The 55,841-nt window shown below is 66.9% G+C and carries 55 protein-coding genes and 2 pseudogenes (2 of these 57 running past the window's edge); 21 read left to right on the forward strand and 36 right to left on the reverse strand.

From position 1 onward, the window contains the following. Positions 1 to 134 carry the 3' portion of a TetR/AcrR family transcriptional regulator gene (locus tag BFF94_RS18165; protein ID WP_219139617.1) on the forward strand. The gene continues 490 nt to the left of window position 1, outside the view, so 134 of the gene's 624 nt are visible here — the last part of the coding sequence; its start codon lies off the left edge, out of view; its stop codon occupies positions 132 to 134. 47 nt (positions 135 to 181) lie between these two features. Here BFF94_RS18165 and eco read toward each other — a convergent pair whose 3' ends face one another. Then, on the reverse strand, positions 182 to 682 hold the full coding sequence (gene eco / locus BFF94_RS18170; RefSeq protein WP_128845170.1) for a serine protease inhibitor ecotin: 501 nt from the start codon (positions 680 to 682) through the stop codon (positions 182 to 184). Positions 683 to 825: 143 nt separating this feature from the next. On the opposite strand from eco, the gene BFF94_RS18175 reads away from it, so the two are divergent. Beyond that, positions 826 to 1,146, forward strand: coding sequence for a hypothetical protein (locus BFF94_RS18175; protein WP_128845168.1), 321 nt, complete (start codon positions 826 to 828; stop codon positions 1,144 to 1,146). Between the two features lie 197 nt (positions 1,147 to 1,343). Here BFF94_RS18175 and BFF94_RS18180 read toward each other — a convergent pair whose 3' ends face one another. Beyond that, on the reverse strand, positions 1,344 to 1,706 hold the full coding sequence (locus BFF94_RS18180; RefSeq protein WP_128845165.1) for a hypothetical protein: 363 nt from the start codon (positions 1,704 to 1,706) through the stop codon (positions 1,344 to 1,346). A gap of 156 nt (positions 1,707 to 1,862) precedes the next feature. On the opposite strand from BFF94_RS18180, the gene BFF94_RS18185 reads away from it, so the two are divergent. Both BFF94_RS18185 and BFF94_RS18190 read left to right on the forward strand, forming a co-directional pair. Beyond that, the gene (locus BFF94_RS18185) at positions 1,863 to 2,243 is read left to right on the forward strand and encodes a DUF5594 family protein (protein WP_128845162.1); all 381 of its coding nucleotides are present in this window, start codon (positions 1,863 to 1,865) and stop codon (positions 2,241 to 2,243) included. Between the two features lie 185 nt (positions 2,244 to 2,428). Then, entirely contained in the window at positions 2,429 to 3,796 is a 1,368-nt protein-coding gene (locus tag BFF94_RS18190) for an MFS transporter (protein ID WP_219139618.1), read from the forward strand. A gap of 30 nt (positions 3,797 to 3,826) precedes the next feature. On the opposite strand, the gene BFF94_RS18195 is transcribed toward BFF94_RS18190, so the two are convergent. The 3 genes from BFF94_RS18195 to BFF94_RS18205 all read right to left on the reverse strand — a co-directional run bounded on the left by BFF94_RS18195 (position 3,827) and on the right by BFF94_RS18205 (position 6,170). Next, positions 3,827 to 4,420, reverse strand: a complete 594-nt coding sequence (locus BFF94_RS18195; protein WP_128845160.1) for an AAA family ATPase — start codon at positions 4,418 to 4,420, stop codon at positions 3,827 to 3,829. Continuing rightward, the gene (gene otsA, locus BFF94_RS18200) at positions 4,413 to 5,834 is read right to left on the reverse strand and encodes an alpha,alpha-trehalose-phosphate synthase (UDP-forming) (RefSeq protein ID WP_128845158.1); all 1,422 of its coding nucleotides are present in this window, start codon (positions 5,832 to 5,834) and stop codon (positions 4,413 to 4,415) included. Before otsA ends, BFF94_RS18195 begins: the two co-directional genes overlap by 8 nt. A 138-nt stretch (positions 5,835 to 5,972) precedes the next feature. Next, positions 5,973 to 6,170, reverse strand: coding sequence for a hypothetical protein (locus BFF94_RS18205; protein WP_128845155.1), 198 nt, complete (start codon positions 6,168 to 6,170; stop codon positions 5,973 to 5,975). 282 nt (positions 6,171 to 6,452) lie between these two features. Here BFF94_RS18205 and BFF94_RS18210 point away from each other — a divergent pair, with 282 nt between their 5' ends. Next, positions 6,453 to 7,004, forward strand: a complete 552-nt coding sequence (locus BFF94_RS18210) for a hypothetical protein (protein ID WP_128845151.1) — start codon at positions 6,453 to 6,455, stop codon at positions 7,002 to 7,004. Beyond that, positions 7,001 to 7,495, forward strand: coding sequence for a hypothetical protein (locus BFF94_RS18215; RefSeq protein WP_219139619.1), 495 nt, complete (start codon positions 7,001 to 7,003; stop codon positions 7,493 to 7,495). Before BFF94_RS18210 ends, BFF94_RS18215 begins: the two co-directional genes overlap by 4 nt. Before the next feature lie 396 nt (positions 7,496 to 7,891). Here the strand turns inward: BFF94_RS18215 and BFF94_RS18220 are convergent, their stop codons facing one another. After that, positions 7,892 to 9,160 (reverse strand): NAD(P)/FAD-dependent oxidoreductase, encoded by a 1,269-nt coding sequence (locus BFF94_RS18220; protein WP_128851089.1) that lies wholly within the window; start codon positions 9,158 to 9,160, stop codon positions 7,892 to 7,894. Between the two features lie 110 nt (positions 9,161 to 9,270). On the opposite strand from BFF94_RS18220, the gene BFF94_RS18225 reads away from it, so the two are divergent. Next, the gene (locus BFF94_RS18225) at positions 9,271 to 9,990 is read left to right on the forward strand and encodes a class I SAM-dependent methyltransferase (RefSeq protein ID WP_128851092.1); all 720 of its coding nucleotides are present in this window, start codon (positions 9,271 to 9,273) and stop codon (positions 9,988 to 9,990) included. Between the two features lie 45 nt (positions 9,991 to 10,035). On the opposite strand, the gene BFF94_RS18230 is transcribed toward BFF94_RS18225, so the two are convergent. The 22 genes and pseudogenes from BFF94_RS18230 to BFF94_RS18335 form a co-directional block, all read right to left on the reverse strand. Next, positions 10,036 to 10,470, reverse strand: coding sequence for an excinuclease ABC subunit A (locus BFF94_RS18230; protein WP_128851095.1), 435 nt, complete (start codon positions 10,468 to 10,470; stop codon positions 10,036 to 10,038). A gap of 11 nt (positions 10,471 to 10,481) precedes the next feature. Next, positions 10,482 to 10,904 (reverse strand): signal peptidase, encoded by a 423-nt coding sequence (locus BFF94_RS18235; protein ID WP_128851098.1) that lies wholly within the window; start codon positions 10,902 to 10,904, stop codon positions 10,482 to 10,484. Between the two features lie 32 nt (positions 10,905 to 10,936). Further along, on the reverse strand, positions 10,937 to 12,175 hold the full coding sequence (locus BFF94_RS18240) for a beta-ketoacyl synthase N-terminal-like domain-containing protein (protein ID WP_219139620.1): 1,239 nt from the start codon (positions 12,173 to 12,175) through the stop codon (positions 10,937 to 10,939). Beyond that, complete coding sequence (locus BFF94_RS18245) at positions 12,172 to 13,401, reverse strand: beta-ketoacyl-ACP synthase (protein ID WP_128851101.1); 1,230 nt, start codon at positions 13,399 to 13,401, stop codon at positions 12,172 to 12,174. Before BFF94_RS18245 ends, BFF94_RS18240 begins: the two co-directional genes overlap by 4 nt. After that, positions 13,401 to 14,126 carry a 3-ketoacyl-ACP reductase FabG2 gene (locus tag BFF94_RS18250; protein ID WP_219139621.1) on the reverse strand — a complete coding sequence of 242 codons (726 nt, stop codon included), beginning with the start codon at positions 14,124 to 14,126 and terminating at the stop codon, positions 13,401 to 13,403. Before BFF94_RS18250 ends, BFF94_RS18245 begins: the two co-directional genes overlap by 1 nt. Next, positions 14,123 to 14,626 carry a hotdog family protein gene (locus BFF94_RS18255; protein ID WP_128851106.1) on the reverse strand — a complete coding sequence of 168 codons (504 nt, stop codon included), beginning with the start codon at positions 14,624 to 14,626 and terminating at the stop codon, positions 14,123 to 14,125. The genes BFF94_RS18250 and BFF94_RS18255 overlap by 4 nt, the downstream gene beginning before the upstream one ends. A 1-nt stretch (position 14,627) precedes the next feature. Then, positions 14,628 to 15,815: a beta-ketoacyl-[acyl-carrier-protein] synthase family protein gene (locus BFF94_RS18260; RefSeq protein ID WP_128851109.1), complete on the reverse strand. Its 1,188-nt coding sequence runs from the start codon at positions 15,813 to 15,815 to the stop codon at positions 14,628 to 14,630. Continuing rightward, on the reverse strand, positions 15,812 to 18,220 hold the full coding sequence (locus BFF94_RS18265) for an MMPL family transporter (protein WP_128851111.1): 2,409 nt from the start codon (positions 18,218 to 18,220) through the stop codon (positions 15,812 to 15,814). Before BFF94_RS18265 ends, BFF94_RS18260 begins: the two co-directional genes overlap by 4 nt. Next, positions 18,220 to 18,888 carry a LolA family protein gene (locus tag BFF94_RS18270; RefSeq protein WP_128851114.1) on the reverse strand — a complete coding sequence of 223 codons (669 nt, stop codon included), beginning with the start codon at positions 18,886 to 18,888 and terminating at the stop codon, positions 18,220 to 18,222. The genes BFF94_RS18265 and BFF94_RS18270 overlap by 1 nt, the downstream gene beginning before the upstream one ends. Continuing rightward, a complete protein-coding gene (locus BFF94_RS18275) occupies positions 18,879 to 19,307 on the reverse strand; it encodes an acyl-CoA thioesterase (protein WP_128851117.1) in 429 nt (142 codons plus the stop codon). The genes BFF94_RS18270 and BFF94_RS18275 overlap by 10 nt, the downstream gene beginning before the upstream one ends. After that, complete coding sequence (locus BFF94_RS18280; protein ID WP_219139622.1) at positions 19,304 to 20,914, reverse strand: HAL/PAL/TAL family ammonia-lyase; 1,611 nt, start codon at positions 20,912 to 20,914, stop codon at positions 19,304 to 19,306. Before BFF94_RS18280 ends, BFF94_RS18275 begins: the two co-directional genes overlap by 4 nt. After that, positions 20,901 to 22,607: a glycosyltransferase family 2 protein gene (locus tag BFF94_RS18285; RefSeq protein ID WP_128851123.1), complete on the reverse strand. Its 1,707-nt coding sequence runs from the start codon at positions 22,605 to 22,607 to the stop codon at positions 20,901 to 20,903. Before BFF94_RS18285 ends, BFF94_RS18280 begins: the two co-directional genes overlap by 14 nt. Beyond that, entirely contained in the window at positions 22,604 to 24,295 is a 1,692-nt protein-coding gene (locus tag BFF94_RS18290) for an ApeI family dehydratase (RefSeq protein ID WP_128851125.1), read from the reverse strand. The genes BFF94_RS18285 and BFF94_RS18290 overlap by 4 nt, the downstream gene beginning before the upstream one ends. After that, the gene (locus BFF94_RS18295) at positions 24,292 to 24,927 is read right to left on the reverse strand and encodes a COG4648 family protein (protein WP_128851128.1); all 636 of its coding nucleotides are present in this window, start codon (positions 24,925 to 24,927) and stop codon (positions 24,292 to 24,294) included. The genes BFF94_RS18290 and BFF94_RS18295 overlap by 4 nt, the downstream gene beginning before the upstream one ends. 2 nt (positions 24,928 to 24,929) lie before the next feature. Continuing rightward, positions 24,930 to 25,178, reverse strand: a complete 249-nt coding sequence (locus BFF94_RS18300; protein WP_128851130.1) for an acyl carrier protein — start codon at positions 25,176 to 25,178, stop codon at positions 24,930 to 24,932. Then, the gene (locus tag BFF94_RS18305) at positions 25,175 to 25,480 is read right to left on the reverse strand and encodes a phosphopantetheine-binding protein (protein ID WP_128851133.1); all 306 of its coding nucleotides are present in this window, start codon (positions 25,478 to 25,480) and stop codon (positions 25,175 to 25,177) included. The genes BFF94_RS18300 and BFF94_RS18305 overlap by 4 nt, the downstream gene beginning before the upstream one ends. After that, positions 25,455 to 26,249, reverse strand: coding sequence for a lysophospholipid acyltransferase family protein (locus BFF94_RS18310; protein WP_128851136.1), 795 nt, complete (start codon positions 26,247 to 26,249; stop codon positions 25,455 to 25,457). Before BFF94_RS18310 ends, BFF94_RS18305 begins: the two co-directional genes overlap by 26 nt. After that, the gene (locus BFF94_RS18315; RefSeq protein WP_128851139.1) at positions 26,233 to 26,928 is read right to left on the reverse strand and encodes a beta-ketoacyl synthase chain length factor; all 696 of its coding nucleotides are present in this window, start codon (positions 26,926 to 26,928) and stop codon (positions 26,233 to 26,235) included. The genes BFF94_RS18310 and BFF94_RS18315 overlap by 17 nt, the downstream gene beginning before the upstream one ends. A gap of 524 nt (positions 26,929 to 27,452) precedes the next feature. Next, positions 27,453 to 28,202 (reverse strand): annotated as a pseudogene (gene istB / locus BFF94_RS18320) (IS21-like element helper ATPase IstB). Between the two features lie 81 nt (positions 28,203 to 28,283). Beyond that, positions 28,284 to 28,780 (reverse strand): annotated as a pseudogene (locus tag BFF94_RS18325) (IS21 family transposase); the annotation flags it as partial. A 221-nt stretch (positions 28,781 to 29,001) separates the two neighbouring features. After that, positions 29,002 to 30,339, reverse strand: coding sequence for an ABC transporter ATP-binding protein (locus BFF94_RS18330; protein ID WP_219139623.1), 1,338 nt, complete (start codon positions 30,337 to 30,339; stop codon positions 29,002 to 29,004). Positions 30,340 to 30,361: 22 nt separating this feature from the next. After that, positions 30,362 to 32,119 (reverse strand): ABC transporter permease, encoded by a 1,758-nt coding sequence (locus tag BFF94_RS18335; RefSeq protein ID WP_128847903.1) that lies wholly within the window; start codon positions 32,117 to 32,119, stop codon positions 30,362 to 30,364. 506 nt (positions 32,120 to 32,625) lie between these two features. On the opposite strand from BFF94_RS18335, the gene BFF94_RS18340 reads away from it, so the two are divergent. Then, positions 32,626 to 32,892, forward strand: a complete 267-nt coding sequence (locus BFF94_RS18340; RefSeq protein ID WP_011545926.1) for a double-stranded DNA-specific endonuclease — start codon at positions 32,626 to 32,628, stop codon at positions 32,890 to 32,892. A 38-nt stretch (positions 32,893 to 32,930) separates the two neighbouring features. Here BFF94_RS18340 and BFF94_RS18345 read toward each other — a convergent pair whose 3' ends face one another. Both BFF94_RS18345 and BFF94_RS18350 read right to left on the reverse strand, forming a co-directional pair. Further along, positions 32,931 to 34,247, reverse strand: a complete 1,317-nt coding sequence (locus tag BFF94_RS18345) for an ATP-binding protein (RefSeq protein WP_219139624.1) — start codon at positions 34,245 to 34,247, stop codon at positions 32,931 to 32,933. Beyond that, positions 34,231 to 34,956, reverse strand: coding sequence for a response regulator (locus BFF94_RS18350; protein ID WP_009693256.1), 726 nt, complete (start codon positions 34,954 to 34,956; stop codon positions 34,231 to 34,233). Before BFF94_RS18350 ends, BFF94_RS18345 begins: the two co-directional genes overlap by 17 nt. Positions 34,957 to 35,179: 223 nt before the next feature. Between BFF94_RS18350 and BFF94_RS18355 the strand changes: the two genes are divergently transcribed. After that, positions 35,180 to 35,731, forward strand: a complete 552-nt coding sequence (locus BFF94_RS18355; RefSeq protein ID WP_128848951.1) for a Spy/CpxP family protein refolding chaperone — start codon at positions 35,180 to 35,182, stop codon at positions 35,729 to 35,731. A 69-nt stretch (positions 35,732 to 35,800) separates the two neighbouring features. Here BFF94_RS18355 and BFF94_RS18360 read toward each other — a convergent pair whose 3' ends face one another. Then, a complete protein-coding gene (locus tag BFF94_RS18360; RefSeq protein WP_219139625.1) occupies positions 35,801 to 36,499 on the reverse strand; it encodes a pirin family protein in 699 nt (232 codons plus the stop codon). 365 nt (positions 36,500 to 36,864) lie between these two features. Between BFF94_RS18360 and BFF94_RS18365 the strand changes: the two genes are divergently transcribed. From BFF94_RS18365 to BFF94_RS18380, 4 genes are all read left to right on the forward strand, one after another. Next, complete coding sequence (locus BFF94_RS18365; RefSeq protein ID WP_128841855.1) at positions 36,865 to 37,647, forward strand: ABC transporter substrate-binding protein; 783 nt, start codon at positions 36,865 to 36,867, stop codon at positions 37,645 to 37,647. 229 nt (positions 37,648 to 37,876) lie between these two features. Next, positions 37,877 to 38,566 (forward strand): ABC transporter permease, encoded by a 690-nt coding sequence (locus BFF94_RS18370; protein ID WP_128841856.1) that lies wholly within the window; start codon positions 37,877 to 37,879, stop codon positions 38,564 to 38,566. Beyond that, positions 38,563 to 39,276 carry an ABC transporter permease gene (locus BFF94_RS18375; RefSeq protein WP_128841857.1) on the forward strand — a complete coding sequence of 238 codons (714 nt, stop codon included), beginning with the start codon at positions 38,563 to 38,565 and terminating at the stop codon, positions 39,274 to 39,276. The genes BFF94_RS18370 and BFF94_RS18375 overlap by 4 nt, the downstream gene beginning before the upstream one ends. Positions 39,277 to 39,294: 18 nt before the next feature. Beyond that, positions 39,295 to 40,074, forward strand: coding sequence for an ABC transporter ATP-binding protein (locus tag BFF94_RS18380; protein WP_128841858.1), 780 nt, complete (start codon positions 39,295 to 39,297; stop codon positions 40,072 to 40,074). Between the two features lie 55 nt (positions 40,075 to 40,129). Here BFF94_RS18380 and BFF94_RS18385 read toward each other — a convergent pair whose 3' ends face one another. After that, the gene (locus tag BFF94_RS18385; protein WP_128841859.1) at positions 40,130 to 40,627 is read right to left on the reverse strand and encodes a GNAT family N-acetyltransferase; all 498 of its coding nucleotides are present in this window, start codon (positions 40,625 to 40,627) and stop codon (positions 40,130 to 40,132) included. A 133-nt stretch (positions 40,628 to 40,760) separates the two neighbouring features. On the opposite strand from BFF94_RS18385, the gene BFF94_RS18390 reads away from it, so the two are divergent. Together BFF94_RS18390 and BFF94_RS18395 are read left to right on the forward strand one after the other, a co-directional pair. Next, a complete protein-coding gene (locus BFF94_RS18390; RefSeq protein WP_128841860.1) occupies positions 40,761 to 41,687 on the forward strand; it encodes a LysR family transcriptional regulator in 927 nt (308 codons plus the stop codon). A gap of 584 nt (positions 41,688 to 42,271) precedes the next feature. Then, positions 42,272 to 43,357 (forward strand): porin, encoded by a 1,086-nt coding sequence (locus BFF94_RS18395; RefSeq protein ID WP_128841861.1) that lies wholly within the window; start codon positions 42,272 to 42,274, stop codon positions 43,355 to 43,357. A gap of 140 nt (positions 43,358 to 43,497) precedes the next feature. Here BFF94_RS18395 and BFF94_RS18400 read toward each other — a convergent pair whose 3' ends face one another. After that, positions 43,498 to 43,836, reverse strand: a complete 339-nt coding sequence (locus BFF94_RS18400; protein ID WP_128841862.1) for a P-II family nitrogen regulator — start codon at positions 43,834 to 43,836, stop codon at positions 43,498 to 43,500. An 83-nt stretch (positions 43,837 to 43,919) separates the two neighbouring features. Further along, a complete protein-coding gene (locus tag BFF94_RS18405) occupies positions 43,920 to 45,626 on the reverse strand; it encodes an NAD+ synthase (protein ID WP_219139626.1) in 1,707 nt (568 codons plus the stop codon). A 109-nt stretch (positions 45,627 to 45,735) separates the two neighbouring features. Here BFF94_RS18405 and BFF94_RS18410 point away from each other — a divergent pair, with 109 nt between their 5' ends. Continuing rightward, the gene (locus BFF94_RS18410; RefSeq protein WP_128841863.1) at positions 45,736 to 46,914 is read left to right on the forward strand and encodes a GNAT family N-acetyltransferase; all 1,179 of its coding nucleotides are present in this window, start codon (positions 45,736 to 45,738) and stop codon (positions 46,912 to 46,914) included. A gap of 69 nt (positions 46,915 to 46,983) precedes the next feature. Here BFF94_RS18410 and BFF94_RS18415 read toward each other — a convergent pair whose 3' ends face one another. After that, positions 46,984 to 49,242, reverse strand: a complete 2,259-nt coding sequence (locus tag BFF94_RS18415) for a glycoside hydrolase family 3 C-terminal domain-containing protein (protein WP_219139627.1) — start codon at positions 49,240 to 49,242, stop codon at positions 46,984 to 46,986. Positions 49,243 to 49,393: 151 nt separating this feature from the next. Here BFF94_RS18415 and BFF94_RS18420 point away from each other — a divergent pair, with 151 nt between their 5' ends. After that, positions 49,394 to 50,428 (forward strand): helix-turn-helix transcriptional regulator, encoded by a 1,035-nt coding sequence (locus BFF94_RS18420; protein ID WP_128841864.1) that lies wholly within the window; start codon positions 49,394 to 49,396, stop codon positions 50,426 to 50,428. A gap of 49 nt (positions 50,429 to 50,477) precedes the next feature. Further along, a complete protein-coding gene (locus tag BFF94_RS18425; RefSeq protein WP_128841865.1) occupies positions 50,478 to 51,338 on the forward strand; it encodes a GIY-YIG nuclease family protein in 861 nt (286 codons plus the stop codon). 54 nt (positions 51,339 to 51,392) lie between these two features. Here BFF94_RS18425 and ppa read toward each other — a convergent pair whose 3' ends face one another. Beyond that, a complete protein-coding gene (gene ppa, locus BFF94_RS18430) occupies positions 51,393 to 51,920 on the reverse strand; it encodes an inorganic diphosphatase (RefSeq protein ID WP_011352863.1) in 528 nt (175 codons plus the stop codon). Between the two features lie 403 nt (positions 51,921 to 52,323). On the opposite strand from ppa, the gene BFF94_RS18435 reads away from it, so the two are divergent. From BFF94_RS18435 to BFF94_RS18445, 3 genes are all read left to right on the forward strand, one after another. Next, complete coding sequence (locus tag BFF94_RS18435) at positions 52,324 to 53,763, forward strand: aldehyde dehydrogenase family protein (RefSeq protein ID WP_219139628.1); 1,440 nt, start codon at positions 52,324 to 52,326, stop codon at positions 53,761 to 53,763. Between the two features lie 85 nt (positions 53,764 to 53,848). Next, positions 53,849 to 54,607, forward strand: coding sequence for an SDR family oxidoreductase (locus BFF94_RS18440; protein WP_128845735.1), 759 nt, complete (start codon positions 53,849 to 53,851; stop codon positions 54,605 to 54,607). A 128-nt stretch (positions 54,608 to 54,735) separates the two neighbouring features. Then, positions 54,736 to 55,841 carry the 5' portion of an MFS transporter gene (locus BFF94_RS18445; protein ID WP_128845733.1) on the forward strand. It continues 199 nt past the right edge of the window, so the window shows 1,106 of its 1,305 coding nt (coding positions 1-1,106); the start codon lies at positions 54,736 to 54,738; the stop codon falls past the right edge of the window.

The following is a 55,841-nucleotide window of genomic DNA, read 5'->3' on the forward strand; positions in this document are numbered from 1 at the left end:
ACGTAACGGTTCAGCAGGGCATGTCGATCCAGGCGCGCGACGGCGCGAGCCGCCGCGATCTGGAGGCCGTCGCGCAGGCCGCGCTGGCTGCGTGGCCGGCGCTCGTCGGGGCAAGCGGCGCGGGCGGCGCGTAGCGGCAGGACGCCGCGGCCGCGCGCGGCCGCGCCTGCGCGTTGCTGCGTTACTGCTTCACCGCGTGCTGCACGTCCTTCGACGCATGCCACACGCGATAGCGCACCTCGAAGCCGTCCGGCACATAAACGACGAGCGGCAGGCGGCTGTTGTAGCGCAGCAGCTGGCCGTCGCCGCGCACCTGCACGAACCGTTGCTGCGGCGCCTGGCCCGGGCACGCCATCAGCGTCGACGCCGGCCCCTTCACATCAGTGAGCCGGTAGTACGTATAGCCCCAGCCCTTCACGTCCTCGGCGGTCAGCTCGCCGCCGAACCACTGCTGGTTGCAGTCGGTCTGCAGCGTCTTGCCGATCATCAGCTCGACACGCGCATCGCCCTCGTTCTCGAGCGCGGGCAGCGCAATCACGGCGCGCTGCTGGCCGGCCGCTGCCTGCGGAAACATCTTGATCGACTCGGCCGGCACGGCGGGCGCCGATGCGGGGCTCGCCACGCACGCGGCGGCAGTCGTTACGCAGAAAGCGGCCAGCGCGGCCCGGATCGCGAATTTCATCGATGTGCTCCTGAAAAACAAATGAGCCCCGGATGCTAACACTTTCGCCGGAGGACCTTACGACGCTGTAATTTGACGACACAATTCCGAACAACCGGCAATCCCCATGCGCGGTACTTATACGGGAATCAACGGAGAACATCATGCTGAAGCTCATTGCTGCCGCCGGCGTCGCGACCCTGCTGGCCGGCTGCGTCGTCGCCCCGGACGCCGGATACGGCTACGGGCAGCCCTACTATTCCGATCCCGGCTACGCGTACGCCCCGTCCCCCGTGTACGGCACGGTCAACATCTGGGGCGGTGGCGGCGGGCGCGACTGGGATCGCGGCCGGCGCGACTACCACCACTGGGACGGCGATCGCGGCAACCGCGGCAACGGCTGGGGACGCGGCGGCGAACGCCGCGGCGACTGGAACGATGGCGGCGGCGGGCGCGGCGACGGTGACGGCGGTCATCGCCACTGACGCACAATTGCAACCGTTTGTATCCACGCACGGCCCGCCGATGGCCGGCGGCGCATCACGCAGGCGAACGGACGACCGCACAAAAACGAAGGCCCTCGCACGAAGCGAGGGCCTTTTGTCGTCCGGCCCGGCGAAGCGAACGCCGGTCGATGCCGGCCGTCCGGCACCGAACCCGGTCACGCGTCGCGGCCGCCCGCTTACCAGCCGGCCGGTTGCGCGTAGCCGCGCGACACCGGCGCACCGCACACATACGCGCGCTGGTAGCGGTCGTAGCAATAGGTCGGGCCGTCGTCCTGGTACTGCGCCTGCTGGTAGGTCGGATAGGCAGGCGGCTGGTACGCAGGCGCCTGGTAGTACGTCGGCGGCTGATAGGCCGGAGCCTGGTACGCGGGCGCCTGATACACGACGGGCGGATTCATCGCGGACGTCACGATCGCGCCCAGCACCGCGCCGCCGATCAATGCGCCGATGATGGCACCACCGTCGCGGCCATGCGCGGACGCCGGGCCCGCCACGGCGAGCGAACCGGCGAGGACACACACTGCGGCAATCTTTTTCATGATGATCTCCCACGCGAAGTGGTACTGGATGCGATGCATTGTGGCGGCACGCGGCCGTAATAGATGCAGCAAGTGGTAACGCGCCATTACCGGTATCACGCACACCGAAACGCAGTGTCGCCGTGCTACGATTTTCGGCACACAGGAGACGCCTTCATGCAGCCCGAAACCGCCCGCCGTTTCGATACCGAATTCGCGCCGCGCATCGCGCAGGCGATCGCCGCCTTCTTCGCCGCTCACGTGCTGGCCGACGTCGTCCCGTACGGCGGGCACGGGCACCCGACGCGCGTGCAGATCCGCAGCGCGCCGCACGAGCACGTAAGCGGCTTCGTGCATCCGCTGAACCTCGAGCTGACCTGGGACACCGACGAAATCGAACGGCTGATGGAGCCGGACGGTCCGCAGCGCTTCGAGCACTATCTGGCCGCGCTGCCGAAAAAACTGGGCGCATGGCAGGGTGCGCGCGACATCGATCTCGCGTCGCGCACGCAGGCCGCCCCGCTCGTTCGGCTCGGCGGTCTCGACTTCGAAGGCTGAGTGCCCGCGCCGGCCGGCAGCCGGGCATGCCGGCGTCGCGCAATACGGCCCGGTGATACACTCGACCGGCCCCGTTCCGGTGCTGCCGCGCCGGCCGGGCCGTTCATCGCCGCCTCCACCCTTCCGCATGGTTGCGCACGCAACCGGCAACCGGGCGCGCGGACAACCACGCTTTCGCTCCCGCCATGAACGCCGATACCGGCTTGCCGCTTCCGCAACGCTACTGGGCGATCGTCTGCGTCGCACTGGGCATCACGCTCGCCGTGCTCGACGGCGCCATCGCGAACGTCGCGCTGCCGACGATCGCGCGCGACCTGCACGCGTCCGACGCATCATCGATCTGGATCGTCAACGCGTACCAGCTTGCGGTCACGATCACGCTGCTGCCGCTCGCGTCGCTCGGCGAGCGCATCGGTTATCGCCGGATCTACATCGGCGGGCTCGCGCTGTTCACCGCGGCATCGCTCGGCTGCGCGCTCGCCGGCTCGCTGCCGATGCTGGCCGTGATGCGCGTGATCCAGGGTTTCGGCGCGGCCGGCATCATGAGCGTCAACGCGGCGCTCGTGCGGATGATCTACCCGTCGTCGATGCTCGGGCGCGGGCTGTCGATCAACGCGATGGTGGTGGCGCTGTCGTCGGCGATCGGGCCGACGGTCGCGTCCGCGATCCTGTCGTTCGCGTCGTGGCCGTGGCTCTTCGCGGTCAATGTGCCGATCGGCATCGCCGCGGTATTCGGCAGCCTGCGCGCGCTGCCGGCCAACCCGCTGCACGACGCACCGTACGATTTCGCAAGCGCGTTGATGAACGCGTGCGTGTTCGGCCTGCTGATCACAGCCGTCGACGGGCTCGGCCACGGCGAAGGCCATGCGTATGTCGCGGCCGAGCTGGCCGTCGCGTTCGTCGTCGGCTACTTCTTCGTGAAGCGCCAGTTGTCGCAGCCGGCGCCGCTGCTGCCCGTCGACCTGATGCGCATCCCGATGTTCGCGCTGTCGATCTACACGTCGATGGCGTCGTTCACGTCGCAGATGCTCGCGTTCGTCGCACTGCCGTTCTGGCTGCAGAACTCGCTCGGCTTCTCGCAGGTCGAGACGGGCCTCTACATGACGCCGTGGCCGCTCGTGATCGTGTTCGCCGCGCCGCTCGCGGGCGTGCTGTCGGACCGCTATTCGGCCGGCATCCTCGGCGGGATCGGGCTCGCGCTGTTCGCGGCCGGGCTGCTGTCGCTCGCGACGATCGGCGCGCACCCGGGCACCATCGACATCGTGTGGCGGATGGCGCTGTGCGGCGCGGGCTTCGGGCTGTTCCAGTCGCCGAACAACCGCGCGATGCTCTCGTCGGCGCCGCGCGAGCGCAGCGGCGGCGCGGGCGGCATGCTGAGCACCGCGAGACTGAGCGGGCAGACGCTCGGCGCCGCGCTCGTCGCGCTGATTTTCGGGCTCTCGCCTGATCACGGGCCGACGATCGCGCTCTATGTCGCCACGGCATTCGCGGCGGTGGCCGCGGTCGTCAGCATGCTGCGCATCGCGTCGCCGCGGCCGGACGCGGCGACCTGACACCGCCGCGCGCCGCATGCGAGACATGCGTCATGCGGCGTCGAGCATGTCCGTCACGAAGCGCACGCGCGCCTTCACGCTCACGCGCGGCAACTCGATCAACCGGTAGCCGTACGACGTGTAGCAATCGACCATCGCGTCGTAGGTGCGCACGGCTTCCGCGAAATCCTGCCGGCGCTCGGTGTCCTGCGCATAGATGTCGGGCCACGGCGGCGCGATGAATACGCGCCGGTGATAGCGGAAACGGCGGACCGCGGCTTCCGCGTGCGCAGGCACCGCCAGGCCCGTCAGCCGCAGGTAGCCGACCACGTCCGGCACACCGCGATCGAAGAACACGGGCCCGCACGCGTGCCGCGCGAGATGGTACGAGCGCATCTCCCAGCTCAGCATCAGCTCGGCGAATGCGGCCGGGTCGCGCCACGGCAGCGCGTGACCGTCGACCGCCACCTGGTCGCGAATCACGCCTCGCCCTGCTTCCTGCGAGCGCGCGAAACCGGCGCGCTCGAGCGCGTCGAGCAACGTGCTCTTGCCCGAGCCCGGGCCGCCCGTCACGACGAAGAAGCGGCCGGTGGCGTCGTCGGTCGCGTCGTCCTCGGCACCCGTGCCCTGCGCGCACTCACGCATGCGCAACCCGCCGGCCCGCGCGCTGCGTGACCGACGCGGCCGCCGCGACACTGCGCAAGTCGGCGACGAACGTGTCGCGCCAGACCGACAGGTCGTTCTCGTGCAGTCGCGCGAGGTTCTCCTCGTGGCGCGCCTGCCGCTCCGCGAGCGGCATCGACAGCGCGCGCTCGAGCGCCTCGGCCATCTGCGACAGGTCGTACGGATTGACGAGCAGCGCGCCGGTCAGCTCGGCCGCCGCGCCCGCGAACTCCGACAGCACGAGCACGCCCGGATCCGCCGGATCCTGCGACGCGACGTATTCCTTCGCGACCAGGTTCATCCCGTCGCGCAGCGGCGTCACGTAGCCCACCTGCGACATCCGGAAGAACGCCATCAGCAGGTTGCGCTCGTACTTGCGGTTCAGGTACTGGATCGGCGTCCAGTCGAGTTGCGAAAAGCGCCCGTTGATGCGGCCGGCCTCGCCTTCGAGCGTTTCGCGAATGTCCTGGTAGGTCTGCACGTCGGAACGCGTCGGCGGCGCGATCTGCACGAGCGACACGCGCCCCTGCCAGCCCGGCGCGTTCGCGAGCATCCGCTCGAACGACTGGAAGCGCTCGACGAGCCCCTTCGAATAATCGAGACGGTCGACGCTCATCACGAGCTTGCGGCCGTCGAGCGCCTCGCGCAGCATCTTCACCGGCTTGCGGGCACCGCACTGGACGGCCGCCTGCGCGATCGCGTCGGGATGCACGCCGATCGGATAGGCGGCGACCTTCACGACGCGGCCGTGCGCGTGCAGCATCCCGTCGTCGCTCGCCGCGCCGATCCCGCGCCGCACGAGGTAGTCGGTGAATGCCTGCTTGTCGGCCTCGGTCTGGAAGCCCGCGACGTCGTACGCGCACATGAACTTCACGAGTTCCTCGTGCGGCGGCACAAGGCGCAGCATGTCGGGCGACGGAAACGGGATGTGCAGGAAGAAGCCGATCGGGTTCTTCACGCCGAACTCGCGCAGATAATGCGCGAACGGCAGTAGATGGTAGTCGTGTACCCAGATCAGGTCGTCGGGCCGCAGCAATGCGGCGAGCTGCTTCGCAAGCATCGCGTTCACGCGCAGATAGCCTGCGTACTCCTGACGGTCGAAGCGCGCGAGATCGCCGCGGTAATGGAACACCGGCCACAGCGTCGCGTTCGAAAAGCCGCGGTAGTACTGGTCGTAGTCGCGCCGGGTCAGACCGACCGTCGCGTACGTGACGTTGCCGTCCCGCTGGATCGCGGGTTCGGCGTCGGGCGCACCGACGATCTCGCCGTTCCAGCCGAACCAGACGCCGCCGGTTTCCTTCAGCGCGTCCATCACGCCGACGGCCAGGCCGCCCGCGCTCGGGCGCGTGTCTTCGCCGGCGGCGACACGATTCGATACCACGATCAATCTGCTCATGCGGCTTCCCCTCCTCGATTCGATTGGCTGGCGCGCGGCGCGCGCCAAGGCGGGCGCGGCTGCCCGAAGGCGGCCGCGCGGCGATTCAGTTCCGAGAGATGCGATGAAATGCGGCGGTGGAATGCGGCGACGACGAGATCAAGCGTCCTGCTCCTGACCGAGGTCGCGCTGATAGTCGAGCCCTTCCGGGCGGGCACCGCCCTGGTTGTGATCGCCGTCGGACGGCGTCTCGTCGGGCGCGCCGGCAGGCGGTACCGATGGCGCATCGGTTTGCGGACGTGGACGGTCGGCCCCCGCGTCGGGCGGCCGGTGCGAAACCCGTTTCGAACGGCGCATGGCTGGGTGTCTCATATGCGGCGCGGCTCGAGGCCGTCGTAGAAACATTCCATAACAAAACAGTCTAGGTCGGTTCCTTGCATGCCGGAGTAACAATTACCTTCAATTTGTAACGTTTCGACCCCTCGCCAGCCATCTGTCCGACAATAGCGCCGCGCGCGCGGCGTGCCGTCCTGCGATTTGTCAAAGCTTTGCAATTTTCCTATGACAATTGCGAAACAATGACGCGGCATCAGGGCGCGCATGCGTCGCCGCTCACCCAGACAGGACTTGCACTCAGGGATGAACATTCGTTTTGAATCGCCGCGCCGGGCCATGTCGGCGCGCGTCGTGCTGGCCGCAATCGCCACGGCCGCACTGCTGTCCGGCTGCAACTCGCTGTACAGCGAAGGCGCGACAGCCGGCGCCGGTATCGCGGGCGCCGCAATCGCTTCCAAGGTCACCAACAACGCCGCCGTCGCGACGGGCATCGGCCTCGGCGCCGTCGCCGGCGCGCGTGCCGGCGTCCAGTACACGCAGCGCGTCGCGCACCGCTACACGCAGGAACAGATCGCGAAGGCGGCCGGCCCGCTCGACGTGGGCGGCGTCGCGCCGTGGTCGACGCACCACTCGTTCCCGATCGAGGACGACGAGCAGGGCCGCGTGACGGTCAGCCGGATGATCAGCGTCGGTCCGCTCGACTGCAAGGAAATCGTGTTCGCGGTCGACACGGCCGCGAAGCCCGACAAGGCCGCGCAATCGGCGTTCTACGTCGCCACGATCTGCCGCGACGGCTCCACGTGGAAATGGGCGTCGGCCGAACCGGCGACCGAGCGCTGGGGCGCGCTGCAATGAGCGTCGCGATCCGTATCGCGGCAATCGGCGCGCTTTGCGCGGCGGCGGCCACGCTGTCGGGCTGCGGGTCGGTCGGCGCGGCGAGCGGCGCGCTTGCCGGCGCCGCGACGGGCCTCGTCACCGCCAATCCGGCGGTCGGCATCGGCGTCGGGATTGCCGTGCAGGCCGCGACCGACGAGGCCGTCAACCGCACGATGAAGCAGCTCCATCAGAATCAGCAGGACGCGATCGCGAAGACGGCCGGCAGCCTGGCCGTCGGCGAAGTCAAGCCGTGGAAGGTGAAGAACACGCTGCCGCTGGAAAACGGCGAAGGCGAAGTGCGCGTCACGCGTGCGTACTCGTCGGCGCTCGCGCTATGCAAGGAATTCGCGTTCTCGGTGAAGGACGGCGACAAGGCCGACTGGTATTTCGCGAATGCATGCCAGCAAGGCACGCACTGGAAGTGGGCGTCGGCCGAACCGGCCGTCGAGCGCTGGGGCGCCCTCCAATAACGGCGCGATGCGCCGCGCATCGCGCGCGGCGCATGCGAATGCCGGGCCGCACAGGGCCCGGCGCATCGATCAGGACTCGACGTCCTCGAGGCTGAAAAATTTAACGAAGTTCCATGCCCCTGCAATTTCAATTAATTGCGTATACGACCCACAAAGCTCCAGCCAAGCGTTCGATCCAATGTCGGCACTGTGTAGGCATTCTAGGTCCGTATCGATCAATGTCGACCACCTCCACCGTATTATCTTCGCGCCGCCGCAGCCCTATCCAACAGCACCTGATCCGGACGTGCCCCTGAGTAGTAGTGGCCCAGCATTACAGGACGGGTACGATGACTTAATTGCGGGTGTAGCTCAATGTAGAGCAGAAGCCTTCCAAGCGTACGACGAGGGCTCGCCTCAAATCCGGACGCCAGGGACGTTAGCAGCCACCTTCGAACGACAAATCTCGGCAAGGATATCGAGGCCTCTCGCCGGTTCTCGTACGAACGGATTCGACTCGTCCCACGCATAGCCGGCCAGAATCGAGCAGACCATCCGCTTCACGGCCGGCGCCTTGTCGTCATGAAACATGATGTCCTGCAGCGCCCCTGAATACCAGCGCTCGACGAAAGCGCGGAAGGTGTCGATGCCCTTGCGCAGCGCGATGTCGTAATCGCGCGCCCAATCGACAGTGTCGCCGCGCAACTGCCGTTCGAGCGCGGCGACCGCCAGATGCGCCGACCGCATCGCGATCGTCACGCCCGACGAGAAGATCGGATCGAGGAATTCGCCCGCGTTGCCGAGCAACGCATAGCCGCGCCCGTGCAGGTGCTCGACATTCGACGCATAGCCCGTGATGCGACGTACCGGCATCACGAACGGCTTGCTGCCGACGAGTCGCGCCAAAGTCGGCTCGCTCTGCAGCAATTCTCGCAACAACGATTCCTGTTGCTCCTCCGGCACGTCGAAAAAACCGGCATCGGCCACGCAGCCGACCGACGAGCGCCCGTTCGTCAGCGGGATCATCCAGAACCACACGTCGCGTCGCTCCGGGTGGACGGCAATGCAGATCTTGTCGCGATCGGTCGACCCCGCCGGCAGGTTGTCTTCGATGTGCGAAAAGATGGCCGCACGCGTCGGCAGGCCGGTCGGCGCCTCGAGATCCAGCAGGCGCGGCAGCACGCGGCCGAATCCGCTCGCATCGAGTACGAACGACGCTTGAACGGAATATGCGTGACCGGCTTCGTCGACGACGTCGAGCCGCGGTGTATCTCCGGGCTGGAAAGCACGCACGGTATGGCCGAATCGCACGTCCGCGCCCTGCTCTGCCGCACAACGGATCAGCAGATCGTCGAATGCGGCGCGCTCGACCTGATAGGCTGTCCCCCAACCCTCGGAAAACTTCTCGCGGAAATCGAATGACGACATCCTGTCGCGATAAACGAAATATGCGCCGTTCTTGAACTGGAAGCCGGCCTCGACGACCGCCTGAAGCATACCCGCCTCTTCGAGATACTGCATGCTCTGAGGCAACAGACTCTCTCCGATCGAAAAGCGAGGAAAATGCTGGCGCTCGAGCACCAGCACGGAGCGGCCCGCCTTGCGCAACAGCGCGGCCGCAACCGCACCGGACGGCCCCGCACCGATGATCGCGACGTCGATGGAATTCGATTTCATTTCACTCATGCTTACCAGTCCATTTCGATTGATCGGGCATCTTACGTTTCTCACGCCACGATCCGGAGTTGCCCACTACAATAGGCGCTCAACAAATCCAAGGTTCCGACGAGAGGCCCATGACGTCCCACCGCACGCACGCCCCCGCCTATGTCCCCGAAACCCGATTCGGTATCTGGTTTCTTCGCACGCATACGTGGGAACATCACGTGCTCAGAGTGGCCATCGACGATCTGAAGCGGCTCATCGCGGCTCCGCTGCCGAAGGCCCCCGTCATCCTCGATGCGGGATGCGGTCAGGGCAAGTCGTTCCGCCTGCTGAGCGAAGCATTCTCGCCCGACAGGATCATCGGTATCGATTGCCACGACGACTCGCTCGAACATGCGTCGGAAGCGGCGCATCACTGCGCAACGCCTGTTGAACTGCATCATGCCGACTGCACGCAGATTCCGCTAGCCGATTCGAGCGTCGACATCGTGTTCTGCCATCAGACCTTTCATCATCTCGTCGACCAGGAGCATGCGTTGGCCGACTTCCGCCGCGTGCTGAAACCCGGCGGTCTGCTGCTGTTCGCCGAATCGACCGACGCGTACATCAAGTCGTGGGTGATCCGGCTGCTGTTCCGTCACCCGATGGAGGTTCAGAAAAGCGCCGACGGCTACCTTGCCATGCTCCGCGAAGCCGGGTTCGCGTTCGAATCCCGCAACGTTTCGTTGCCCTACCTGTGGTGGAGCCGCGCGAAAGACTTCGGACTCCTCGAGCGCATCGGCCTGTACGCACCGAAGCCAGGCAAGCGCCGCGAGACGCTCGTCAACGTCGCTGCGCGCAAACCTGCCTGAACGAGCGGGACCGCCGCTCGGCGGCCCCTTCCCGACGCGTGCCGGTTACGGCTTCAGCGTCACGACCTCGCCCGTCAGCGCCGCGCCGGCCACGACCGCGCCGGCTCCGCACGTGAACTCCGTCGTGCTGGAACGCAACACGTTGCGGTAGTTGCTCTTGATGCCGACGACGGCGTTACCGCCCTCCTTTCGCGCGCGTTCCTGAAGCTCGATCACGGCCGACAGGAACACATGCTGGCACGCCGCCTCGTCGCTCTTGCCGAACGCGTTGGTCTTCTTGTTGGTCGCGAACGTGCCGTACGACTTGATCACGCGCGGATGCGGCTGATCGCCGAAATAAAGCGCGACGCCGTCATCGAGCTTTCCTTCCTCGCTCTTCAACGCGGTTGCGATCGGATAGTCGTTGATCGTATCCCGTGCGTATGCGGCCGAGGCCGCGAACGTCGCGCCGAGCAGCGCCAGTGCAATGCGGTATTTCACGTGTGCTCCCGTCACTGCGCGTTCAGCTGCACGACGTCGCCCGACACGGCGATCGCGCCGGCACTGCCGCTCACGCCGCACGTATATTCGGTCGTCGAATCCGAACGCTTTTCATGAAAACGCGTCGTCACGTTGATGACCGCATTCCCGCCATGATTCTTCGCATAGATGCGAAGACGGTTCAGCGCCTCGGCCAGCGCCTGGTCGCACGTCGGCTGTTCGCCTTCCATGCGGCGCACACGCACCGACTCGGAGCGCGGACCGATGCTGGTCTTGACGTCCGGGTGCGGCTGCGCACCGAAATAGATCGCGACGCCGCTCGTGTCCGATGCCGTTGCGGCCGCCGGCAGCGGCAGCGAACGCACCACGGTGCCGCACCCCGTCAGCAACGATGCCGCGACCAACATGCCGGCCAGATGTCCTTTGTGCTTCATTGTTATCGTCCTCTCAGTCCAGTAAATTCACTTCAATCACCCTTCCAGGCGCCCAACAACACACTTGCACAGCTGCCGCCGAATCCGAACGAAACCGACAACGCACGTTCGATCGCGAATTCGTGCGCGATCCGCACGAGCGGCATGCCGGCGATTGCCGGATCGGGTTCGCGGCCGACGGCCGTGCCAGCGACAAAACCGTCGCGCATCATCAGGATCGTATAGATCGCTTCATGCGCACCGCTCGCGCCGAGCGGGTGTCCCGTCATTCCTTTCGTCGACGAGAATGGCGGCACGTCGCCTCCGAATACATCGCCGAGCGCCTTCAGTTCCTCGATATCGCCGAGCGGCGTCGACGGCGCGTGCGTATTGACGTAGTCCGGACGCCGTCCGCCGCCGGCGAGCGCGCCTCGCATCGCGCGCGCGATCCCCGACGCGTGAGGCGTCGCCATGCCGGCGTTGTCCGTGCATTGGCCGAATCCGGTCACCTCCGCGTAAATTCGCGCGCCGCGCGCGCGCGCATGCTCGAGCGATTCGAGTACGAGAATGCCCGCGCCGGACGCGATCACGAAGCCGTCGCGGCCGAGCGCATACGGACGCGACGCGCAGTCCGGCGTGTCGTTGAAACCACCGGACAACGCGCCCATCGCGTCGAACATCAGCGTCATGTTGTCGTGCAGCGCCTCGCTCCCGCCGGCCAGCACGATGTCCTGGCATCCGGAGCGGATCAGTTGCATCGCCTGCCCGATCGCCAGCGCTCCGCTCGTGCAGGCGGACGAGGGCGAGTACGACACACCCTCGATGCCGAACAATTGAGCAACGCATGCCGACGCGGTGCTGCTCATCGCCTTCGGCACGACATAGGGCGGCGTCTTGTCGATGCCGCGCCGCTGCGCGACCGTCATCGCGTCGTCGTAATCGGCCATCGATCCGATGCCCGACCCCACGATCGCGCCCGCGCGCGGCGAATGCAGCATCCCGGCATCGAGGCCCGCATCGTCGAGCGCCGACGCGGCCGCATGCGCGGCAAAGCGCGCCGTGTCGCCCATGAAACGTTCGTGCTTGCGCGCGAACCGCGGCGCCGACGCGACGGACGCCACCCCGGCGACCTGGCTGCGAAACCCGCGCTCGCGCCACGCGTCGACGCGGCTCACGCCCGAGCGACCGGTGCGCAGCGCGGTCGATACTTCGTTAAGCGAATTACCCAGGCACGATACGATGCCGAGCCCCGTGACCACGACGCGCGCCGCCGCGCTGCCGACCGCCGTCACGCGATAGCCCGCCGGAAGATCAACGACGTGTTGATCCCGCCGAACGCGAAGTTGTTGCTCATCACGAATTCCGCATCGATCCGGCGTGCGTCGCCGATGATGTAATCGAGCGGTGCGCAGGCCGGATCGACCGTTTCGAGATTGAGCGTCGGCGCAAACCAGTTGCGCTTCATCATCTCGATCGTCCACCACGCCTCGAGCGCACCGCATGCGCCCAGCGTGTGCCCCACATAGCTCTTCAGCGAGCTGATCGGCATGCGTTCGCCGAACACGGACGCCGTCGCATGACTTTCCGCCACGTCGCCCCGGTCGGTCGACGTGCCGTGCGCGTTCACGTAGGCGATCGCACCGGCCTCGAGCGTCGCATCGCCCAGCGCGAGACGCATGGCGACGGCCATCGTCTCAGCGGTCGGCTGGGTGATGTGCGCGCCGTCGGAATTGCAGCCGAAGCCGACGATCTCCGCATGGAGCGTCGCGCCGCGCGCGATCGCGTGCTCGTATTCCTCGAGCACCAGCGTCGCCGCGCCTTCGCCGACCACCAGGCCGTCGCGATCGATGTCGAACGGGCGCGGCGTCAGGTTCGCCGTATCGTTGCGCGTGCTGGTCGCATACAACGTATCGAACACCGCCACCGCCGGGCCCGACAACTCCTCCGCGCCGCCCGCGAGCATCAGCGCCTGCTTGCCAGTCGCGATCGCCTCATACGCATAGCCGATCGCCTGGCTGCCGGACGCGCAGGCGGACGACGTCGGCACGATCCGGCCTTTCAGATCCCAGAACAGGCTGACGTTGACTGCCGTCGTATGCGGCATCATCTGCACGTAACTGTTCGACGTGACGTCCCGCATCGAGCCCGTCTCGATCATCGTGCCGAATGCCCGGATCGGCTCGACCGACCCCGACGACGACCCGTACGCGACCCCCATCCGACCATCCCGGATCGACGGGTCGTCGGCGAGCCCCGCATCCGCCAGTGCCAGCTCGCTCGCGCGCACCGCGTACATCGACACCAGCCCCATCGAACGCGTCTTCTTGCGCGGATACGTCGCCGGCAGCGCGAACGACGGCAGCGGACACGCGAGTCGCGTATGCAGCGCCTCGTAGCAATCCCATTCCGGCATGCGCCGTACCGCGTTGCGCCCTTCGCGCAGCCGCGCGTCGATTTCCGGCCAGCTTTGACCGAACGCGGTCACGCCGCCCATCCCCGTCACGACCACTCGCTTCATCACACCATCCCGCCGTTGACGCCGATCACCTGCCGGGTGACGTAGCTCGCCGCATCCGACATCAGGAAGCCGACGACCGCCGCGACTTCGTCGGGCTGGCCGACGCGGGCCATCGGCACCGCCTGCAATGCGTGCTCCAGCGGCACGGCGTCGAGCATGCCGGTGTCAACCAGCCCGGGCGCGACACAATTGACCGTGATCTTTCGCGACGCCAGCTCGACCGCCAGCGCCTTGGTCGCGCCGATCAGGCCAGCCTTCGCGGCGCTGTAATTGACCTGGCCGCGGTTGCCCGTCACGCCCGACACGGACGCGATCGTCACGATGCGGCCGCCGCCGCGCAGGCGCACCATCGGCATGGTCAGCGGATGAACGACGTTGTAGAACCCGTCCAGCCCGGTTTCGATCACGATGTCCCAGTCCTCTTCGGACAGCGCCGGAAACGCGCCATCGCGCGTCACGCCCGCGTTGCAGACGATCCCGTAGTACGCGCCGTTCGCTTCGACGTCGGCCTCCAGTTCAAGCCGGCACGCCGCGCGATCGCGCACGTCGAACTGCAACACGCCGGCCGTGCCGCCCTGCGCGCGAATCGTCGCGGCGACCGCTTCCGCGTCGTCGCGGCCGGTGCGGCAATGCACCGTCACGGCGAAACCGTCGGACGCCATGCGCAGTGCCACGGCGCGGCCGATGCCGCGGCTCGCCCCTGTCACGAGAACTCGCCGAGTCATGAATTGAAGCTCCCTTCGATAAAAGATTGAAAATCGTTCGGTTGGTACACCTTGACGACGGCTTCCGCGCAACACTGGCCTTCGGCATGAATCGCGCATTCGTACGCGCCGTGCCCCTCGTCGCCGCGCAGCAGTTCCCGCGCGACAATGCGCAGCTCCGTGTCGGCGCCGAATGCCGTGCAATGGGCGACATAGCGGTTGGCCCCGAGCAACACGCCCGGCTTCGCGCGGCCGCCCGCATGCGCAGCAAGCAGGCCGACATGCGCGGCGATCGCCTGCGCCATCAGCTCGATGCCGATCCACGCCGGCATCGCGCCGCTGCCGTCGGCGTACCACGCATCACGGCGCGCGACCGCGCTCACCTCGATGCCGGTTTCCGAGCAGCGCTCGATCGCGTCGAGCAGCAGCATCGTGCCGCGATGCGGCAACACGTCCCGCACGTTGCCGACGGGAATATCCGCGCCGCCGTGCAGCGCGTCGATCAGTGGTCCGGCATGCATGTCAGGCCCCCAGAATCAGGCTGGCATTGCTGCCGCCGAAAGCGAACGAATTGCTCATCACATAGCGCCCTGTTGCATCACCATCCAGACGGCGCTCGCTGTCGACGAGGTCGAGTCGCGGCAGCGCCGGGTCGTGCTCGCCGTCCCAGGCGTGCGTCGGCAGCGCAATCCCGCGGGCCAGCGTCAGCCAGCAGAATCCGAGTTCGGTCGCGCCCGCCGCGCCGAGCATGTGCCCCGTCAGCGGCTTGGTCCCGCTCGCCGGCACGCCGTGCGGAAACACCCGTGCCGTCACGTTCGATTCCATCTCGTCGTTCAGCCGCGTCGCCGTCGCGTGCAGGTTCACGTAACCGATCTTGGATGACACCACGCCGGCGTCCGCGAGCGCGGCGCGCAGCGCATCCTCCGCGCCGTGGCCCGCCGGATCCGGTGCCGAGATGTGGTGCGCATCGCTCGACTCGCCGACGCCGGCCAGCCGGACCGCCGCTTCGTCGCGACTCATCACGAACAGCGCGGAGCCTTCGCCGATATTGATGCCGCTCCGGTTTCGGCTCATCGGATTGGTCCGGCCCGGGCTGACCGATTCGAGCGACGCGAAGCCCTGCAGCGTCAGCTCGCACAGTGAATCCGCGCCGCCGACGACAACCGCGTCGCACAGCTTCAGCTGCAGCAGGCGGCGCGCGGCCGCGAATGCCTTCGCACTCGACGTGCAGGCGGTCGACAGCGTGTAGGCCGGCCCGGCCACACCCAGCACCGCGCGCACGAACGGCGCCGCCGTGCCGATTTCCATCTGTCGATAATCGAATCCGGCGGGCATCGTGCCCGTCGCGACACGCTGCGAGAGCGCCTGCTCCGCCGCCTGGATGCCGGACGTACTCGTGCCGATCACGACGCCGATCCGGTGCGGACCATAACGCGCGATCGCCGCGTCGACGAAGGATCCGATCTGCGCCAGCGCTGCAAGCAACAGCCGATTGTTCCTGCAGTCGAAATGCGCGAGCGATGCCGGTGGCGCGATGTCGAGCGCCGACCGTACGTGCCCGACCCAGCCGCCGGCGGAAACATCGGCGCGCTGCTCCATGCCCGGTGCGATGCCGATGCGCAATGCGTCGACGATCTCGTCGGTCGTTGCGCCGAGCGCGTTGATCATGCCGGGCGCGGACAGGTACACCGGCGTCTGTTTCGAATTCATGCGCGACACTCCTTCGCGGATGGCGTGGCGAGCGGCGCGAACAGCACCGAAAATACGATGCCCATCGCGAGGGTCGTGCCGAAGCTGCGCAGCGCGGGCATCGCGCTCGCCCCGAGCATGCCGAACGACAGCAACGTCGTGGCCGCCGACAGCAGCACGCCCGTCCATACTGCACCGATACCGGTCATGTCCCGCACGCACCCTTCGCGGAGGAACACCGCATAGTTGGCGCCTACCCCGAGCACCAGCATCAGCGCGAGCCAGTTGAACAGCGTGAGCGGCACCCGTGCATAGCCGAAGGCTGCAAGCGTCAACGCAATGGCGAACACCACCGGCAGCGTCGTCGCGATGCCACCGCGCACGCCATATCGCCACATCAACAGCACGGCGACCACGATCAGTGCGCCGGCCAGCCACAGACCGCTGTCGACCCGATAGACGCCAAACAGGCGCGACACACTCGCGGCCTTGTCGACCCACGACACGCCCGGCAGCGTGCGCGCGAGCGCCGCGAAAGTCGCCGCGTTCGCCGCATCGACCCGTTCCGGAATCGCCAGTGCCGCATCGACGGGACCAGTACCACCGTCGACTCGCCCGAGCCACAGATGCCGGAACGGAGCCGACCAGCGTGCCACCAGCCACGTGTCGACGGAAAGCATGGCCGGGGCATTACGGGAAAACGCCTGAATCCATGCGTCGGCAACCTCGTCGCGAAAGCCCGCGTGCCCGAGGGTTTCGCGCAATGCCGCGGCATCGGTAAACACGTGTTTGTCCAGCACGGCCCGATTGCGGGCCTGCTGTTTCGCCGAAGGCACGAACGTCGCGATCGACTGGACGCGGCCGACCCGCTGCTGATCGAGCGCCCCGATCAACGCTTCCGAACGCTCGAGCACCTCCTCCGGCGACGCGCCCTGGATGACGAAGAACTGCGCGGTGTTCGCCAGCCCGACCGCCGCGCGGATATTGCTTTCCTGTCGAACCAGGCTAGCATCGCGCTGGACCAGCAAATGAACATCGTCATCGCTCTTCAATGCGGCCCAGCCCGGGATCGCAACCAGCGCGACCAGCACGGCGGCTGCCACCGCACGCCGCCCGGCCAACAGCGACTGCCATCCGCGCAGCAGGCGGGCGGCGCCGGAGAAAACGCGGGACGGCACGCGCCTGGGCCCCTGCGTCAGCATGAGAGGCAAAAAGCCGGTAACGGCTGCGAACGCACTGAGGAGCCCGACGATCGCAAAGCATGCGATCTGCTTGAGCGCCGGGAACGGCACCCACATCAGGATCGCGTAACCGAGCAGGCTGGTCGCCAGCGCCACCGCAAGCGCCGGCCGGACCGCCGCCGCGCCGCGCCGCGCGTCCCATTGCCGCCCCGCGGACAGATACGCGACGAAATACTGGATCGAATAATCGACGGCCTCGCCGATCAGGCTCACGCCGAACACCAGCGTCAGCAAGTGCAGCTTGCCGAACACGAGCAGCGTCGCCGCCAGCGCACAGACGATGCCGAACGCCGTCGACGCAAACGCGAGCACCAGCAGGCGCGGCGAATGGAATACGCTCATCAGCAGCAGCGCGATGCCGGCGAGCGACACCGCGCCGATCACGTGCACGTCGCGTTCGGCACTGGCGCGCGCCGCTTCCGCATAAAACACCGCACCGGCCCGGTCGACGCGAACGCCCCGGAAGTCCGCCGCAAGCGCGCGCTCCGCATCGGCCGTCGCGACACGTACCGCGTGCTGGACCTTCGATTCATAGGCCGACCCCGGCAGCGACGTCATCACGAGCACGCTCGTGGCACCGCCCGGATGCGACACCAGCATGCCGTCTTCGAGCGACAGATTCGATGCCGCGAGCGGCAGCTCGCCGAGCCAGTGCTGCAGCCAGCCGAACGGATCGTCCGCCACGCCAGTCTGCAGGCCGTCGACGGGCGGCGCATAGAGCCGCCGGACGAGCCGTTCGCCGAGCGTGGCGTCGCCTAGTTCGAGCGACCTGCGATCCACGTCCGTCAGCAGACCGAAACGGGCTGGCATATAGATGGCCGCGATCTGCGACAGGTCGAACGGCGGCACCTCGACCGTCACCGAACGAAATGCACCGCTGGCATCGAGCCGCGCGCCAAACTGCTTCGCGGCAGCCCTGGCGCGAGCAGCGTCCCGGTCGGTCACCAGATAGACAGTGCGATTGCCGAGCGCATCGCCGAGCATGTCGACGGCTCGCTCGGCAACCGGATTCGCTTCGGTGGCGGGCAGCAACGCAAGCAGGTTCGTCTGCAGCGGCGCGGGCCCGCTGAAGCGCCACAGGATGTACGCGATCGCAACCAGCGCGACGACCAGCCACGCGGCGCACAGCACGCGCCGCCGGGCGCGCTCGCCTGATGCGTCGATCACGTCGCGCGCCGTATTCATCACCGCACCTCCAGCCACCCGCGCTCGGCCGGCGCGAGAGCGTCGACCGGCGTCGGCCGAGCGAACTCGAGCACGGTCACATTGCCGTTCGCGAACGTCATGTCGAGCTTGCCGAGATAAGCACCACCGCTCATTTCGAGCACCCGGATCGCCTGCTCGAGCTGCGGCTGATTCGGCCGCAACACCATCCGCCACCGTTCCGGCGTGCCGCTCGCATCGACATCGAATTGCGCATACAGCGCCGACAGGTCGCCGCCGAGCATGTCTCGCATCATGCGCGACACTTGTGCGACGCCGCGGCCACCGCCGCCCGGCGCGACGAGACGTCCGTCCGCACCGACCTCACGCACGCCGCCGTCGGTAATCACATACGTGGCCTTGTAGGGTGTCTCGATTCGCCAGATGACGCCCGACCTGCGATCGAACAACATTGATCCGGTACTGACGAGCGGCTGCTTCATCGCCGACAGCGTCTGGGTCTGCCGAAAATCCGCGCGAATCGCGCCAACTCGCGCCAGCCGCGTCGCGATATCGGAAACGAGTGCGGCATTGGCCGGCCGCGACGCCGCGGCCGGCGCCGGAGCGGCCATCCCGTCGCCGCCGGCGAGCGTCATGCATGCGGCGAGCATCATCGTGGCAAGCCGTCTGTCGCGCAGCTTCAGGCCCATTGCGCACGCACCCTTTCGGTCAAGGCCGGCGGCGACACGAACTGCAGTTCGCGCGTCGTCGCATCGACCGCCAGCTGCACCGTATAACCCTTCGTCAAACGCTCTCCGGAGGCCGCGTCGACGATTTCGTAACCGATCTTCAACCGGTTCTCGAATTCGAGCAGCATCGCGCGCACGTCGAGCTGCTGGCTGTAATGGGCCGGGCGGACGTACTTCAGATGCGCCTCCACCACCGGCCACATGTAACCCGACGTCAGCATCGCCGGATAGTCGTAGTCGATCATGCGCAGCAGTGCAGCGCGGCTGCTTTCGAAGTACTTCAGGTAATGCCCGTGCCAGCAGACGTTCATGGCATCGACATCGTGAAACAGCACCTCGACGCGTGCGGTCGCGGTCAGCGGCTGACGAGTCTCGTTCATGCAGCCTCCCCGCGCCGGCATCCGTCGAACGATCCGCCGATCGGCTCGCATGCGGCAAGGCGCGCGGTCAGCGCGCGCAGCTCCGCTTCGAGCGGCCGGTCCTCGACCACGAGCGGCGATTGACTACCCACGTCGTCGATGAACGCGCGAAGCCCGGCCGAAAGATGCGTCTGCGGGTCGTCACGCAGCCGCAGACGGACGGCCTGCACGGTCGCGAGCACGTGCGCCGCGGCGACCTGCTCCGTCAGGGCCAGCACGCGCAGGCAATCGCGCGCGGCGATCGTTCCCATGCTGACCTTGTCCTGGTTGTGCGACTCCGTCGAGCGCGAGAACACGCTCGCCGGCATCGTGTGCTTCAGCGCCTCCGCCGTCCATGCGGAAGACGATATCTGCACGGCCTTGAACCCGTGGTTGATCGCGGCCCGCTCCGGGGCGGCACCCGTCAGGTTACGCGGCAGTCCGTTACTGAACTTGTCGTCGACCAGCAGCGCGATCTGGCGATCCATCAGGTCCGCGAGATTGGCCACCGCCGTCTTCAGCGCATCCATCGCGAACGCGATATGACCGCCGTAGAAATTGCCGCCGTGCAGTACGCACCCTTCGTCCGGATCGATCAACGGATTGTCGTTCGCACTGTTCAGCTCGTTCTCGATATCCCGGCGCATCCACGACAACGCATCGCGCGTCACGCCGATCACGTGCGGCGCGCACCGAACCGAATAGCGATCCTGCAGGCGACGCCCGGGCAATTCATCGCGCCCGGCCAGATCGGCGCGTATCCACGCGGCCGCCTCTGCCTGCCCCGCGTGCGGTTTCGCGTCGAACAGCCGCGCATCGAAGTGCCCCGCCCGCCCGTCGAGCGCGACAGTCGTCAATGCCGTCAGGCGGGCCGCCATCCGGGTCAAGTGATCGGCGCGCGCAAACGCGAGGCAGGCGAGCCCCGTCATGACCGCCGTGCCATTCATCAGCGCCAGCCCTTCCTTCGGCGCGAGCGTCAGCGGCGCGCGATCGATCGCGCGCCATACGTCCCGCGCGTCCCGTTCGTCGCCGGCGAACAGTACGGTGCGCTCGCCGACCAGCGCCGCGGCGACATAGGACAGCGGTGTCAGGTCGCCGCTTGCGCCGACCGAGCCCTCCGACGGAATGCGCGGCAGGATGCGGTGATTCACCAGATCCGCCAGCCGTTCCAGCAACGTGAACCGCACGCCCGAGTAGCCGAAGGCGAGCGAATTGAGCCGTGCGACGATGATGGACAACGTTTGCGTCGCGTCGAACCAGTCGCCCATCCCGCATCCGTGATAGCGGGTCAGCTGCAGCGGCAGCTCTTCGACGAGCGACGGAGGCACCTCGACCACGCAGGCGTCGCCATATCCGGTCGTTACCCCGTACAGGGTGCCGCCGTTCGCGAGATAGTCGCGCAGCCAGGTTGCGCCGCGCTCGATCCGCGCGCGCCACGCGGGCCCCGCATTCAGCGCGACCGGCGCACCGTCGCGGGCGATCGCGACGACGTCCTCGATCGTCAGATGCCGGTCGCCGATCACGACGGCCGGCCAGCTCGCGTCCGCAGCGGCGGTTGCCGCGACGTCCTTCATGTCATGCTCCGCCACGCGGACCTCCATCGGGCCGCGCCCAGAAATCGAAGAAGTTGAACCATTGATAGGGAGCCTTGCGGCAATAATGTTCGAGCCGCGCGGCATAGCGCTGTGCCCATTCGGCGACGTGGCCCGCGCGCTCGCGGCGCGGCAGTTCGATCCGGTCGGCGAACGGCTCGAAATAGAGCCGGTAGCCGCGCTCCTCCTTCAGGCAGAAGAACAGGTAGACCGGACAGCCAAGCGCGTGGGCGAGGATGTACGGCCCCTGCGCGAACCGGGCCGTCGCGTCGAGAAAGCGGGCGTCGACCGTTTTGCCCGAATCATGCGGCGGCACGCGGTCACCGACGATCACGAGCAGTTCGCCCGCATCGATCCGCGACTGCATCATCATCGCCGTATCCGGTCCGAAGTCCGACACCTCGACCAGTTGCTTGCCGAATTCCTGGTTCGCGCCGGCAAGCACGCCGGTAAAGCGTTTCGCATGCTCGGTATAGACGATCGCCGTCACCTTCGTGTGCGCGTCGCGCAGCGCAAGCGCCCGTGTCAACTCCAGGTTGCCCAGATGCGCGCCGATCACGAGCGCACCGCGTCCGCTTGCGGCGAGCGCATCGAATGCGGACGAATCGTCGAAGCGTACGTCGAGTTCGTCGAGACGGCCGGACCATGCGACGAACTTGTCGAATCCCGCCTGCGCAAAGGCAAGCATGTGCCGATAGGCACTGCGCCACCCCGGCTTCGGCACGGCCGCCGCTTGCGCGTCGCGCAGGCGCGCGATATACGCATGCGATGCGGTGCGCGCCGCGCGGTTCGTCAGCACGAAATAGCCGACGATCGGATGCAGCCAGAACGACGTGAAGCCCTTGCCGAACCAGCGGCAGCTCAGCGCCAGCAACGCCATGCCGATACGGCTGCCGCGTTCCGGCATGCGCCACCAAGCGCGCGTGCGCCCCGTCGACGACGCGCCGCGCCGTCCGGTGAGCCGGCGCGACAGCAGCATCGGCGCGCGCAGGAGCATCCCCGCGACGAGCCGCGTATGGCTCACGCTGATGCGCACGTTGTCGCGCCAGACGTCGAAATGCGACACGCCGTCGACCGGATAGACGACGCGCGTCGGGATCGTCCTGAACGCCAGCCCCCGCCAGTAAAGCCGGACCAGGATTTCACTGTCGAAAGCCATCCGCGTCGGCATCGATACCGCGTCGATCAGTTCGCAAACGGCGTCAACCGGATAAAGACGAAACCCGCACATCGCATCGGGAATGTCCAGCGACAGCGTTTCGATCCATACCCATGCGTGCGTGAGGTAGCGGCCGTACAGGCGCGCCTTCGGCACGCTGTCGTCGAAACGCGGCCGACCGAGAATCACGGCGTCCGGCTCGGCCTGCGCGGCCGCCACGAACTTCGGCACGTCGGCGGCGTCGTGCTGACCGTCGGCATCGATCTGGATTGCGTGCCGATAACCCCGTGCGCGCGCAGCACGCAATCCGGCCATGACCGCAGCGCCCTTTCCACCGTTGACGGGCAGCCGCAGCAGTGTCACGGAAGTGGCATATTGCGCGGCCAGCGCGGCCAGCACCCGCTGAGTCGGCTCGTCGCTGCCGTCGTCGACCACCAGGATCGGCAGGCCATGCACGGCCAGGCGCGCCAGCGTGCCGCCGATCGCGGCGCGATGGTTATAGATCGGAATGACGATGCAAGTGCCGTTCATCTCGCCGCCGCGCCGTATACCAGCACGCCCGACGTGCATTCCCGGCCGCCGCACCGGAACGCGAAGCGCGTGCATCCGCGTACCGGATCATGCGCGATACGCAGCGCCAGCACCGCGCCCGGCGGCACCGGCGCCTTGAACTTCAGGTGTTCGATCGAACGGATTTCCTGCACGGTCGGCATCTCGCGGCCGGCAAGACGCGCGGCCCAGTCGATCTGCACGACCCCGGGCAGGATCGGTAGCCCCGGAAAATGCCCTTCGAAATGCGCGAGCGTGGGCGGCACGCGCAGCTCGTAATGCAGCGCGTCGTCGCTGCGCCACGACGCGAGCAGTTCGAACCCCTCCGGCGTGGCCGTGAAGGCAGCCGCCAGCGCGGCGGCCGGCAACTTCCCACGCGTATCGAACGGCATCGCGTGCAGGAAGCGCCAGTAGCGCGGCAATGCGGCCGCGTCGAAATAGGCACCGAGCGCATGCCGCAAGGTCGTGGCAACGGCAATCCGCCCCTGCGCGGCCAGTGCGTCTCCCCCCGCCGCGCTCAACACCGCGACGACACCGACGTGTGCGCGCGTCGCGCCATCGACCACCACTGCGGCCGCCTGCTCGACGTACGCGTGCGCGAGTATCCGCGCCTCGAGCTCCGGCAGCGAAACGCGCTTGCCGTCGAGCTTCACGACGCGATCACGCCGTCCCGCGAGCGCGAAGCGCCCCTGCGCGTCGAATCTCGCGGTGTCGTCGGTGCGGTACCAGCGATCGTGACCGAGATGCGCGGAGCGAACGCACAGCACGCCGTCGTCGTCGCAGCGCACGTCGACGCCCGTCAGCGGCTGCCACGCATGCGAGGCGTCCTGACGCCGCCATGCAATGCCGCCGGTTTCGGTGCTGCCGAAGATCTCGAACGGTGCCGCGCCGAACGCGTTCGCATAGGCGGCTGCCGCATCGGCCGGCAACGGGCCGCCCGACGAGAAGAATGCGCGCGGCGCGGGTGCTTGCATCGGAAAACCGGACAACGCCGGCCAGCGCATCAGTTGCGACGGAGTCGAGACCACGACACCGTCGCCGTATTCGGCGAGCCGCTGCTGCAGTTGCAGCGGCTCGAGCACCGGCGTCCGGTCGAACGCGCGGCCCGCCGCCAGCGGCCACAGGATCCTGAACAGCAGTCCGTAGATGTGGTGATGCGGCACGCTCGACAGCGTCACTGCCCTACCAATCCGGTCGGCCCATTCGCGCTGCAGTGTGCGCACTTCGGCATCGAACTGTGCGAGCGACTTCCGCACCGGCTTCGCGGTACCGCTGCTGCCGGACGTGTAAAGCGTCACCGTGGCCGCCGCGTCGATCGGCCGGGCGGCGATGGCGGATTCACGTCCCGTGTCGTGCACGCACGCGGCCAATGCCGACGCATCCAGCACCAGGTCGTATGCGTGGGCCAGATCGCCGAGATAGCCGGGCGCGTTGCTGGCCGGAATCACGACTTCCCCATGCACCGCCGCCACCGCGAAGAATGCACACGCGAAATCGTACGGATCGTCCGTGCAGATCGCGACCCGTCGCGCGCCGCTCGCCTGCACCGTCCGGGCAATGGCGTCCGCGCGAGCACGCAGATCGCCCAGCGTCAGCACCTCGGCGCCGTTGCGACAGACCGCCGTTCCGCTATCCGCCGCGGCACACAGCATCTCGTGCAGCGCGATCATGCGGCACCCGCCCGCTTTCGTCTGGCGGCGATGACGAAGCTGCGCCACAACCACTCGCCCGCGAGCAACGCACCAATCAGCACGTACGCGACCAGCCCGTTGTAAAGCGCCCACGATGCACGGTTCCAGTACAGTGCCGTGTAGACCGAAAATCCGCCGTTCACGATGAAGAATAAGCACCACACCTGTGTGACGCGCCGCGTGTACCGGACGATTTCCGGGCTCGGCTCGGGATGGGTCAATCGTGCGAATTTTTCGATCATGGTCGGACCGCGCCGAAGCGTCGCGCCGAACGCGACCAGCAAACCGGCACTCATGCATGCTGGATAGAGATGAAGAAGCCGTTCGCTATCGGTCACGGCAATCGCGACGGACAACGCGGTCAATGCACCGGCCACGCACCAGTCGAGCGTCGTGAGCCGTTGGAGCGCCTTCGCCAGCGTACCCTTGCCGATCGTGCGCTGAAGCCACAGTAACGCGACCAGCAGGCAGCCGACGTAGCGCGGCGACATGCCTTGCCACGCAAACAGGATGACGAGCGGATAGGCCATGACCAGCGCCGCCCTGGCCGCGACGCCTGCCCAGCGCGGCAAGCCAGTGCCGGTAGTCGCCCGCATGCCCGTCACCACCATCGTCACGCGCGCGCGAGCAACGCGTGAACCGCGGCAATGACGTCACCGACGGTCCGCACGGACTTGAATTCTTCGGGTTTGATGCGCTTGCCCGTCATTTCCTGAAGCTTGATGGCCAGATCGACCGCGTCGATGCTGTCCAGGTCGAGCTCTTCGAACAGGTGCGTGTCGGGTGTCACGCGCTCCGGCTCGATCGCGAAATTCTCGTGAAAAATGGCGCGGATGCGCTCCAGGATTTCTGCGTCGGTCACGAGTGACTCCCTTTTTCCAGCACGGCTTCGTGCGATGCCTGATGCGACTGCTGGTCGGCAATGAAGGCCGCCAGCGTGTTGATCGAACGGAAATGCGCTTTCGTGCGCTCGTCGTTCGCGGCGATCGTCAGTTGAAACTTCTTGCGCAGCATGATGCCGACTTCGAGCGCATCGACGGAATCGAGGCCGATCCCGTCGGTCGAGAACAGCGGCGCATCGTCGTCGATATCGTCGACCGTCATGTCGCTGAGATCGAGCATCTCGATCAGAAGCTGCTTAATTTGCAGTTTTAAAGTATCCATGCTGAAACAGGCTTTGAGTAATGTGCACTTCCACCTCGCGGGCAATGCTGCGAGCGGCAATCGATGGTGACGTCACGCCCGACGCCAGCCGGTTCAGGTCCATTGGCTCGAGCACGTCGATGCGCATGCGGAACGCACGAGGCGGCACGTGATACCAGCGCAGCGTCTTGGTGAATACCGGCGGATCGCAATGGATCAGCACCGGCTGGATCCGGCTGCGCGACTGCAGCGCCATATGCGCGAAGCCGCGCGAGAACGCATGCAGACGATTGCCACCCGGGCTGCGCGTCCCCTCCGGGAAGATGATCATCGTGTAGCCCGCCGCCAGTTGTCGCGCCCCGGCCTCGACGAGATTGACAGCATCGACATTGCTCACGTAGTCGGCTGCGCGGACGATGCCCCAGAAACAGGGGTTGCCCCAGTGGCCGCGTTTGACGACGCAGCAGGCCTTTGGCGTCAGCGACAGCAGCACCATGACGTCGAGCCAGGTCGGATGATTGGCGACAATGATTGCGGGGCCGTCCTTTGCAAGACGCTCGACGCCGCTCAGCTCAAGCTTCATCACGCCGATGCACTGCAGCAGCGCGACCTGCACGCGGAAGAAATGATGGATGACGAGCGTCACGCCACGCTGGCGCGAGCGCCGATGCGGCCATAGCCCGCCGACGACGATCGCCAGCACCGAGAACACCGATCCGCACAGCGCGAAAAACGCCAGGCTGGCGCCGGTCGCGAACAGGCGCCAGCCGTAGTCAAGCCGCGCGATCATGCCAGTTCCATCGCCAGAATGCGTGTTGACCACGCCACGACGCCGTTGTGCGCGCCGACAGGCAGCGCAGCACCGCCGCGCTTTGCGTACTGGTCGCATCGTCGGCAACGTGAGTGTCGCTCGCGCCGTCCACCGCCATTTCGCAGGTCAGATAGCCGGCCGGCTCATCGGCGCCAAGCAGTACGGCAAGTCCGACACTCTCCGGATCGTCATCGACATCGCCGTATACAGGATCGGCCGGCTCGTGCGCATAGACGAGCAACACCGGCGATGCCGGCGACGTTTCGTATTGGGAAAAAGCTTCGAGCAGCGCGTAGCCGAGGGTTTCATGCCCGGCCGCGATCGCGGTCGCGGCCGATCGGTCGCGCCTGGCGATCCCGAATATTCCCGTGACCGCATTGAGGACCGAGAGACTGAAGGCCGTCGGGGACACGGGTTCCGCAGCGCCGATGTCGGCGAGAATGCCGGTGGTACGCGCCAGTTCGCCATGACGCGACGCGAATACCATACGCACCGGATTTTCCGCTCCAGCACAGTCATAGGCAGCCTGAAGCGCGAGACGCGACAGCCGGCTCAAGCGGCGCCGCACCATCGGATCGAGGGCTTCGACGCCCGGCACCCCCGCAGTCGAAATCGACGTCCATCTGGCGATTGGCATGGTCCAATGCAAATCGGCCATTTTTGTTCTCGTTGAGGTTACTTCGCTGAGGATAATTTTTCTATTGTGCCGCTCACGGTGCGCAGTCACACCCCGCTCTCGCTGAGCATGCTCTCGTGCATGTCGGTCTCCACAGCTTGAGACATCGACTTACGGCCTCGCGAGCCATACACCCGATAAGGCGAGAAATCGCATCAGTAAGTACTGCGGAATCGAATAGCCGACCAACGCACCTTAGCGGTCATATTGCGTTTCGGCGAGACTGTAACAGGACAGTCGCACGAAATCAATGCTAAGACGCCGGAGCACGACGGCATTTAATACCATTTGTCAATTCCCACGAGACCATCGATCCGAGCCCCTCAAATAATCTGAAGTGCGGGGTGTTAGCAGTTGAAAAGGATCAGCCCATCTGCACATGGCAGTCACATGCTTGTTACCTCGAGATGTCAACCTAATCAGGCTGTAGTCCCGCTTGTTGGCGATCACCGAATCTCGACCCACGGCTTTTATCTCAATTTGCCCCCCGAGACAGCGTAGTACAGCTATTCCGATGTGGATAACTCGTCGCTGCCTGCTGCTTTCGCAGCTTTCTTTCTCGTCGTCCTTGCTTTTGCTGAACTGGTCTTGAAGCGCCAGGACGCGTTACCTGTTTCTACGATGTGGCAGTGATGGGTGACGCGATCCAGCAAGGCTGTCGTCATCTTTGCGTGCCCGAACACGTTCGCTCACTTGCCGAAGCTCAGGTTGGCGGTGATCGCCACGCTCGTATGTTCGTACAGCGTGGAGAGCAGGTGGAACAGCAATGCCCCGCCGGTCTGGCTGAACGGCAGTTAGCCCGGTTCGCCGAGGATCACCAGATCGACGGACATCAGCTTGTGCGCGATCTGCGCCTGCTTACCCGCCGCTTTTTCGAGCTTTAACACGTTGGTCAGCTCAACGGTCGAGAAGTACCGGACACGCTTGCCGTGACGCTGCACCGCTTCGATGCCGATCGCTGTCGCGAGAGGTGTCTTGCCGATCCCCGGCCCTCCGATGAACACAACGTTGTGCGCGCTTGCAAGGAACGACAGCTCATGGAGTTCACGAAGCAGCGCTTCGTGCACATGTGCCGGTGCAAAGTCGAAGCCTTTGAGATCGCGATGCGCCGGGAAGCGCGCAGCAGTCATCTGATGGGCGATCGAGCGAACCTGCCGCTCGACGGTCTCGGCGAGCAGCAACTGGTGCATGAATCGCTCTGGCTGGAATTCAGTGTGTCTCGATTGCGCAAGCAGTTCCGGCCAGCTGCTGGCCATGCCATGAAGTTGAGCCCTTCGAGTTCAGCGATGAGGTCGTTAGACACGGCGATCCTCCGGCAGGACAGGACGCGGGCTCTCGTAGGCGGCCAGCCAGCAGGCTCGGCTGGCGTTCAGCTTCACGTGAGCGACTTCGAGCCGTCGACGAAGGCCGCCGATGGAGGCGTACGCACAGCTCCAGTCGAACTGGAAGGCCTCGCCGGGCGCGAACGCGAGCGGCACGTACGCCTTGCGTCGGGGTGCTGCGGCCTGCCGCTCGTGCCAACGGCGAACGAAAGCGCTCACGCGGCCGTCGCTGCCGGCATAGCCCCGTGCCCGGATTGCCTCGAACATGAACTGCGCGGTGCGCCGTTCGCGCTTCGGGCGGTGGCTGTCGGCCTTGAGCCAGCCCGGGAGCTCATCGGCCCAGTCGTCGATGACGCTGGGGCTCGTGGGCTTCGGATACTTCGGCTCGGTCGCCCCGGTCTGGCGCAGCCACGTGCGCACCGTGTTTCGGGATAGGCCCGTGTGCCGCGCAATCTGGCGCAGCGGGACCTTCTCGCGGAAATACTCCGTCTGATCTTGGCCAGCATATCCACCGTGATCACGCCTGTATCCCCTGCTCAAGGGTTGAGCAAGGCATTCAATCACGCGGGTCAAAATTCGATGAAAACTACAGGCCCAGGTGGGTCAGTTCGGGGTGAACGTCAACAGGTATCCAAGTCAATATGGAAGTCCGCACGCAAACCAGCAACCCATTGTTTTATATGAATTTTCAGCAGAGAAGGAATACCGATTCATACAAATCCAACTCAAGACTTCAGGACTCGACGTCCTCGAGGCTGAAAATCTCGGTCTGGTCGTTGTACGAGAAGATCTCGCCGTAACGGCCCCAGTCGATCACCGCGTCGAGCGTTTCCTCGGCTGCGCCGTCCGACAGGAAATCCTCCAGCTCCTGCTCGAAGCGCACGCGCGGCGCGCGATGGCCCGGGCGCTCATTCAGCACCTTCTTGATCCGCGCGGCGAGCGGCACGTGCTTCAGCAGGTGATCCGCGAACATCAGCTTGCGCTCCTGCGTGCCGAATTCCGCGAACACGCGCCCCGGCGGCGTCAGGAACACGTCGCCTTCCCGCACGTCCGCGAAACCGAGGTACTGCAGCACTTCGGCGATCGGGAACAGGTCGTCGACCTCGAGGTGCAGCGTGCGCGCGATTTCCGGCATGTCGGCACGGCCGTGGTACGGCGCCATCGCGAGTGTTTCGATCAGGCCGGCCATCAGGTTGGTCGACACCTGCGGCAGCCAGCTGCCGGGCTCCAGCCCCTTCTTCGTCGCTTCGTTGATCTGGCGCGCGGTCATCTTCGCGTAGATGTCGTCGACGAGCTTGCGAAACGCCGGGTCGAGCCGGTTGCGCGGATGCTTGAACGGCACCTTGATCTCGGCGATCACGCGGCCCGGGTTCGACGACAGCACGAGGATCCGGTCGCACATGAACACGGCTTCCTCGATGTTGTGCGTGACGATCAGCACCGACTTGATCGGCATCCGGCCTTGCGTCCACAGGTCGAGCAGGTCGGTACGCAGCGTCTCGGCGGTCAGCACGTCGAGCGCCGAGAACGGCTCGTCCATCAACAGGATCGTCGGATCCACGACGAGCGCGCGCGCAAAGCCCACACGCTGGCGCATGCCGCCCGACAGCTCGCGCGGGTACGCGTTCTCGAAGCCGTCGAGGCCGATCAGGTCGATCGCGGCCAGCGCACGCTCGCGCCGCTCGCGCGCGCCGACGCCGAGCGCTTCGAGCCCGGCTTCCACGTTCTGCAGCACGGTGAGCCACGGGAACAGCGCGAAGGTCTGGAACACCATCGCGACGCCTTCGGCCGGGCCGCTCAGCGGCTTGCCGAGGTAGGTCACTTCACCGCCGGTCGGCTCGATCAGGCCGGCGATGATCCGCAGCAGCGTCGACTTGCCCGAGCCCGAGCGGCCGAGCAGCCCGACGATCTCGCCTTCGCGCAGCGACAGGTTCGCATCGTCGAGCACGAGCAGTTCGCCCTGCGTCTTGTTGAAGCCGCGGCAGACGTGATCGACGCGCAGGATTTCCTCACCGAGGCGCGGCGGCTGGGACGTCTGGACGGGGGCGTTTACAGCATTCGGATTGTGCATCGCGTTTCGCTCTCAATCGGTCTCAGTCGAGCCGCAGCTTCGCTTCGGCGAAGGCATACAGCGGGCGCCACAGCAGGCGGTTGAACAGGGTGACGAACAGGGACATCACGGCGATGCCCAGGATGATCTTCGGGAAGTCGCCCGCGGCGGTGGTCTGCGCGATATAGGCGCCGAGGCCGTGCGCCTCGATCTTGGTGTTGCCCCACTGCACGGCTTCCGACACGATGCTCGCGTTCCACGCGCCGCCCGACGCGGTGATCGCGCCGGTCACGTAGTACGGGAAGATGCCGGGCAGGATCGCCTGCCGCCACCACTGCCAGCCCCGGATGCGGAAGTTCGTCGCCGCTTCGCGATAGTCGTTCGGGTAGGACGTTGCACCGGCGATCACGTTGAACAGGATATACCACTGCGTGCCGAGCACGATCAGCGGCGACAGCCAGATGTCGGGGTTCAGGTGGAAGCGCGCGATCACGATCACGAACACCGGGAACAGCAGGTTGGCCGGGAACGCGGCGAGGAACTGCGCGAGCGGCTGCAGCTTCTCGGCCAGCCTCGGTCGCAGCCCGACCCACACGCCGATCGGCACCCAGATCACCGATGCGATCGCGATCAGCACGACCACGCGCAGCAGCGTGATGAGCCCGAGCACGAGCACGTGGCCGACCTCGGCCATCGTCACGCCGGTCGACACGAAGCTGACGACGCGCCAGACGATATAGGCCGTGCCGATCAGCACGAGACCCGCCCATGTGATGTCGACGGTGCGCGACGCCTTCTTCTCGACGCGCGGCAGCGTGAAGCGCATCGCGCCCGACAGCGGCAGGCGCAGCGGAATCCGCGCGGCCTTGGCGAAAAACCAGCCGGCCGGCACAAGCAACTGATGGATCAGGCGCGTGCGGCGCACGAGGTCGAGCAGCCACGATTGCGGCGCATCGCCCGACGCGGTGTTCTCCATCCGGAACTTGTCGGCCCACGCGATAAGCGGGCGGAACAGGAACTGGTCGTACGCGAGGATCACGACCGTCATCGTGACGATCACCCAGCCGATCGCGCCGAAGTTCTTGTCCGAGATCGCCTGCGCGAGATACGCGCCGATGCCCGGCAGCGTGATCGTCTGGTTGCCGACGGTGATCGCCTCCGACGCGACGACGAAGAACCAGCCGCCCGACATCGACATCATCATGTTCCAGATCAGGCCCGGCATCGAGAACGGCACCTCGAGCTTCCAGAAGCGCTGCCAGGACGTCAGGTGGAAACTCCGCGACACTTCGTCGAGATCGCGCGGCACCGTGCGCAGCGACTGGTAGAAGCTGAACGTCATGTTCCACGCCTGGCTCGTGAAGATCGCGAAGATCGCCGCGAGCTCGGCGCCGAGTACGCGGCTCGGGAACAGCGCGAGGAAGAACGTGACCGTGAACGAGATAAAGCCGAGCACCGGCACCGACTGCAGGATGTCGAGGATCGGGATCAGCACCATGCCCGCGCGGCGGCTCTTTGCCGCGAACGTGCCGTAGACGAGCGTAAACGCGAGCGACGCGACCATCGCGGCAAGCATCCGCAGCGTGGTGCGCAACGCGTATTCGGGCAGGTTCGACGGATCGAGCGAGATCTTCTGCGCCTGCAGGGTCCCGATCGGCGCCATCGTTTCATGGAAGCCGACGACCGCCATCGCGATCAGGCAGATGATCAGCGGAAATGCGATGAAATCCCACCGGTTCGGCAGAACGCGCCATGCGGACGCGTTGGCGGTCCGGTTCGGATTGAAGAATCCGACGTCCATCAGGCGCCCTCCCCGGTAAGGCCGAACGAAGCCGGCAGTCGATGTTGATTCATGGCAAAGCGCACGGGCGCGGTAATTCGATTGACTGACGATTTCGCGCAGGCGCGATGCGCCGTGCGTGCAAGCTGCTGCGGCCCAGGTCCAGTCGGCCCGCGACGGCACGACACTACACCAACCTGTATTTCAGGTACAACCGTACGGGGCCGGTGCGCCGGCGGTGCACGGATCGTGCCCGACGCGCGGGACGGTGGATGTGGGTCCGGAGCATGCCGGCCGCAGTCCTTCGGCCGGCATGCAGGCCCGAATTATGCCGTGATCCGGCCCGGCCGGGAACCCGCCGGCCGCACGCGAACGCAAACCGTGTCGGACGTCAGCAGACGGATACGATGAAGCGGGTATGATCGGGGCTTGCCCCAAGGGTCTGTTTCGGCCGTTCTCGTGGCAACGCGTGCACGTTCCATACTGTAAACAGAGCCTGGGATCGACCGACGACCGGGAGGAAGGGAATGGCAGGAAACTTGGTGATCGTCTGCCGCGATCAGGATGCCGACGCGTTTTACGAACTGATGCAGGAGTATGGATCGTTCCAGACGCGGCTGTCGTCGACGGCGTGGTACCTGAACATGAACGTCGTGCCGGAATCGCTGCAGGAGGAAATCCTGGAGCGCCTCGGCCGGTACACGACCGTCTATATCTTCGAGGCCACCACCGTGACCTACAACACGATCGACAGCAACGCGGCCGAGACGCTCGGCACGCTGTTCGGCGAATGATGCCGCGCGGCGCCTGACCGGGCAGGCGCCGCAGCCGCTCACGCGGCCTGTGCGTGGGGTTCGTCCTTCGGCACGACCTCGAACGGGAAGGTCATTGCGACACGCAGGCCGCCTTCGGGGCGGTTGCCGATGTCGCACGTCCCGCCCAGCCTGAGCACGAGCCGCTCGACGATCGCGAGCCCGAGCCCGCTGTGGCCGTTCCCGCCGCGCGCGGGGTCGAGCCGCACGAACGGCCGCGTGGCTGCCGCGAGGTCGCGCGGCGCGATCCCGCCGCCGCTGTCGCTGACCGACAGCACATAGCCGGTCGGCGTGCGCACCGTCTCGACGAGCACCGGCGGCGCGCCGTACGCATGCGCGTTGTCCAGCAGGTTCGACAGGATCCGGTCGAGCGTCGCCGTCGGCAGCCGGAAGCCCGGATCGGCATCAAGCCGGGTCTGGACCGGCGGCGCGTTCGGCGCGACCGCGCGATAGCTGCGTGCGATCCGCTCGCACGCCTGGTCGACCGGCACCGGCTCGCTGCGATCGGCCCCGCCGTGCGCAAACACCAGAAACTGGTCGACGATGTGCGACATCGAGTCGACATCGCGCACGACGCCGTCGCGCAAGCGCACGTCGTCCATCATTTCCGCGCGCAGGCGCATCCGCGCAAGCGGCGTGCGCAGGTCGTGCGCGACGCCTGCCAGCATCACCGCGCGATCGCTTTCGGTCTGCGACACCTGTTCCACCATCTGGTTGAAGCCGTGCGTGAGCTGGCGCAGCTCGCGCGGGCCGCGCTCGCGCAGCGGCGGCACCGGCTGCCCGCGGCCGAAACGCGCGACCGCGCGCGCAAGCGAACGCAGCGGCTGCTGCAGCTGCCAGGCCGCGAACAGCGCGGCGATCACGCCGGCCGAGAAGATCGTGCCGAGCCACAGCAGCATCCGGTCGAGCGAGCGCGGTGGCCGCAGCGGCTGCACGGGCACCACGATCCAGTTGCGGTCGGCCGGCTCCTTCACCCACAGCACGGGCGGATGGCCGGGCGCGCCGATCTCGACGCGCGTGCCGGGCGGCATCCGCTCGCTCACGTCGTCGCGGAACCGCTTGAGCGGCGCCGGCAGGCTCGACAGGTCGCCCTTCGGCACGTCGGCGCTGTCCGGTGTTACAAGCCGCACACGCGACGGCAAAGGCTGGTCGGGCGTACGCTCGACGTGCTGGCGCACCGCATCGACCAGGAACGCGGCCTCCTCGACCGCGTAGCGCGTCTGCATCTGGTTGCGCTCGAGCCGCATCGCGAAAAACCACGCGAAGTGCGACAGGAGCAGGACACCGACCACGAGCAGCGCAAGCCGCCCGAACAGTGAATCAATGGGTTTGCGCATGAGCCTCGCCGTCGGGCACGAACACGTAGCCGCGTCCGCGCACCGTCTGGATGAAGCGCGGCGTCGACGGATCCGTTTCGAGGATGCGGCGCAGGCGCCACACCTGGACGTCGATGCCGCGGTCGGTGCCGTCGTACTCGGGCCCGTGCAGCAGCTCGAGCAGCCGCTCGCGCGTGAGCGTGCGCAGCGCATGGTTCACGAAGATCTTCAGCAGCGCGAATTCGCTGCTCGACAGCGTGGCCGGCTTGCCGTCGACCGACAGCGTGCGCGCCTGGAAGTCGAGCACGAAGCGGCCGAACGCGAACGGCTCGCGCTGCTCGGGCGCCGCCGCCGACGGCGTCGCGCGGCGGCGGCGCAGCACGGCCTGCACGCGCGCGAGCAACTCGCGCGGGTTGAACGGCTTGCCGAGGTAGTCGTCCGCGCCGAGCTCGAGCCCGACGATGCGATCGACGTCGTCCGCACGCGCGGTCAGCATGATCACGGGGATGTCGTCGCCGGCCGCGCGCAACTGGCGCAGCGCGGTGAGACCGTCCACACCCGGCATCATCAGGTCCAGCACGATCAGGTCGGGACGCTCGCGCTCGAGCCGCTTCTCGAGCGTGGCCGCGTCGTGCAGCACGGATACTTCCATCCCCTGGCGCACGAGATAGTCGCGCAGCAGGTCTCGGAGTTCTTGGTCGTCGTCGACGATGAGGATCTGGGTAGTCATGGCTCGAAGTTTACCGCGCGAAGGCGGAGTCGAAGAACGAAACAAAGGGGCGAAAGGGTTACTGCGGGTTACCGCGCAAGGGAACTGTAATGCGCGGTAATCGGGCCGCCACCCCACGTAACACCGGCCGGGGCCTGCATCGCTAACCTGCGTCTTACCGGATGCGGTACACGGCATTCCCGAACTGCATCGCCGGACCCTTTGGATACAAGGAGTTTCTGAAATGTATAAGAAGACTACCCGTGTGGCCATTGCGGCTGCCACCGTGCTCGCTCTCGCCTTCGGCACCGCACAGGCCGCGCAGCCCAACGACATGCCGCCGCCGGGCGGCCCCGGCGCCCACCAGATGCACGGCGAGCACGACGGCGGCCCGTTCGGCGCGATCCTGAAGCTGCACGACCAGCTGAAGCTCAGTGCGGCGCAGGAACAGCAATGGCAGACGGCCATCAACACGATGAAGCAGAACCGTGATGCGATGCGCAAGAGCCACGAGCAGATGCGCGAGCAGTTCAAGGCGCAGCAGAACCAGCCGATCCTCGACCTGAGCGCGATGCACACCGCGCGCCAGCAGGCCGAGCAGCAGAACGCGCAACTGCGCGAGCAGACCTCCACCGCGTGGCTCGCGTTCTACAACGGGCTGAACGACCAGCAGAAGACCACGGTCAGCACGGCGCTCAAGCAGCAGTTCGCGAAGATGGAGCAGCGCCACGAGAAGATGAAGGAGCGCTGGGAGCAGCATCGCGCGGCCAAGGCCGCGTCGGCGCCGGCGCAGTAAGCCGGCGGGCCGCTCCCCGGAGCGGTATCGAAGGGGACGCGGGCACCGGCCCGCGTCCCCTTTTTCGTTTCAGGCGACGTCGAACAGCAGCACCTCGGCGGCACGGCCGCGCGCGAACGCCACCGCGTCCACGCCGCCGATCCGCGCGCCGTCGCCCGCGGCCAGCGCGCGGCCGTTGACCTCGACGTCGCCGCGCACCACGTGCACGTAGGTGCTGCGCCCGGCCGGCACGTCGAACGCCGCCGCCTCGTCGCCGTCGATCAGCCCCGCGAAAATGCGTGCATCCGCACGCATCGACAGCGCGCCGTCACCGCCGTCGGGCGACGCGACGAGCCGCAGCCGGCCGCGCTTCTCGTCGTCGGCAAAGCGCCGCTCGTCGTAGCCGGGCCGCCCGCCCCGCTCGACCGGCTGCAGCCAGATCTGCAGCAGATGCAGCGGCCGGTCGCGCGACGCGTTGGTTTCGCTGTGCACGAGCCCCGTGCCGGCGCTCATCCGCTGGATACCGCCGGCCCGGACGATCGCGCCGTTGCCGAGGCTGTCGCGGTGCGCGAGCGCGCCGTCCAGCACATAGGTGACGATCTCCACATCGCGGCGCGGCTGCATCCCGAAACCGCGCGTCGGCGCGATCAGGTCCTCGCTCAGCATGCGCAGCGCGCCGACCGGCGGATGCGCGTTCCCGGCGCGGCCGGCGAGCGGAAAGCTGTGACTCGATTCGAGCCAGCCGTGGCGCGTGTGGCAGCGGTCTTCGGCGCGGCGGATCTGGAACATGGGGCGGGAACTCCGGGAGGCGGATTCTCTTTTCGGGTTTACCTCCACTGTAGGGGGGCGCCGATCGCGCCACAATCCGCCGCCCGTGCACCGCATCGTTGCACCCGCATATCCAATTGTCGCAATACTCGTTTCGAATATCGCGATTGCCGCAACAGCCGAATCGAAGAATCCGTCGATCGAACCGCATTGCCGTTTTCCGGGTATCGCGTTCGGGTAAAATACCGCCCTTTTGGCGTTCGCCCTTCCGGCGGCCGCCATCGCCAGAGCGCCGATCGGCGAATTTTGGCCGTCTAGAATACGCCGCGGCGCCCGGTCCGACCGGCCGCGAGCGCCCCCGGAAAGTCAGCAACAGAAGGATCGAAATGAAGAAGGCCGCCCTGTGCGCCGCCCTCGCCCTCGTGGCGGGCAGCGCCTTCGCGAAGGAGTGGAAGACCGTGCGGATCGGCGTCGATGCCAGCTACCCGCCGTTCGAGTCGACCGCACCGAGCGGCGAGATCGTCGGTTTCGACGTCGATCTCACCAAGGAAATCTGCAAGCGGATCAACGTGAAATGCGTGTGGGTGGCGCAGGATCTCGACGGGATCATCCCGGCGCTGAAGGCGAAGAAGTACGACGTCATCGTGTCGTCGCTGACCGTCACGGACAAGCGCCGCGAGCAGATCGACTTCTCCGACAAGGTATACGACGCCCCCGCGCGGATGATCGCGAAGACCGGCTCGCCGCTGCTGCCGACGGTCGCGTCGCTGAAGGGCAAGCGCGTCGGCGTCGAGCAGGGCTCGACGCAGGAAACCTACGCAAAGGCGTACTGGGAACCGCAGGGCGTGACGATCATTCCTTACCAGAACCAGGACCAGGTCTATACCGATCTCGGCTCGGGCCGTCTCGACGCGACGCTGCAGGACGAGCTGCAGGCCGACTATGGCTTCCTGCGCACGCCGCGCGGCAAGGGCTTCGCGTTCGCAGGGCCGGAAGTGAAGGATCCGAAGACGATCGGCGACGGCACCGCGATCGGCCTGCGCAAGGACGATACGGACCTGAAGCTCAAGATCAACAACGCGCTGGCCGACATGCACAAGGACGGCACGTACGACCGGCTGTCGCACAAGTACTTCTCGTTCAGCGTCTATTCGGCTTCGGCCCGCTGAACGCCGACAGGAAGAAGCAGCGGATGCGGGGGCAGCCCCGCATCCGGGCAGTACAGGCAGTCAACCACACGCCGCCCGCCCCCTTGCCCGCCGCTCGCGCGACGGGCTGGCCCGGCACCGTTGCCGGGGCGGACGGTCATGATACGCACGGGGCGTTCCGCGCAGCTTGGCGGGCGCGTCTTTCGCGGCGCACCGCGTGCGCCCTCAGGGACCACACCAGGGACCACATATGTTTCTACAAGGTTACGGCCCGCTGATCCTCGCAGGCACCTGGCAAACCGTCAAACTGGCGGTGCTTTCGCTTGCGCTGTCGTTCCTGCTGGGGCTGCTCGGCGCGGGCGCGAAGCTGTCGCGCAACCGCGTGACGCACGGCGCCGGCACCGTCTACACGACGCTGATCCGCGGCGTGCCCGACCTCGTGCTGATGCTGCTGCTGTTCTACAGCCTGCAGATCTGGCTGAACATGGCGACCGACGCGCTCGGCTGGGACCAGATCGACATCGACCCGTTCCTCGCCGGCGTGCTCGTGCTCGGCTTCATCTACGGCGCGTACTTCACCGAGACGTTCCGCGGCGCGTTCCTGTCGGTGCCGCGCGGCCAGCTCGAGGCCGGCAGCGCGTACGGGATGACGAACTGGCAGGTGTTCACGCGGATCATGTTCCCGCAGATGATGCGCTTCGCGCTGCCGGGCATCGGCAACAACTGGCAGGTGCTCGTGAAGTCGACCGCGCTCGTGTCGATCATCGGCCTGGCCGACGTCGTGAAGGCATCGCAGGACGCCGGCAAGGGCACGCTGCGGTTCTTCTTCTTCACGCTGATCGCGGGAGCGGTCTATCTCGCGATCACGACGATCTCGAACTTCGTGCTGATGTGGCTCGAGAAGCGCTACTCGACCGGTGTCCGCAAGGCTGACCTATGATCGAACTCATCCAAGAATACTGGCGCAACTATCTCTACACCGACGGCTACCGCATCACCGGTGTCGCGATCACGCTGTGGCTGCTCGTCGTGTCGATCGGCCTCGGCTTCTGCCTGTCGGTGCCGCTCGCCGTGGCACGCGTGTCGAAGAAGAAGTGGCTGTCGAGCGCCGTGTGGCTCTATACGTATGTGTTCCGCGGCACGCCGCTCTATGTGCAGCTGCTGCTCTGCTACACGGGCCTCTACAGCCTGCAGGCCGTGCGCGGCACGCCGATGCTCGACGCGTTCTTCCGCGACGGGATGCACTGCACGCTGCTCGCGTTCACGCTGAACACCTGCGCATACACCACCGAAATCTTCGCGGGCGCGATCAAGGCGACGTCGTACGGCGAGATCGAAGCCGCGCGCGCGTACGGGATGTCCAGGTTCACGATGTATCGCCGCGTGATCCTGCCGTCGGCGCTGCGCCGCGCGCTGCCGCTGTACAGCAACGAAGTGATCCTGATGCTGCACGCGACGACGGTGGCGTTCACCGCGACCGTGCCGGACATCCTGAAGATCGCCCGCGACGTGAACTCGGCGACCTACATGTCGTTCCATGCGTTCGGCATCGCCGCCCTGCTCTACCTCGTGATCTCGTTCACGCTCGTGTGGCTGTTCCGCCAGGCCGAGCGCCGCTGGCTCGCGTATCTGCGCCCGCAAGGCAAGTAAGTTTTCGCAGGACTATTGATGAATTCCCAGACTCAAAAGCTTTTCGTCGACGATCTGCACAAGCGGTACGGCGACAACGAGGTGCTCAAGGGCGTGTCGCTGAAGGCGAACTCGGGCGACGTGATCAGCGTGATCGGCTCGTCCGGCTCCGGCAAGAGCACGATGCTGCGTTGTATCAACTTCCTCGAGCAGCCGAATGCAGGCCGCATCGTCGTCGACGGCGAGGAAGTCCGCACGACGCCCGACAAGGCGGGCGCGCTGCGCGCGGCCGATGCGAAACAGCTTCAGCGCGTGCGCACCAAGCTTTCGATGGTGTTCCAGCACTTCAACCTCTGGTCGCACATGAACGTGATCGAGAACGTGATGGAAGCGCCCGTGAACGTGCTCGGCATCCCGAAGAAGGAAGCCGAGGATCGCGCGCGCGCGTATCTCGAGAAAGTCGGCCTCGCACCGCGCGTGGAAAAGCAGTATCCGTCGCACCTGTCCGGCGGCCAGCAGCAGCGCGTGGCGATTGCGCGCGCGCTCGCGATGCATCCGGACGTGATGCTGTTCGACGAGCCGACGTCGGCGCTCGACCCGGAACTGGTCGGCGAGGTGCTGAAGGTGATGCAGAAGCTCGCCGAGGAAGGCCGCACGATGATCGTCGTCACGCACGAGATGGGCTTCGCGCGCAACGTGTCGAACCACGTGATGTTCCTGCACCAGGGGCGCGTCGAGGAAGAAGGCGTGCCGGCCGAGGTGTTTGCCAACCCGAAGAGCGAGCGCCTGCGCGGGTTCCTGTCGGGCAGCCTCAAGTAACGCACGACGCACGAACGGGCGCCCCGCGGTTCGCCGCGCGGCGCCCGTTTTGCGTTTACGCGGCGCTCACCGGCGCACTGTCGGCGAACGCGCGCAGTGCGTCGCCGGCGAGCCGGTAACGCACCCATTCGCTCTGCGGCGCGGCGCCGACGCTCTCGTAGAAGCGGATCGCCGGCTCGTTCCAGTCGAGCACGCTCCATTCGAAACGCCCGCAGCCCGACTCGACCGCGATCCGCGCGAGCGCCTTCAGCAGCCGCAGCCCGGCCCCGGCGCCGCGAAAGCGCGGCGACACGTACAGATCCTCGAGATACAGCCCCTGCCGGGCGAGCCACGTCGAATACGAGAAGAAATACACGGCGAAGCCGGCCGGCTCGCCGTCGACCTCGCACATCAGCGCGCGCGCCGGCGATCCCTCGCCGAACAGGCTGCGCTCGAGCGACGCGGGCGTCGCGACCACCTCGTGCTCCGCTTTCTCGTAGACGGCCAGCTCGGTAATGAAACGCAGGATCAGCGGCACGTCGGCGACGGTGGCGGAACGGATGTCGATTTGCACGGGTTGAGCCCTCCTCCGGCCCGGACTTGAAACGGAACGCAGCGCCGCGCAACCATGCCGGCGCCAATCAGACCGTCATGCTACGTTCACGCCATGCCTGCAGGAAGTGCAGTTTCTTCATCCGGACCTGAACATGATGCATCCTGACTTGCGCCGCCTCGACCTCAACCTGCTGCTCGTATTCGATGCGCTGTACCGCCACCGGTCGGTTGCGGCCGCCGCGCACGAACTCGCATTGAGCCCGTCCGCACTGAGCCACGCGCTCGCGCGGCTGCGCGACGCGATCGGCGACGCACTGTTCGTGCGCCTCGGCAACGAGATGCAGCCGACCGTGCGCGCCGACGACATCGCCACCTGGGCCGGCGACGCGCTCGACGCAATGTCGAAGGGGCTCGCCCGCGCGCGCCGCTTCGATCCCGCGCAAAGCGATCGCACGTTCGTGTTCGCCGCGACCGACTACACGGCCTTCGCAGTGCTGCCGGCGTTCCTTGCGCGCATCCAGCACGTCGCGCCGCGGCTGCGGATCCGCGTCGTCCATTCCGACCGGAAGATTTCCGTCGACGAACTCGCGGCCGGCCGCATCGATTTCGCGCTCGGCTACCACGAGGAATCGGCGGCCGACGCATCGGGCATCGAGGATTTCGACTGGCTCTCCGACGACTACGTCGTGATCGCGAGCGCCTCGCATCCGGACATCCGCCGGCGGCTGACGCTCGACCAGTACCTGGCGGCCCGGCATGTGGTCGTCACGCCGTGGAACGAATCGCGCGGCGTCGTCGACTACGTGCTCGACCGGCTCGGCCTCGCGCGGCAAGTCGCCGTGCAGTTGCCGACCGTGCTGGCCGCGCCGTTCGTGATCGCGGAATCGGCCTTGCTGATGACCGTGCCGAACCGCGCCGCGCAGGCGTTGCGGCACGCGGCGCCGATCCGCATCTTCCCGGCGCCGTTCGAGATTCCGCGCTACACCGTGAAGGTCTACTCGCACGCGAAGCATGCGCGCACCGATGCGCACCGCTGGCTTCGCGCGCAGTTGCTCGACGCACGGCCGGGCCCGGGCTGAACTCAACGCGCCGTGGCCGCACGCCATGCGCGACGGGCGCGACGGGCGCGACGGGCGCGACGGGCGCGACGGGCGTTTCCGGCATCGGCCGGCAGCCGCCAATTCATTACGAAATACTTACCAATTTCTCGTCTTTCACGCCTACGCCCGCGCCCCGACAACGTCAATAGTGGCAATCCTTGACCCATGTTCGCGGAATGCGTGTCTCCCTTGCGGGACAAGGGTTTTCCGTTAATTGCAAACCCTTGGCGCACCTGTTGCGCACTGTGTTGCATGGCAAATTGGCGACAGGTGTTAGTCAAACAACGATTTCCATCGCCACAAAATTGTATTTTTGCTAAATTAGTAACCAAAGTAGCAAAACGAAGTTCGTGAAATGTAGTTTAGCTTCACGACACAACAAGGAGACCCCGCAGGCCGACCCGGCTGCGCGGGACCGCTCAACGGTTTTTCCGTCCGCTTGCCCGCGTGCTGCGCTTACCGGCCCTGCACGAGGTCTCCCTGGTTATCCCGCTTTTGCCCGGCGCTCGCGCTCCGGGCATCTCGTGCAGTCTGGGTTGACTTTTTGACAGGGTATGGAGGAGATGATGAAGAAAGCTTTGGTCGCGGCCGCGCTGATGGCTGCTGGGGTGGTGACGGCGCACGCGCAGAGCAGCGTCACGCTGTATGGCCGCCTGGATGCAGGCCTTGAGTACCTGAACGGCCTGCAAAACGGCCACCAAGTGCGCGCGGAAAGCGGCGACTGGGGCACGAGCCTGTGGGGCTTGAAGGGCAGCGAGGACATCGGCGGCGGCAACAAGGTCCTGTTCCACCTCGAAGGCGCGTTCAACACGATGACGGGCGGGCTCGGCACGAGCGGCTCGATCTGGGATCGTTTCGCGACGGTCGGCATCTCGAACGACAACTACGGTACGCTGCTGTTGGGTCGCGAGCTCGCGATCGCCAACGGCGTGTGGGACTTCGACCCGTTCGGCCAGTCGGCCTGGTCGACCGCATCGCTGGTGCGCGGCCGCAACTGGAACAAGACCAGCAACAACGTTTCGTACCAGTCGCCGCAGTTCTACGGCCTCGACTTCTACGGCCAGTTCTCGTTCTCGAACTCGACCAGCTTCAACGGCAACACGACGGCCGGCCAACCGGGTCGCGCAATGGGCGGTCAGGTCACCTATACGAACTCGCTGTTCCAGTTGCGCGGCATCTACGACGAAACGCGCGACAGCAGCGGCCGCTTCTCGGACGTGTTCAACTACTCGCGTGAATACTTCGCGGGCGTGAACGTGTTCCTGGGCCAGTTCAAGGTGCAGGCGGCCTACCAGGCATCGCGCGCGGACGGCAGCGGCGGCCCGGCAGTGAACGCCGGCATCACCGGCACCCAGCAGGTCTGGGGCGGCGTGACGTGGCAAGCGACGCCGGCAGCGGCGCTGATCGCGGCCGCTTATCACGTGAACGCGAACCACGGCGGCGGCAACGCGAACATCTACACGGTCGGCGGCTCGTACAACATCTCGAAGCGCACGCTGTTCGATCTGCAGGTCGCAACGGTGCGCAACAGCAAGAACGCGAACTTCGGCCTGAACGCGAACGGCGCAGGTACGGCCGTGTCGACGGGCAACCCGAACCCGGGCGGCAGCCAGACCGGCGTCTACGCCGGCATCCAGCACCTGTTCTGATCAGGCGCCGTCCAAAGAACGATTCGACAACACTTTCCACGCTGCTGCGAGAGGCGCGTATCGGTGCGGTACCCAACCGGGTATCGCACCGTTTTTTATTGGCGGGCCGGCTTCGCGCGGCCTTCAGCCGAATGCGGTGCTCAGACGGCCGCTTCGTTCTCTTCGCCGGTGCGGATGCGAATCACGCGCTCGACGTCCGACACGAAGATCTTGCCGTCGCCGATCTTGCCGGTGCGCGCCGCGCCGATCACCGCGTCGATCACCTGGTCGACCTGCGTTTCCGCGACGACCACCTCGATCTTCATCTTCGGCAGGAAGTCGACGACATATTCGGCGCCGCGATACAGCTCGGTATGGCCCTTCTGGCGGCCGAAACCCTTCACTTCCGTCACGGTCAGGCCCGTGAGACCCACCTCGGCGAGCGCTTCGCGGACTTCGTCCAGCTTGAACGGCTTGATGATGGCGGTGATGCGTTTCATGGTGGTTGTCCCCCAATGCTCGTTTGGATGAAAAATCGCGATCCCGATTGTAAGCCTGCGAGCCGCATACGGCCCAGCGCGGCTCAATCGAGAGGCTCGGTAAAACGCGACGTGATCGGGTAGCGCCAGTCGCGCCCGAATGCGCGATGCGTGACGCGGATGCCGATCGGCGCCTGACGGCGCTTGTATTCATTGATCTTGATGAGCCGCGTCACGCGTTCGACGTCGGCCTGCGCATGGCCGGCCGCGACGATTTCGGCGAGCGGCCGGTCTTCTTCCATGTACATCCTCATGATCGCGTCGAGTACGTCGTACGGCGGCAGGCTGTCCTGGTCGGTCTGGTTCTCGCGCAGCTCGGCCGACGGCGCGCGCGTCAGAATCCGTTCGGGAATCACCTCGCGCAGCGCGTAGTCGGCCGTCTCGTTGCGATAGCGGCAGAGCCGGTAGACCAGCGTTTTCGCGATGTCCTTGATCACCGCGAAGCCGCCCGCCATGTCGCCATACAGCGTGCAGTAGCCGACCGCCATCTCGCTCTTGTTGCCGGTCGTCAGCACGATCGAGCCGAACTTGTTCGACAGCGCCATCAGCAGCGTGCCGCGGATGCGCGCCTGGATATTCTCTTCCGTTGCGTCTTCCGCACGGCCCGCGAACTCGCCCGCGAGCGATGCGCGGAATGCATCGAACATCGGCGCGATCGCGATCTCGTCGTAGCGCACGCCGACGCGCCGCGCCATCTCCGCCGCGTCGGAGGTCGAGATGTCGGCCGTGAAGCGCGACGGCATCATCACCGCGCGCACGCGCCCGGGCCCGAGCGCATCGCACGCGACTGCCAGCACCAGCGCCGAATCGACGCCGCCCGACAACCCGACGAGCACGCCGGGAAAACCGTTCTTGCCGATGTAGTCGCGCACGCCGGTCACGAGCGCGCGATACACCTGCGCGTCCGTCGACAGCTCGGGCGCGATCGCGCCGGGCAGCGGCCGCGCGCCGTCGAATTCGACGATCGCGTGCCCTTCGTCGAACTGCGGCATCTTCGCGACGAGCGCGCCCTGCGCGTCGAGCACGAACGAGCCGCCGTCGAACACGAGCTCGTCCTGGCCGCCGACGAGGTTCACGTACACCATCGGCAGCCCGGTCTCGCGGATCCGCGCGCGCAGGATGTCGATGCGCACCGCTTCCTTGTTCAGGTGGTACGGCGAGCCGTTCGGGATCAGCAGCACCTGCGCGCCGGCCGCCTTCGCGATCTGCGCAGCCGATGCATGCCACGCGTCCTCGCAGATGATCACACCGTATTTCACGCCGTTCAGCTCGAACACGAGCGGCTCGGCGTCCGTCGCGAAATAGCGCTTCTCGTCGAACACCTCGGCGTTGGGCAGGTCCTGCTTGCGGTAGGTGCCGACGATCTCGCCGCCGACGATCAGCGACACCGCGTTGAAGGTGTCGGTGGGCGGCACGCCGCGCTCGATCGGGCGGTTTGCATTACCATCGACGGCTGGCGCGCGCGGATCTTCGCTCACGCTGCGCAACGGATGGCCGACCAGCACCGCGAGCCCGTCGAACGCCTTCAGCGCATCGGCCAGCGCGCGGAGTGCCGCGGCGGCGGCCGCGTAGAACGCGGGCCGCAGCAGCAGGTCTTCCGGCGGATAGCCGGACAGCGCGAGTTCGGGTGCGATCATCAGTTGCGCACCATCGTTGTGCGCGGCATGCGCGGCCGCGACGATCCGCGCGACATTGCCGGCGAAATCGCCAACGGTGACGTTGATCTGGGCGAGAGCGAGTCGGGTCTTCATGGCGGGATTGGCGCAGCCCGGCGGCGCGCCCTGAACGGCTGACGAAATCGTCCCCGGTGCGGGCCACGGCGGCACGCATCCGGCGACATCCAACGGTACGGATTCACGCTTGAAACACGAACGCATCGATTATCGCACGGGCATCCTGTCGTCCCCCGCCGAGGTGCCGGCCGACGAATGGAACGCGCTGCTCGCGCGCGACGCGCAGCCGACGCCGTTCCTGCGCCACGAATTCCTCGACGCGCTGCACGTCGCGCGCTGCGCGGTCGACGATACCGGCTGGTCGCCGCACTTCGTCACGCTGACCGACCCGCGCACGGGCCGTCTCGCGGCTGCCGCACCCGTCTACGCGAAGCAGCATTCGTACGGCGAATACGTGTTCGACTGGGCGTGGGCCGACGCGTACCAGCGCAACGACCTGCCCTACTATCCGAAGCTGCTGTGCGCGGTGCCGTTCACGCCCGTGCAGGGCACGCGCCTGCTCGCGGCCGACGACGACGCGCGCCGCCGGCTCGCGGCCACGCTGCTCGCATTCGCCGAGCAGAGCGACGTGTCGTCGCTGCACGTGCTGTTCCCGACCGGCGACGAAGCGGGGCTCCTCGAGTCGATGGGAATGATGCTGCGCGAAGGCGTGCAGTTCCACTGGATCAACGACGGCTTCCGCCACTTCGACGATTTCCTCGCCACGCTCGAGCAGAAGAAGCGCAAGAACATCCGCGCGGAGCGACGCAAGGTGCACGACGCGGGCGTGACATTCCGGCGGCTCACCGGCGACCGGATCACCGACGCCGACTGGCGCTTCTTCTCGCGCTGCTACCGGCAGACCTACCGCGAGCACTATTCGAGCCCGTACCTGAACCTCGACTTCTTCCGCACGATCGGCGCGACGATGCCCGAGAACCTGCTGCTCGTGATCGCGGAAGCCGACGGCCGGCCGATCGCGAGCGCGCTCGCCGTGTACCGGCGCGGCGAGCACGGCGGCGGCACGCTGTACGGCCGCTACTGGGGTGCGATCGAGCACGTGCCCTGCCTGCATTTCGAAACGGCGTACTACCAGTTGCTCGAATTCTGCATCGAGGCCGGGCTCGATACGTTCGAAGGCGGCGCGCAGGGCGAACACAAGCTCGCGCGCGGCTTCCTGCCGACCGTCACGCACTCCGCGCACTGGCTCGCGCACCCGGCGTTTTCCGATGCGGTCGCGCGCTTTCTCGAACGCGAGACCGAGCATATCCACGCGTACGTCGACGAGCTGCGCGAACACGATCCGTTCCGGCGCGGCACCGAGTAGCGTCGGCACGCATGCCGGCACGCGGCGGGACCCGGCCCGGCCCCGCCGCATGCCGCACTGCCGTCCGGCTCAGTGCGCGGCGAGCGTCACCGCCCGCGACAACGCCTGCGGATCGCGCGACGACGCCGCGGCCGACAGCACGTAGCTGCCCGCGCCGATCCGCCACGCATGCGCAGTCGCATCCCAGACCGCGAAGCGCTGCGCGGGCACCGCGACGCTGACGGTGCGCGCCTCGCCCGGCTGCAGCGCGACCTTGGTCCAGCCGACGAGCCGCTTCGGCGGCTCGCCGAGCGAGGCGGGCAGCGCCGCGTAGATCTGCACCGTTTGCACGCCGGCTCGCGCGCCCGTGTTCGTCACCGTCACGCCGACCGTCACGTTGCCCGATGCATCGGCCTGCGCGGTCATCCCGGAAAGCGCATACGTCGTGTACGACAGCCCATGGCCGAACGGGAACAGCGGCTCGATCGCCTTCGCGTCGAACCAGCGATAGCCGTATGCGAGGCCCTCCGCATAGACGGTCTGCGCGTTCGCCGGATCGATCGCCTGCTGCGGCAGGTCGGCCTCCTGCCTCGGGAACGTCAGCGGCAGCCGGCCCGACGGGTTCGCGTCGCCGAACAGCAGGTCGGCGATCGCCTGGCCGCCCTGCGCACCCGGATACCACGCGTCGAGCACGCCATGCACGTTCGCGAGCCACGGCATCAGCACGGGGCTGCCGTTCTCGAGCACGACGATCACGCGCTTCGCCTTCGCCGCGACCGCGGCAATCAGCGCGTTCTGGTCGTATTGCTGGTTGTACGGGTCGGCCTTCGCATCGGGCAACGACAGGCTCGCAAGGTCGAGCCCTTCCGTCTGCCACTGCGTCGCGAACACGATCGCGACATCGGCCTGCGCGGCCGCGGTCGCGGCGGCACTCGCGTCGGTCCCGTCGAGATAGCTGACCGACGCGTTCGGCGCCTTCGCGCGGATCGCCGCGAGCGGCGCGGACTTGTACCAGGTCGCGCAGCCGCCGAACAGCGTGTCGGGCGGTTGCTGGCAGGTCGTCACCGCATTGCCGTCGATCGCCGGCACCGCGCCCGAGCCGCCGCCCGACAGCACACCCGCGTCCGCATGCCCGCCGATCACGACGACCGACTTGAGCGCGCCGGCCGCCAGCGGCAGCACGGGCTGCGCATCGCCCGGCGCGGCCGCGTTCTTCAGCAGCACCGCGGATTGCCGCGCGATCGCGAGCGCATCGGCATTGCCGGCCGCTTCGTCGATCGCGCCGCCCGGCTTCGGCGGCGCGTCCATCACGCCGATGCGGATCAACGTGCGCAGCTTGCGCTGCACCATGTCGTTCAGCCGCGCGGCCGACACGCTGCCGGCCTGCAGCGCCGCGCGCAGCTTCGTGTTGAAGTACGACCCGAGCGGCGAGTTGCCGTCGTCGGCCGCGCCCGGCTGTTCCTCGTCGAGCCCCGCCTGCACGGCCGCGACCGTCGAATGCGTCGCGCCCCAGTCCGACTGCACGACGCCCTTGAAACCCCACTCGTTCTTCAGCACCGTCGTCAGCAGATACGGGTTCTCGCACGCATACACGCCGTTCAGCTTGTTGTACGAGCACATCACGTTGCCCGGCTGGCCGTCCTTCACGCCGATCTCGAACGCGAGCAGTTCGGCCTCGCGCATGGTCCGCTCGTCGACGACCGAATCGATCGTCATCCGGTTGGTTTCCTGGTCGTTGAACGCGAGATGCTTGATCGTCGCGATCACCTTCTGCGCCTGCGTCCCCTGCGTGCGTGCGGCGCTCAGCGTGCCCGCGAGCACCGGATCCTCGCCCATGTATTCGAACGTGCGGCCGTTGCGCGGCTCGCGCGCGAGGTTCACGCCGCCGCCGAGCCCTTCCGCGAAACCGAGCGCGCGCAATTCAAGCGCGATGCGCGTGCCGTAGGTGCCCGCGAGCGCCGTGTCCCACGTCGCCGCGAGCGCGACCGGCGCGGGCAGCGCGGTCACGCGCGCATTCTTCACGTTCACGCCGCCCGCCGAATCGGCGCTGCTGACGGCCGGAATGCCGAGCCGCGGCACGCCGGGGATGTAGCTCGCGCCGTTCAGCGCATCGGCCGGAAACGGGCCGCCCAGGTCTAGCGCCGGCAGGCCCGTGCCGTGCACGAGCTGCAGTTTCTCGTCGGTCGTCAGTTGCGCGACGAGCGCGGCCGCGCGCTGGTCGGCCGCCGCATCGGGGTCGGCCGGCGCGGTCGGGCCCGCGTGGATGTCGTCGCCGCCGCACGACGCGAGCAGCACCGTGAGCATGCATGCGCACGCAATCGTCGAACACCGGAACAGCGAAGTTTTCATTGATCCTCCAGAATCGTTCTGTTGTACTTGTCGCCACACTCCAGCGTCCGAGTCTAAGAATCGACCGGTCACCACGCTTGACCGGCAGGAGCATGCGTTGACCTCTCGCAGCGGGGACAAACCCGAACGGCATGACGACAGGGAGACAGACATGGAGTTGCAACAGAAATCGGTATCCGTCCGGATCTACCGCTGGCTGTGCGAAGACGCGCGCGCGAACGGCATCGATCTCGCGCCGCTTTACGAGACGCTCGGCCTCGGGCCCGCCGAACTCGCCGACGACACGCGCCGCATCGCGGGCGACCGGCACGTCGCCGCGATGCGGCTGACGAGCGGCTGGCCGTTGTCGTGGCATCGGCCGCCGCCGCAGGTCATGCCGTGGCTCGTGCCGTTTCCTGAACTCGCGGGCGTCACGTGCAACGCGGCGACGCTGCGCGACGCGCTGCACGGCTATCTGCGCTATCGCGAACTGATCGGCAATGTCGACTGGGTCTTCGCGCACGAGAACGGCGACGCGATCGCGCTCGAGTATGTGAACGAAGGAGACGGGCTGCACGCGGGCAGTGCATTCGCGAACCTCACGATCCTCGCGGCGCTCGCGCGCCTGTACGATCCGCACGTGCGCATCGACGCCGCCGAGTTCGCCGGCCGCGCGTTCGCCCCCGCTGCCGCACTGGGCGACATGCTCGGCGCACCGGTGTCGTTCGATGCCGCGCACAACCGCCTCGTGCTGCGCTCCGTGCGCTTCGACACGCCGTTCGAGCGCTACAACGCGCCGCTCGCCGGCATCCAGCGTCATGCGGCCGACGCCGCGCGCGAGCGCGTGCGGGCACGCTCGACGTTCGGCTCGTCGGTCGAGCAATGCGTGCGCGACTGGCTGCGTACCTCCGACGACGCCGACGTGCCGGCCGACACGCTGATGCAGCACGTGTGCACGCACTTCGCGATGTCGCGCTGGACGCTGCGCCGGCGGCTGCATCGCGAAGCCGTCGGTTTTCACGCGCTCGTCGCGCAGGCGCGGCTCGGCGAAGCGCGCGACCTGCTGCTGAATACGCAATTGCCGATCGGCGAGATCGGCGTGCGCGTCGGCTTCCGTTCGACGAGCGCGTTCACGCGCTTCTTCACGCGCGAACTCGGCGCGGCGCCGAGCCGCTTTCGCGACGGGCACGGCGATCGGTGGCGTTGACGCGCGTTTTTTCTGAGACACTGGCGGCTTCGCCTCCCGCCGCCCTGCCATGTCCTGGTTTCTGTATCTGATCGAATGCGCCGACGACAGCGTCTACACGGGCATCACGACCGATGTTGCCGCGCGCTTCGACGAACACGCGGCCGGCAAGGGCGCGCGCTACACGCGCTCGCGCAAGCCGCGCACGGTGCTCGCGTCGTTTCCGCTGCCCGACCGGTCGAGCGCGTCGCGCGCCGAATACTGGGTGAAGCGCCTCACGGCCGCGCAAAAGCGCGAACTGGCGGCCGGGTCGCGGACGCTGGAATCGGTGCTGCCGGCCGTGACGATGCTCGACGGGAGCGGCGATATGGCCGATTCGCCGGCGCGCACGCGCGGGCGGAAGAAGGCGAAGGCAAAGGCGGAGAACATCGACAACGCGAAGAAGACGGCTGGAACGGAAGAGGTTGTCGCAAAGGTCGCGAAGGTCGCGAAGGTCGAAAAGGCCGGGAAAGTCAGGAAAGCCGGCAAACCCGCGAAGACCGCAAAGACCCGGCAAGCCGCCCGGACTCCAAACGCGGCAAAGGCCGCACCGGTCGCGAAACGCGCGGAGGCCGACGGCGCCGCGGTCGCGAAAAAGGTCTCGGCGCGCGCCACGCCGGCCCAAAAAAACACGCCGTCTGCAGCCCCCGCTTCGAAAAGGAAAGCACCGGTATCAAGCGGCAAGCCCGTCGCGAACGAACGCGAGGCCGCCGCTTCCGCACCGGGCCGCCGCCGTCCGCCTGCCACGAAAGCCGCCGAAGCCGCCGCTGTCTCCGTTGCCCCTCGTCGCGCAAAACGCGCGAAGGACGCGCCGGACACCACCGCGCCGCCCGCTTCCGCCTCCGCACGCAAGAAAAACGCGCGCGCAAAACAAAACCGCGCGGCCTCCTGAGGAGACACGCGCGGTTTGCGTTGCGCACGAACCGGCCGCCGGCCGGTGCGCCGCTTACTTCTTGTAGTTCGCGGCGCCGTCGGTGATTTCCTTGTGCGCGGCTTCGATGCCGGCCCAGCCTTCGACCTTCACCCACTTGCCCTTCTCGAGCGCCTTGTATTGCTCGAAGAAGTGCTTGATCTGGTCCTTCAGGTACTCGGGCACGTCGTCGATCGACTTCAGGTTCGCCGTCATCGGGCAGACCTTGTCGTGCGGCACGGCGACCAGCTTCGCGTCGACACCCGACTCGTCGGTCATCTGCAGCATGCCGAGCACGCGCGAACGCACGATCGAGCCGGCCAGCAGCGGGAACGGCGTGATCACCAGCACGTCGACCGGATCGCCGTCGCCCGACAGCGTCTGCGGGATGTAGCCGTAGTTCACCGGATAGCGCATGCCCGTGCCGATGAAACGGTCGACGACGAGAAGGCCCAGTTCCTTGTCCGCCTCGTACTTCACCGGATCGCTTTGCGCGGGAATCTCGATGATCACGTTGAAATCTTGCGGCAGGTCCTTGCCGGCCGGAACATGATTGAAGCTCATGAGCACTCTCTGTAGGTCGATGGGAATTCGGGACAGGGCGCCGCGGCCGATGCACCGCCGCGGGCGTCCCCCAAGGGAATGCGCCATTATAGCCAATCGATCGGTGGCGTCCGGATGACGATCGGCGCGATAATCGTTCCGGATGTCCGGCCATCGAACCGTCGGCCGCGTTATATGGAATCGGCGTCGGCGCTGAAGCGCCGTCGCCGGTCGACCGCGAAGCATGGGATCAGAGCAAGCGCTGGTAGACCGCAAAGCATGGGACCCGAGTAAGCGCTAAAGCGCTAACTCGGGATCGACCGCCGTGGGGATGGAGTAAGCGCTGAAGCGCTAACTCCGTCCAACCACGCCATGGGACCCGAGTAAGCGCTAAAGCGCTAACTCGGGATCGACAGGAGCAGGCATGGAAGAGGCGAAGCACTTCATCGCGGGCGAATGGACGTTGCCCGCGCAACTGGAAACGATCGCGGTCGTCGATCCGTCCGACGGCCAGCCGTTCGCGACGATCGCGCGCGGCACCGCGCCCGACATCGAGCGCGCGGTCGCCGCGGCCCGCGACGCATTCGCGGGCGCCTGGGGCGCGGCAAGCGCCGCCGAGCGCGGCCGCGTGCTGATGCGGCTGTCGGCGCGCGTGGCCGATTCCGTCGAGGAACTCGCCGCGATCGAGGCGCGCGACACCGGCAAGCCGCTGAAGCAGGCACGCGCCGACGCGGCCGCACTCGCACGCTACTTCGAGTTCTACGCGGGCGCCGCCGACAAGCTGCATGGCGAAACCCTCCCCTATCAGGCCGGCTACACGGTGCTGACGGTGCGCGAGCCGCACGGCGTCACGGGCCACATCGTGCCGTGGAACTACCCGATGCAGATCTTCGGGCGCAGCGTCGGCGCGGCGCTCGCGGCCGGCAACGCATGCGTCGTCAAGCCGGCCGAGGATGCATGCCTGTCCGTGCTGCGCGTCGCCGAGCTGGCCGCCGAGGTGGGGCTGCCAGCCGGCGCGCTCAACATCGTCACCGGCTACGGCCATGAAGCCGGCGCCGCGCTCGCACGCCATCCGGGCATCGACCACATCTCGTTTACGGGTTCGCCGGCAACCGGCAAGCTCGTCACGCAGATGGCGGCCGAGAACCACGTGCCCGTCACGCTCGAACTCGGCGGCAAGTCGCCGCAGATCGTATTCGCCGACGCCGATCTCGAAGCGGCGCTGCCCGTGCTCGTGTCGGCGATCGTGCAGAACGGCGGGCAAACCTGCTCCGCCGGCAGCCGCGTGCTGATCGAGCGCGCGGTATACGAGCCGCTCGTCGAGCGCCTCGCCACCGCGTTCAACGGGCTGCGCGTCGGCCCGAGCCGCGCCGACCTCGACTGCGGCCCGCTGATCAATGCGAAGCAGCAGCAGCGCGTGTGGGATTTCCTGTCCGATGCGCAGCACGACGGCATTCCGATGGCCGCGCACGGGCAGGTCGTCGCCGACGCGCCCGAAAGCGGCTTCTACCAGGCGCCCGCGCTGTTGCGCGACGTGCCGCCGTCGCACCGGCTCGCGCAGGAGGAAGTATTCGGCCCCGTGCTCGCCGCGATGCGTTTCGTCGACGAAGACGAAGCGGTCGCGCTTGCGAACGGCACGCCGTACGGCCTCGTCGCGGGCATCTGGACGCGCGACGGCTCACGTCAGATGCGTCTCGCGCGGCGCCTGCGCGCGGGCCAGGTGTTCATCAACAACTACGGCGCGGGCGGCGGCGTCGAACTGCCGTTCGGCGGCGTCGGCCACTCGGGCCATGGCCGCGAGAAAGGCTTCGAGGCACTGTACGGCTTCACCGCGCTGAAGACGATCGCGATCCGGCACGGCTGAGCGCGCGGCACGCGAAACACGGCCGGCAGCGCCCGGCCGCGTGTCGAAGCACGACGACTCTCATATCCAGCACAGGAGACACACCATGCGGTTGAGCGGCAAGACGGCAATCGTCACGGGCGGCGGCTCGGGGTTCGGCGAAGGTATCGCGAAGACGTATGCGCGCGAAGGCGCGAACGTCGTCGTCAACGACCTGAACGGCGCGGCGGCCGAGCGCGTCGCCAGCGAGATCGCGCTCGCGGGCGGCAAGGCGATCGCGGTGGCCGGCGACGTGTCGAAGCAGGACGACTGGCGCGCGCTGCTGCAGGCCGCGCTCGACGATTTCCATTCGGTGCAGATCGTCGTGAACAACGCGGGCACCACGCACCGCAACAAGCCCGTGCTCGACGTGACGGAAGCCGAGTTCGACCGCGTGTACGCCGTCAACATGAAGAGCCTGTTCTGGTGCGTGCAGACCTTCGTTCCGTACTTCCGCGAACAGGGCGGCGGCGTGTTCGTGAACGTCGCGTCTACCGCCGGCGTGCGGCCGCGCCCGGGCCTCGTCTGGTACAACAGCACGAAGGGCGCGATGATCACCGCGAGCAAGTCGCTCGCGGCCGAGCTTGGCGCGGCCCGCATCCGCGTGAACTGCATCAACCCGGTGCTCGGCGAAACGGCGTTGATGACGGAGTTCATGGGCTGCGAGGACACGCCCGAGAACCGCCGCCGCTTCCTCGCGACGATCCCGCTCGGCCGCTTCTCGACGCCGCAGGACATCGCGAACGCAGCGCTTTACCTTGCGTCCGACGAGGCCGAATTCATCACGGGCGTCTGCCTCGAGGTCGACGGCGGGCGCTGCATCTAGCCGCACCCTGCTGTTCGCGCGCCGCGTCGGGGCTCGCCGGCCGGCTCGCCATCCACGTTATGCTTCGCACGAAACCGGATCAGGCACCGATACGCCGGCTCCGGCCAACTACAAGAACTGGAGACAACATGGCAACATCGACGCAGTCGCTGCCGGGCTCGTCCGGCGCATTCGAGGAAGCAACCTATCGCAAGGTGTCGTGGCGGCTCACGCCGCTTCTGCTGCTGTGCTACGTGGTCGCGTATCTCGACCGCGTGAACGTCGGGTTCGCAAAGCTGCAGATGGCGAGCGACCTGAACCTGAGCGACACCGTGTACGGGCTCGGTGCCGGGATCTTCTTCTTCGGCTATTTCCTGTTCGAGGTGCCGAGCAACATCATCCTTCACAAGGTCGGCGCGCGCGTGTGGATCGCGCGCATCATGGCGACGTGGGGCGTGATCTCGATCCTGACGATGTTCGTCACGACGCCCACGATGTTCTACGTGATGCGCTTCCTGCTCGGCGTCGCCGAAGCGGGCTTCTTCCCCGGCGTGATCCTCTACCTCACCTACTGGTATCCCGCGCACCGGCGCGGCCGGATGACGACGTTCTTCATGACGGCCGTCGCGCTGTCCGGCGTGATCGGCGGTCCGCTCTCGGGCTTCATCCTGAAAGCGTTCGACGGCGTGAGCGGCTGGCACGGCTGGCAATGGCTGTTCCTGCTCGAAGGCATTCCGTCGGTGCTCGCCGGCGTGCTCGTGTTCTTCAAGCTCGACGAGCGGATCTCGAAGGCGGCGTGGCTGACCGACGAGGAAAAGGCGCTGCTCACCCGCAACGTCGACGCGGAGGAAGCAACCAAGGAAGACCCGCCGCTCGGCACGGTCATGTCGAGCCCGCGCGTGTGGCTGATGGCGCTGATCTATTTCTCGTTCGTGATGGGGCTCTACGGCGTCGGCTTCTGGCTGCCGACGATCATCAAGGCGACGGGCGTGACCGACACGTTCATGATCGGCCTGCTGTCGGCGATCCCGTATGCAGCCGCGGTGGTCGCGATGATCCTGATCGCGCGCAGCGCGGACAAACGCCGCGAACGCCGCTGGCACCTCGCGATTCCGGCCGCGCTCGGCGCGCTCGGGCTCGTGCTGTCGGTGATCTGGGCGCACCAGACCGCACTCGCGATGCTCGGCCTCACGCTCGCGACGATGGGCATCCTGACGACGCTGCCGCTGTTCTGGAGCCTGCCGACCGCGTTCCT

The sequence above is a fragment of the Burkholderia catarinensis genome (assembly GCF_001883705.2).
Taxonomy (GTDB): domain Bacteria; phylum Pseudomonadota; class Gammaproteobacteria; order Burkholderiales; family Burkholderiaceae; genus Burkholderia; species Burkholderia catarinensis.

Bases quoted from the DNA above. Each gene is read 5' to 3' on its own strand.
- BFF94_RS18195 (WP_128845160.1), bottom strand. From the start codon at position 4,420: ATGCGTGAGTGCGCGCAGGGCACGGGTGCCGAGGACGACGCGACCGAC.
- BFF94_RS18210 (WP_128845151.1), top strand. From the start codon at position 6,453: ATGAACATTCGTTTTGAATCGCCGCGCCGGGCCATGTCGGCGCGCGTC.
- BFF94_RS18370 (WP_128841856.1), top strand. From the start codon at position 37,877: ATGTTTCTACAAGGTTACGGCCCGCTGATCCTCGCAGGCACCTGGCAA.
- BFF94_RS18350 (WP_009693256.1), bottom strand. From the start codon at position 34,956: ATGACTACCCAGATCCTCATCGTCGACGACGACCAAGAACTCCGAGAC.
- BFF94_RS18420 (WP_128841864.1), top strand. From the start codon at position 49,394: ATGGAGTTGCAACAGAAATCGGTATCCGTCCGGATCTACCGCTGGCTG.
- BFF94_RS18250 (WP_219139621.1), bottom strand. From the start codon at position 14,126: ATGACTCGGCGAGTTCTCGTGACAGGGGCGAGCCGCGGCATCGGCCGC.
- BFF94_RS18380 (WP_128841858.1), top strand. From the start codon at position 39,295: ATGAATTCCCAGACTCAAAAGCTTTTCGTCGACGATCTGCACAAGCGG.
- BFF94_RS18260 (WP_128851109.1), bottom strand. From the start codon at position 15,815: ATGAATTCGAAACAGACGCCGGTGTACCTGTCCGCGCCCGGCATGATC.
- BFF94_RS18395 (WP_128841861.1), top strand. From the start codon at position 42,272: ATGATGAAGAAAGCTTTGGTCGCGGCCGCGCTGATGGCTGCTGGGGTG.
- BFF94_RS18235 (WP_128851098.1), bottom strand. From the start codon at position 10,904: ATGAAGCACAAAGGACATCTGGCCGGCATGTTGGTCGCGGCATCGTTG.
- BFF94_RS18290 (WP_128851125.1), bottom strand. From the start codon at position 24,295: ATGATCGCGCTGCACGAGATGCTGTGTGCCGCGGCGGATAGCGGAACG.
- BFF94_RS18175 (WP_128845168.1), top strand. From the start codon at position 826: ATGCTGAAGCTCATTGCTGCCGCCGGCGTCGCGACCCTGCTGGCCGGC.
- BFF94_RS18400 (WP_128841862.1), bottom strand. From the start codon at position 43,836: ATGAAACGCATCACCGCCATCATCAAGCCGTTCAAGCTGGACGAAGTC.
- BFF94_RS18440 (WP_128845735.1), top strand. From the start codon at position 53,849: ATGCGGTTGAGCGGCAAGACGGCAATCGTCACGGGCGGCGGCTCGGGG.
- BFF94_RS18345 (WP_219139624.1), bottom strand. From the start codon at position 34,247: ATGCGCAAACCCATTGATTCACTGTTCGGGCGGCTTGCGCTGCTCGTG.
- BFF94_RS18255 (WP_128851106.1), bottom strand. From the start codon at position 14,626: ATGCATGCCGGACCACTGATCGACGCGCTGCACGGCGGCGCGGATATT.
- BFF94_RS18365 (WP_128841855.1), top strand. From the start codon at position 36,865: ATGAAGAAGGCCGCCCTGTGCGCCGCCCTCGCCCTCGTGGCGGGCAGC.
- BFF94_RS18390 (WP_128841860.1), top strand. From the start codon at position 40,761: ATGATGCATCCTGACTTGCGCCGCCTCGACCTCAACCTGCTGCTCGTA.
- BFF94_RS18275 (WP_128851117.1), bottom strand. From the start codon at position 19,307: ATGAACGAGACTCGTCAGCCGCTGACCGCGACCGCACGCGTCGAGGTG.
- BFF94_RS18185 (WP_128845162.1), top strand. From the start codon at position 1,863: ATGCAGCCCGAAACCGCCCGCCGTTTCGATACCGAATTCGCGCCGCGC.
- BFF94_RS18310 (WP_128851136.1), bottom strand. From the start codon at position 26,249: ATGATCGCGCGGCTTGACTACGGCTGGCGCCTGTTCGCGACCGGCGCC.
- BFF94_RS18435 (WP_219139628.1), top strand. From the start codon at position 52,324: ATGGAAGAGGCGAAGCACTTCATCGCGGGCGAATGGACGTTGCCCGCG.
- BFF94_RS18190 (WP_219139618.1), top strand. From the start codon at position 2,429: ATGAACGCCGATACCGGCTTGCCGCTTCCGCAACGCTACTGGGCGATC.
- eco (WP_128845170.1), bottom strand. From the start codon at position 682: ATGAAATTCGCGATCCGGGCCGCGCTGGCCGCTTTCTGCGTAACGACT.
- BFF94_RS18415 (WP_219139627.1), bottom strand. From the start codon at position 49,242: ATGAAAACTTCGCTGTTCCGGTGTTCGACGATTGCGTGCGCATGCATG.
- BFF94_RS18330 (WP_219139623.1), bottom strand. From the start codon at position 30,339: ATGCACAATCCGAATGCTGTAAACGCCCCCGTCCAGACGTCCCAGCCG.
- BFF94_RS18425 (WP_128841865.1), top strand. From the start codon at position 50,478: ATGTCCTGGTTTCTGTATCTGATCGAATGCGCCGACGACAGCGTCTAC.
- BFF94_RS18355 (WP_128848951.1), top strand. From the start codon at position 35,180: ATGTATAAGAAGACTACCCGTGTGGCCATTGCGGCTGCCACCGTGCTC.
- BFF94_RS18305 (WP_128851133.1), bottom strand. From the start codon at position 25,480: ATGGATACTTTAAAACTGCAAATTAAGCAGCTTCTGATCGAGATGCTC.
- BFF94_RS18335 (WP_128847903.1), bottom strand. From the start codon at position 32,119: ATGGACGTCGGATTCTTCAATCCGAACCGGACCGCCAACGCGTCCGCA.
- ppa (WP_011352863.1), bottom strand. From the start codon at position 51,920: ATGAGCTTCAATCATGTTCCGGCCGGCAAGGACCTGCCGCAAGATTTC.
- BFF94_RS18360 (WP_219139625.1), bottom strand. From the start codon at position 36,499: ATGTTCCAGATCCGCCGCGCCGAAGACCGCTGCCACACGCGCCACGGC.
- BFF94_RS18215 (WP_219139619.1), top strand. From the start codon at position 7,001: ATGAGCGTCGCGATCCGTATCGCGGCAATCGGCGCGCTTTGCGCGGCG.
- BFF94_RS18295 (WP_128851128.1), bottom strand. From the start codon at position 24,927: ATGGTGGTGACGGGCATGCGGGCGACTACCGGCACTGGCTTGCCGCGC.
- BFF94_RS18220 (WP_128851089.1), bottom strand. From the start codon at position 9,160: ATGAGTGAAATGAAATCGAATTCCATCGACGTCGCGATCATCGGTGCG.
- BFF94_RS18245 (WP_128851101.1), bottom strand. From the start codon at position 13,401: ATGAAGCGAGTGGTCGTGACGGGGATGGGCGGCGTGACCGCGTTCGGT.
- BFF94_RS18180 (WP_128845165.1), bottom strand. From the start codon at position 1,706: ATGAAAAAGATTGCCGCAGTGTGTGTCCTCGCCGGTTCGCTCGCCGTG.
- BFF94_RS18285 (WP_128851123.1), bottom strand. From the start codon at position 22,607: ATGAACGGCACTTGCATCGTCATTCCGATCTATAACCATCGCGCCGCG.
- BFF94_RS18375 (WP_128841857.1), top strand. From the start codon at position 38,563: ATGATCGAACTCATCCAAGAATACTGGCGCAACTATCTCTACACCGAC.
- BFF94_RS18265 (WP_128851111.1), bottom strand. From the start codon at position 18,220: ATGAATACGGCGCGCGACGTGATCGACGCATCAGGCGAGCGCGCCCGG.
- BFF94_RS18315 (WP_128851139.1), bottom strand. From the start codon at position 26,928: ATGGCCGATTTGCATTGGACCATGCCAATCGCCAGATGGACGTCGATT.
- BFF94_RS18225 (WP_128851092.1), top strand. From the start codon at position 9,271: ATGACGTCCCACCGCACGCACGCCCCCGCCTATGTCCCCGAAACCCGA.
- BFF94_RS18205 (WP_128845155.1), bottom strand. From the start codon at position 6,170: ATGCGCCGTTCGAAACGGGTTTCGCACCGGCCGCCCGACGCGGGGGCC.
- otsA (WP_128845158.1), bottom strand. From the start codon at position 5,834: ATGAGCAGATTGATCGTGGTATCGAATCGTGTCGCCGCCGGCGAAGAC.
- BFF94_RS18270 (WP_128851114.1), bottom strand. From the start codon at position 18,888: ATGGGCCTGAAGCTGCGCGACAGACGGCTTGCCACGATGATGCTCGCC.
- BFF94_RS18340 (WP_011545926.1), top strand. From the start codon at position 32,626: ATGGCAGGAAACTTGGTGATCGTCTGCCGCGATCAGGATGCCGACGCG.
- BFF94_RS18405 (WP_219139626.1), bottom strand. From the start codon at position 45,626: ATGAAGACCCGACTCGCTCTCGCCCAGATCAACGTCACCGTTGGCGAT.